This window comes from Flavobacterium flavipallidum (assembly GCF_038289905.1).
GTDB lineage: Bacteria > Bacteroidota > Bacteroidia > Flavobacteriales > Flavobacteriaceae > Flavobacterium > Flavobacterium flavipallidum.
The window spans coordinates 1-57,671 of sequence record NZ_JBBYHU010000027.1 but is presented as its reverse complement, the minus strand read 5'-3'; the positions used below and the strand labels follow the sequence as shown (position 1 = coordinate 57,671).

At 33.6% G+C, this 57,671-nt stretch carries 53 protein-coding genes (1 of these 53 running past the window's edge); 35 read left to right on the top strand and 18 right to left on the bottom strand.

Annotated elements, in window-relative coordinates; genetic code table 11:
- From AAEO59_RS12500 to AAEO59_RS12480, 5 genes are all read right to left on the bottom strand, one after another.
- On the bottom strand, positions 1–909 hold the 5' portion of the coding sequence (locus AAEO59_RS12500; protein WP_341701081.1) for a sensor histidine kinase. It extends 129 nt beyond the left edge of the window; the window shows 909 of its 1,038 coding nt (coding positions 1–909); its start codon is at positions 907–909; the stop codon falls past the left edge of the window.
- Between the two features lie 29 nt (positions 910–938).
- The gene (locus tag AAEO59_RS12495; protein ID WP_341701080.1) at positions 939–3,512 is read right to left on the bottom strand and encodes a TonB-dependent receptor; all 2,574 of its coding nucleotides are present in this window, start codon (positions 3,510–3,512) and stop codon (positions 939–941) included.
- Positions 3,513–3,799: 287 nt separating this feature from the next.
- The gene (locus AAEO59_RS12490) at positions 3,800–4,654 is read right to left on the bottom strand and encodes a fumarylacetoacetate hydrolase family protein (RefSeq protein WP_341701079.1); all 855 of its coding nucleotides are present in this window, start codon (positions 4,652–4,654) and stop codon (positions 3,800–3,802) included.
- An 89-nt stretch (positions 4,655–4,743) separates the two neighbouring features.
- Entirely contained in the window at positions 4,744–5,508 is a 765-nt protein-coding gene (locus AAEO59_RS12485; RefSeq protein WP_341701078.1) for an SDR family NAD(P)-dependent oxidoreductase, read from the bottom strand.
- Between the two features lie 132 nt (positions 5,509–5,640).
- Entirely contained in the window at positions 5,641–7,281 is a 1,641-nt protein-coding gene (locus tag AAEO59_RS12480) for a UxaA family hydrolase (protein WP_341701083.1), read from the bottom strand.
- Between the two features lie 427 nt (positions 7,282–7,708).
- Between AAEO59_RS12480 and AAEO59_RS12475 the strand changes: the two genes are divergently transcribed.
- The gene (locus AAEO59_RS12475; RefSeq protein ID WP_341701077.1) at positions 7,709–8,575 is read left to right on the top strand and encodes an AraC family transcriptional regulator; all 867 of its coding nucleotides are present in this window, start codon (positions 7,709–7,711) and stop codon (positions 8,573–8,575) included.
- A gap of 1 nt (position 8,576) precedes the next feature.
- On the opposite strand, the gene AAEO59_RS12470 is transcribed toward AAEO59_RS12475, so the two are convergent.
- The 4 genes from AAEO59_RS12470 to AAEO59_RS12455 form a co-directional block, all read right to left on the bottom strand.
- Positions 8,577–10,664: a TonB-dependent receptor gene (locus AAEO59_RS12470; protein ID WP_341701076.1), complete on the bottom strand. Its 2,088-nt coding sequence runs from the start codon at positions 10,662–10,664 to the stop codon at positions 8,577–8,579.
- Positions 10,665–10,679: 15 nt separating this feature from the next.
- The gene (locus AAEO59_RS12465; RefSeq protein ID WP_341701075.1) at positions 10,680–12,368 is read right to left on the bottom strand and encodes a GH39 family glycosyl hydrolase; all 1,689 of its coding nucleotides are present in this window, start codon (positions 12,366–12,368) and stop codon (positions 10,680–10,682) included.
- A gap of 150 nt (positions 12,369–12,518) precedes the next feature.
- Positions 12,519–13,559: a PLP-dependent cysteine synthase family protein gene (locus AAEO59_RS12460; RefSeq protein WP_341701074.1), complete on the bottom strand. Its 1,041-nt coding sequence runs from the start codon at positions 13,557–13,559 to the stop codon at positions 12,519–12,521.
- 71 nt (positions 13,560–13,630) lie between these two features.
- Positions 13,631–15,691 carry a S9 family peptidase gene (locus AAEO59_RS12455; protein WP_341701073.1) on the bottom strand — a complete coding sequence of 687 codons (2,061 nt, stop codon included), beginning with the start codon at positions 15,689–15,691 and terminating at the stop codon, positions 13,631–13,633.
- Between the two features lie 113 nt (positions 15,692–15,804).
- Between AAEO59_RS12455 and AAEO59_RS12450 the strand changes: the two genes are divergently transcribed.
- Positions 15,805–16,152, top strand: a complete 348-nt coding sequence (locus tag AAEO59_RS12450) for a YbaB/EbfC family nucleoid-associated protein (RefSeq protein WP_341701072.1) — start codon at positions 15,805–15,807, stop codon at positions 16,150–16,152.
- Between the two features lie 66 nt (positions 16,153–16,218).
- Here the strand turns inward: AAEO59_RS12450 and AAEO59_RS12445 are convergent, their stop codons facing one another.
- Entirely contained in the window at positions 16,219–17,238 is a 1,020-nt protein-coding gene (locus AAEO59_RS12445) for a threonine aldolase family protein (protein ID WP_341701071.1), read from the bottom strand.
- A gap of 81 nt (positions 17,239–17,319) precedes the next feature.
- Here AAEO59_RS12445 and prfB point away from each other — a divergent pair.
- The 9 genes from prfB to AAEO59_RS12400 all read left to right on the top strand — a co-directional run bounded on the left by prfB (position 17,320) and on the right by AAEO59_RS12400 (position 24,865).
- Positions 17,320–18,418, top strand: a protein-coding gene (prfB, locus tag AAEO59_RS12440) for a peptide chain release factor 2 (RefSeq protein WP_341701070.1) whose coding sequence is annotated in 2 segments (ribosomal slippage) — positions 17,320–17,382 and positions 17,384–18,418 — 1,098 coding nt in all. Because the reading frame shifts where the segments join, the coding sequence is not laid out codon by codon here.
- Positions 18,419–18,872: 454 nt separating this feature from the next.
- Complete coding sequence (locus AAEO59_RS12435) at positions 18,873–19,442, top strand: pentapeptide repeat-containing protein (RefSeq protein WP_341701069.1); 570 nt, start codon at positions 18,873–18,875, stop codon at positions 19,440–19,442.
- 95 nt (positions 19,443–19,537) lie between these two features.
- A complete protein-coding gene (locus AAEO59_RS12430) occupies positions 19,538–20,134 on the top strand; it encodes a hypothetical protein (protein ID WP_341701068.1) in 597 nt (198 codons plus the stop codon).
- A 32-nt stretch (positions 20,135–20,166) separates the two neighbouring features.
- Positions 20,167–20,985 (top strand): hypothetical protein, encoded by an 819-nt coding sequence (locus AAEO59_RS12425; RefSeq protein WP_341701067.1) that lies wholly within the window; start codon positions 20,167–20,169, stop codon positions 20,983–20,985.
- A 2-nt stretch (positions 20,986–20,987) separates the two neighbouring features.
- Positions 20,988–21,638: a hypothetical protein gene (locus AAEO59_RS12420; protein ID WP_341701066.1), complete on the top strand. Its 651-nt coding sequence runs from the start codon at positions 20,988–20,990 to the stop codon at positions 21,636–21,638.
- 2 nt (positions 21,639–21,640) lie between these two features.
- The gene (locus AAEO59_RS12415) at positions 21,641–22,108 is read left to right on the top strand and encodes a 2-dehydro-3-deoxyphosphooctonate aldolase (protein ID WP_341701065.1); all 468 of its coding nucleotides are present in this window, start codon (positions 21,641–21,643) and stop codon (positions 22,106–22,108) included.
- 28 nt (positions 22,109–22,136) lie between these two features.
- Positions 22,137–22,499: a DUF1304 domain-containing protein gene (locus AAEO59_RS12410; RefSeq protein WP_341701064.1), complete on the top strand. Its 363-nt coding sequence runs from the start codon at positions 22,137–22,139 to the stop codon at positions 22,497–22,499.
- 89 nt (positions 22,500–22,588) lie between these two features.
- Positions 22,589–23,398, top strand: a complete 810-nt coding sequence (locus AAEO59_RS12405; protein ID WP_341701063.1) for a hypothetical protein — start codon at positions 22,589–22,591, stop codon at positions 23,396–23,398.
- A 69-nt stretch (positions 23,399–23,467) separates the two neighbouring features.
- Positions 23,468–24,865, top strand: coding sequence for an alpha/beta hydrolase family protein (locus tag AAEO59_RS12400; protein WP_341701062.1), 1,398 nt, complete (start codon positions 23,468–23,470; stop codon positions 24,863–24,865).
- Between the two features lie 249 nt (positions 24,866–25,114).
- Here the strand turns inward: AAEO59_RS12400 and AAEO59_RS12395 are convergent, their stop codons facing one another.
- Together AAEO59_RS12395 and AAEO59_RS12390 are read right to left on the bottom strand one after the other, a co-directional pair.
- The gene (locus AAEO59_RS12395) at positions 25,115–25,333 is read right to left on the bottom strand and encodes a DUF6500 family protein (RefSeq protein WP_188495594.1); all 219 of its coding nucleotides are present in this window, start codon (positions 25,331–25,333) and stop codon (positions 25,115–25,117) included.
- A 391-nt stretch (positions 25,334–25,724) separates the two neighbouring features.
- On the bottom strand, positions 25,725–26,843 hold the full coding sequence (locus AAEO59_RS12390) for a DUF6438 domain-containing protein (RefSeq protein WP_341701061.1): 1,119 nt from the start codon (positions 26,841–26,843) through the stop codon (positions 25,725–25,727).
- A 371-nt stretch (positions 26,844–27,214) separates the two neighbouring features.
- On the opposite strand from AAEO59_RS12390, the gene ccsA reads away from it, so the two are divergent.
- The 19 genes from ccsA to AAEO59_RS12295 all read left to right on the top strand — a co-directional run bounded on the left by ccsA (position 27,215) and on the right by AAEO59_RS12295 (position 47,317).
- Positions 27,215–30,415, top strand: a complete 3,201-nt coding sequence (ccsA, locus tag AAEO59_RS12385) for a cytochrome c biogenesis protein CcsA (protein ID WP_341701060.1) — start codon at positions 27,215–27,217, stop codon at positions 30,413–30,415.
- A gap of 184 nt (positions 30,416–30,599) precedes the next feature.
- Positions 30,600–31,373, top strand: coding sequence for a Rossmann-like and DUF2520 domain-containing protein (locus AAEO59_RS12380; RefSeq protein WP_341701059.1), 774 nt, complete (start codon positions 30,600–30,602; stop codon positions 31,371–31,373).
- Positions 31,357–31,884 carry a KdsC family phosphatase gene (locus AAEO59_RS12375; RefSeq protein WP_341701058.1) on the top strand — a complete coding sequence of 176 codons (528 nt, stop codon included), beginning with the start codon at positions 31,357–31,359 and terminating at the stop codon, positions 31,882–31,884. The genes AAEO59_RS12380 and AAEO59_RS12375 overlap by 17 nt, the downstream gene beginning before the upstream one ends.
- Before the next feature lie 132 nt (positions 31,885–32,016).
- The gene (locus AAEO59_RS12370) at positions 32,017–32,946 is read left to right on the top strand and encodes a geranylgeranylglycerol-phosphate geranylgeranyltransferase (protein WP_341701057.1); all 930 of its coding nucleotides are present in this window, start codon (positions 32,017–32,019) and stop codon (positions 32,944–32,946) included.
- Entirely contained in the window at positions 32,936–33,520 is a 585-nt protein-coding gene (locus AAEO59_RS12365) for a Maf-like protein (protein ID WP_341701056.1), read from the top strand. Before AAEO59_RS12370 ends, AAEO59_RS12365 begins: the two co-directional genes overlap by 11 nt.
- 10 nt (positions 33,521–33,530) lie before the next feature.
- The gene (locus AAEO59_RS12360) at positions 33,531–34,061 is read left to right on the top strand and encodes a mechanosensitive ion channel domain-containing protein (RefSeq protein ID WP_341701055.1); all 531 of its coding nucleotides are present in this window, start codon (positions 33,531–33,533) and stop codon (positions 34,059–34,061) included.
- Between the two features lie 100 nt (positions 34,062–34,161).
- The gene (locus tag AAEO59_RS12355; protein ID WP_341701054.1) at positions 34,162–34,470 is read left to right on the top strand and encodes a hypothetical protein; all 309 of its coding nucleotides are present in this window, start codon (positions 34,162–34,164) and stop codon (positions 34,468–34,470) included.
- Positions 34,471–34,619: 149 nt separating this feature from the next.
- The gene (locus tag AAEO59_RS12350; protein WP_341701053.1) at positions 34,620–35,096 is read left to right on the top strand and encodes a hypothetical protein; all 477 of its coding nucleotides are present in this window, start codon (positions 34,620–34,622) and stop codon (positions 35,094–35,096) included.
- A 157-nt stretch (positions 35,097–35,253) separates the two neighbouring features.
- Complete coding sequence (locus AAEO59_RS12345) at positions 35,254–35,727, top strand: hypothetical protein (RefSeq protein WP_341701052.1); 474 nt, start codon at positions 35,254–35,256, stop codon at positions 35,725–35,727.
- 159 nt (positions 35,728–35,886) lie between these two features.
- A complete protein-coding gene (locus AAEO59_RS12340) occupies positions 35,887–36,384 on the top strand; it encodes a hypothetical protein (RefSeq protein WP_341701051.1) in 498 nt (165 codons plus the stop codon).
- 227 nt (positions 36,385–36,611) lie between these two features.
- A complete protein-coding gene (gene lpxD / locus AAEO59_RS12335; RefSeq protein ID WP_341701050.1) occupies positions 36,612–37,610 on the top strand; it encodes a UDP-3-O-(3-hydroxymyristoyl)glucosamine N-acyltransferase in 999 nt (332 codons plus the stop codon).
- A 502-nt stretch (positions 37,611–38,112) separates the two neighbouring features.
- Positions 38,113–39,741 (top strand): acyl-CoA carboxylase subunit beta, encoded by a 1,629-nt coding sequence (locus tag AAEO59_RS12330; RefSeq protein ID WP_341701049.1) that lies wholly within the window; start codon positions 38,113–38,115, stop codon positions 39,739–39,741.
- Positions 39,742–39,745: 4 nt separating this feature from the next.
- Positions 39,746–40,255 carry a GNAT family N-acetyltransferase gene (locus AAEO59_RS12325; protein ID WP_341701048.1) on the top strand — a complete coding sequence of 170 codons (510 nt, stop codon included), beginning with the start codon at positions 39,746–39,748 and terminating at the stop codon, positions 40,253–40,255.
- A gap of 905 nt (positions 40,256–41,160) precedes the next feature.
- Positions 41,161–42,039 (top strand): formate dehydrogenase accessory sulfurtransferase FdhD, encoded by an 879-nt coding sequence (gene fdhD / locus AAEO59_RS12320; protein WP_341701047.1) that lies wholly within the window; start codon positions 41,161–41,163, stop codon positions 42,037–42,039.
- 34 nt (positions 42,040–42,073) lie between these two features.
- Complete coding sequence (locus AAEO59_RS12315) at positions 42,074–44,440, top strand: FdhF/YdeP family oxidoreductase (protein WP_341701046.1); 2,367 nt, start codon at positions 42,074–42,076, stop codon at positions 44,438–44,440.
- A gap of 52 nt (positions 44,441–44,492) precedes the next feature.
- Positions 44,493–45,875: a DUF3696 domain-containing protein gene (locus AAEO59_RS12310; protein ID WP_341701045.1), complete on the top strand. Its 1,383-nt coding sequence runs from the start codon at positions 44,493–44,495 to the stop codon at positions 45,873–45,875.
- Complete coding sequence (locus AAEO59_RS12305) at positions 45,875–46,735, top strand: hypothetical protein (RefSeq protein WP_341701044.1); 861 nt, start codon at positions 45,875–45,877, stop codon at positions 46,733–46,735. The genes AAEO59_RS12310 and AAEO59_RS12305 overlap by 1 nt, the downstream gene beginning before the upstream one ends.
- Positions 46,736–46,807: 72 nt before the next feature.
- Positions 46,808–46,930 (top strand): hypothetical protein, encoded by a 123-nt coding sequence (locus AAEO59_RS12300; RefSeq protein WP_341701043.1) that lies wholly within the window; start codon positions 46,808–46,810, stop codon positions 46,928–46,930.
- Positions 46,931–47,020: 90 nt separating this feature from the next.
- Entirely contained in the window at positions 47,021–47,317 is a 297-nt protein-coding gene (locus AAEO59_RS12295; RefSeq protein ID WP_341701042.1) for a hypothetical protein, read from the top strand.
- A 230-nt stretch (positions 47,318–47,547) separates the two neighbouring features.
- On the opposite strand, the gene AAEO59_RS12290 is transcribed toward AAEO59_RS12295, so the two are convergent.
- Positions 47,548–48,588, bottom strand: a complete 1,041-nt coding sequence (locus AAEO59_RS12290) for a methyltransferase (RefSeq protein WP_341701041.1) — start codon at positions 48,586–48,588, stop codon at positions 47,548–47,550.
- Between the two features lie 404 nt (positions 48,589–48,992).
- Here AAEO59_RS12290 and AAEO59_RS12285 point away from each other — a divergent pair, with 404 nt between their 5' ends.
- Positions 48,993–49,241: a DUF6364 family protein gene (locus AAEO59_RS12285; RefSeq protein ID WP_341701040.1), complete on the top strand. Its 249-nt coding sequence runs from the start codon at positions 48,993–48,995 to the stop codon at positions 49,239–49,241.
- A 3-nt stretch (positions 49,242–49,244) separates the two neighbouring features.
- Entirely contained in the window at positions 49,245–49,670 is a 426-nt protein-coding gene (locus tag AAEO59_RS12280) for a PIN domain-containing protein (protein ID WP_341701039.1), read from the top strand.
- Between the two features lie 86 nt (positions 49,671–49,756).
- Here AAEO59_RS12280 and AAEO59_RS12275 read toward each other — a convergent pair whose 3' ends face one another.
- Positions 49,757–50,881, bottom strand: coding sequence for a cysteine desulfurase family protein (locus AAEO59_RS12275; RefSeq protein ID WP_341701038.1), 1,125 nt, complete (start codon positions 50,879–50,881; stop codon positions 49,757–49,759).
- 83 nt (positions 50,882–50,964) lie between these two features.
- Between AAEO59_RS12275 and AAEO59_RS12270 the strand changes: the two genes are divergently transcribed.
- Complete coding sequence (locus AAEO59_RS12270; protein ID WP_341701037.1) at positions 50,965–51,936, top strand: hypothetical protein; 972 nt, start codon at positions 50,965–50,967, stop codon at positions 51,934–51,936.
- 70 nt (positions 51,937–52,006) lie between these two features.
- On the opposite strand, the gene AAEO59_RS12265 is transcribed toward AAEO59_RS12270, so the two are convergent.
- Positions 52,007–52,558: a Smr/MutS family protein gene (locus AAEO59_RS12265; protein ID WP_341701036.1), complete on the bottom strand. Its 552-nt coding sequence runs from the start codon at positions 52,556–52,558 to the stop codon at positions 52,007–52,009.
- A complete protein-coding gene (locus tag AAEO59_RS12260; RefSeq protein WP_341701035.1) occupies positions 52,548–52,733 on the bottom strand; it encodes a hypothetical protein in 186 nt (61 codons plus the stop codon). Before AAEO59_RS12260 ends, AAEO59_RS12265 begins: the two co-directional genes overlap by 11 nt.
- 238 nt (positions 52,734–52,971) lie before the next feature.
- Between AAEO59_RS12260 and epsC the strand changes: the two genes are divergently transcribed.
- Positions 52,972–53,763 (top strand): serine O-acetyltransferase EpsC, encoded by a 792-nt coding sequence (epsC, locus tag AAEO59_RS12255; protein WP_341701034.1) that lies wholly within the window; start codon positions 52,972–52,974, stop codon positions 53,761–53,763.
- Between the two features lies 1 nt (position 53,764).
- On the top strand, positions 53,765–54,652 hold the full coding sequence (gene cysM, locus AAEO59_RS12250; protein ID WP_341701033.1) for a cysteine synthase CysM: 888 nt from the start codon (positions 53,765–53,767) through the stop codon (positions 54,650–54,652).
- Positions 54,653–54,721: 69 nt separating this feature from the next.
- Here the strand turns inward: cysM and AAEO59_RS12245 are convergent, their stop codons facing one another.
- Both AAEO59_RS12245 and AAEO59_RS12240 read right to left on the bottom strand, forming a co-directional pair.
- A complete protein-coding gene (locus AAEO59_RS12245; protein WP_341701032.1) occupies positions 54,722–55,132 on the bottom strand; it encodes an OsmC family peroxiredoxin in 411 nt (136 codons plus the stop codon).
- A gap of 159 nt (positions 55,133–55,291) precedes the next feature.
- Positions 55,292–57,671 (bottom strand): HYR domain-containing protein (locus tag AAEO59_RS12240; RefSeq protein WP_341701031.1); only part of this gene is annotated, 2,380 nt, incomplete at its 5' end.

The following is a 57,671-nucleotide window of genomic DNA, read 5'->3' as shown; positions in this document are numbered from 1 at the left end:
ATCACTATCCGTTTTAGGGAAATTATGGTTTTTTGTGCTAAAATCAATACTGTTTCCTTCGACCTTCATTTTAAATATAATCTCCGTTTCCTGACTCGCCGAAACGCCATGTTTAAAGGCATTTTCGATTAAAGAAATGAACAACAAAGGAGCTACCTGAAGATCATTATTTAATATTGAAAAATCATATTCAATTTTAGTGTTTTCGGTATAACGCAGCTTCATCAACTCTATATAATTCGTTATAAACTGAATTTCACTTATTAAACTTACCTTTTCATTATTAGTTTGATACAACAAATAACGCATTAGTTTACTTAGACTATGAATAGTTTGTTTAGCTTGTTCAGGTGCAATATCTACTAATGAATAAATATTATTTAAAGAATTAAAAAAGAAATGCGGTTGCAATTGGTATTTTAAATGTTGTAATTCTGATTCCAATTTAATAGTCAATGCTTCTTTGCGCTCGGCTTCTGTTTTTATCCATCGTTCCGTGGTTTTCAAAGCGATTGAAAAAACCACCGGAACGATAAAAAAAAGAATATCAATATAAATAAATAAATTTCGGGATGGCTTAAAGGAGTCATGATTGTCTTTATGAATAAAGATATGATGAAAGAAATAATCTTTTACCTGATTGTTAACCCATATAAAAAAAGCAATCAAAATAGCATTAGAAGCCAGAAATAAAATTGTCTTTTTTGTAAAAAGGAAACGCTCAATAAATACAAAATAGTTGGTATAAAAAATAAGTACATAAAAAGACAATGGAACCCAGGAAAAAACAATAACAGCCTGAATAGCCTGATTTTGCCCTGATGAGAGTAAATAAGGAAAGCTAAATAAAACCGTCCAAACCATCAAATGGTAAAATATTGTCGCTAGCTTACTTTTCAAAAAACTCATATTCTTTATTTAGGCTTTTAAAACTTTATTTATTGTGCCCCCTGCATTGCGCCTTGCATCCCTTCAGATTCTCCTTTCATGTTTTTTCTCTTCAATATTGAGGCGTCCATTTGTCCAAATTTATAACTAAAATTCAATTTAAACATTGGAGCATCATTAAGTCTGTAGCTATTTTGAATAAAAAAATCACTTTCTGAATATTGTCTGTAACTTCTTGATCTGAAAATATCATTAACACTTAGCGTTAAAGTTGCCGCATTATTTTTAAGGAAGCTTTTCTGTAAAGCTAAATCTACCCCATAATTAGATTTTACATATCCTTGTGACGAACTTTGCGAACCGCTATTTTGTGGACCACCCATTCCACCTCCACCTTGATTCACTGGCAAATTAGTCTTTGACTGATAAGTTCCTGATAACTGAATTTTGTAATTAGAAGGTAATTTAAAATTATTATTCATTTTCAAAAACCAACTGGTAATAGCATCTTGTGAAGTTCCGGTAACATTATCTGTATCAATTTTTGAATTATAAATATTCAAATTCGTATTGGCATCCCACCATTTAGTAAAAGTGTTTTGAGCAGTAAATTCAGTTCCAATACTTCTGCTTGAATTAGCATTCACATAAGTACTCAATGGTCTTTTTACTCCGTCAGCTGTAATAGTATCCATGTATCGGGTTATTAAATCTTTCGATCCTTTGTAATAAACAGAAACTAATAAAGAGTTATTTCCTTTGAATTTCTTAGAAAAAGACGCTTCCAATGAATTAATAAATTCTGGTTTTAAACCTGCATTTCCCCGACTCCAGTTTAGCGGATCTGTTGAATCAATAAATGGAATTACCTGCATAAAAAATGGCCTGTTTACTCTTCTGGAATAATTAAGTTGCACATCTTCATTATCATTTAATTTCTGACTTAAAAACACCGATGGAAATAAACTAACTGGATAATTATTGCTAAATGTTTGTTTGGTATCAGTAAGTTCACCTTCATAATTTGAACTTTCAGCTCTTAAACCAACCTTATATCCAAAGTTATTGATTGTATTGGAAAAAGTTGCATAAGCCGCATAAACGTTGTCTTTATTTTTGTAGTTACTACTCGATGACGACACAAGGTCAAAAGAATTAGTTGAATTATTAAAAATATAATTCCCCTGACTATTGGTCATATCCTTCATTTGAACTCTTAATCCAGCCTCAATTTTTCCTTTTTCACCAATAGGATTTACATAATCTGTTTGGATCGTTTGAAACTTATTTGTTCCGTTTCCTATTAAATTTTGAAGAGTTGTCCCTTGTTGAACACCTCCATAAACATCAAAAATATTGGTGCTATACAAGGCATTTGTTTCATTTTTTCCCGAAAAAATATTAAAATCTCCTGTAAGTTCTTCCCCTTCTTTTTTAAATAAATATTTGAATCCTCCTGTTACTCCGGTAGCATTAAAAATCCTGCTATTAGTTGTGGTTCTTTCGCTATAACTAAGCTGAGATCCGCCATCATAAATACTGTCTGTTTTTAGAAAATCATTCGGACTCATGTCTCCATGTACTTTAATAGCACCTAAAGACAAGGTCAATCTGTTACTTAAAAAATAATCAATCCCGAATTTACCAAACAGAAAACCACCGTTCATCTTGTTTTTACTGTTTTGATCTACCAATAAATTAGGCGAACTTACTAAGTTTCTAATCTCTGTAGTTCCTTTATTTACATTTTTAGACTGGTTACCAAATGTGTTTACGGATATATTAAATTTATCTTCTCTTAAATTAAAACCGGCTCCACCATTCAATCCGCCTCTTTTATCAACTCCGGCATTAATATTACCATTGTAACCGTTTTTTTTATTTTTCTTTAAAACCAAATTCAATATCCCTGCATTTCCTCCAGAAGCGTCATATTTAGCCGAAGGATTCGTTATAATCTCTACGCTTTCAATGGCATCTGACGGAATTTGGTCTAAAGTTAAAGTAGTCGGGCGACCATCAATATAAATTTGAGGTGTAGCATTTCTTAAAGTTACATTTCCGTCAATATCAACATTTACTGAAGGCACATTTTTCATTAAATCGGCAGCTGTACCTCCTACACTAACTAGATTTTTTTCCACATTAAAAACTTTTTTATCAATATCCATTGTAAGTCCCTTTTTTCCAGAAATAACAACTACTGACTGTAATTCTTCTGTTTTTACAGTTAATACAATATCACCTAAATCTCTATCTAAATCAGGAAGCTTAAAACTAGGTGCCCCTCCATTTCCAGAAGGCTGTACTGCTTTATTTTGAGCATTTATAACACCTTTTTCTGCATTATTATTTGATGGAAAATCAATAAAAGTAAATTTCTTATCTATATCCTCAAATCCGATGGCGGCAATTTTCAAAGTATATTTATTTGTCAGAGCCAAAGATTCGAATCTAAATTCCCCATTAGCTTTTGTGATATTTACGTCAACTAAAACTTCTTTGACTTTTTTAGTTTGCGGATCCATTTTAGATTGCATCAATGTAACTGTAACGTCGCTCAATGATTTTTTTTCGTTGTCTACGATTTTACCATATACAATCCCATTTGATGGAATTGACATTTTACCAGTTGGTGCTTGGGCTGGGCTTTGTGCAAATATTGAAATCGTAAACCCGAAGAGTAATAATAAGAAACAATAATTTTTCATAATAAGGAAAATGAATGATTTTTTTAATTTGCGTCAAAACTCCGAACTAATTATTCCTTACAATAACGCAATAGACAATCCCCCTGAATAGATAGACAGAAAGTCTTTTTGAATAGATGAGAATTTCTGAAAAAAGAACAAAAAAAAGAGCATTGAATCTTAAATCCAATACTCCTTTTTAAAATTTATTTACTAAAAACTTATTTCGAATAAGCTACAGCAACTTGTTTACTTGTACCTAAACCTTCTATTCCTAATTCGATAACATCTCCTGCTTTTACATAAATAGGATCTGGTTTAATACCTAAACCTACTCCCGGAGGTGTTCCTGTACTGATAACATCACCAGGAAGCAAAGTCATAAACTGGCTTAAATAATGTACTAAAAATGGAATTTTAAACACTAAGTTAGATGTATTACTGTTTTGGAATTTTTTTCCATTAACAGATAACCACATTGGAAGATTGTTTACATCGGCAATTTCATCCTGAGTCGCTAAGTATGGTCCAAGAGGCGCAAAAGTATCACAACCTTTACCTTTAGCCCATTGTCCCCCCATTTCGATTTGGAAAGCTCTTTCGCTGTAATCGTTTAATAAGCAATAACCCGCTACATAATCTAAAGCTTCAGCTTCTTCAACATAACTTGCTTTTTTACCTACTACAAAAGCTAATTCTACTTCCCAGTCTGTTTTTTCACTTCCTTTAGGGATAATCACATTATCATTTGGCCCACATAAAGAAGTAGTCGATTTAAAGAAAATGATTGGTTCTGTTGGAATTGGAGCACCAGTTTCATGACAGTGATCCACATAATTTAAACCAATGCAAATGATTTTTGAAGGTCTGGCAACAGCTGAACCTAAACGAACATCAGCTCCCACTTCAGGAAAAGAAGTCCCGGCATCGATAGCCGCTTTTAATTTTTCTAAACCATTATTCTCAAAAAAAGATTCGTTATAATCAGTTACAATTGAAGAAACATCATATCTTTTTTCACCCACTAAAATTCCTGGTTTTTCGCTTCCTTCTGCTCCAAAACGTATTAATTTCATTTTTTTATATTTAAATTTTTATTCTTTTATATTCAAAATTCCCAACCACTAAGATAATAAGCTTTTTGCAAAAAACCTTAGCACCTTTTTTAGTTATTCAACTTAATAAATCCTCCGTCAATTGGATAATCTGATCCTGTAATAAATCCTGCTTCCTCACTAGCTAAAAACAAAGCAAGAGTAGCAATTTCTTCTGGTTTACCCATTCTTCCTATCGGTTGTGATTTGGATAATTTATCAAAAATTTCAGCTTCATTTCCAGGATAGTTTTTAGCAATAAATCCATCTACAAACGGTGTATGAACACGCGCAGGAGAAATCGAGTTACAACGAATATTTTCGTTGATGTAATCTCTGGCAACTGACAATGTCATAGACATCACCGCACCTTTAGCTGTAGAATAAGCAAAACGATCCGAAATTCCAACCCACGAAGCAATCGAAGCCATATTTACAATAGCTCCACCACCCGACTTACGGAATTGAGGAATTGAAGCATACAAACAGTTGTAAACACCTTTTACGTTTACATCCATAATTCTGTCAAAATCAGCTTCTCCAGTTGTGTCTACTTTTCCAACGTGAGCAATTCCGGCATTGTTAACCAAAATATGGATATTACCAATTTTTTCAAAAGTAGCTACCACCTCATCGTGTTTAGCAACATTACAGGCGTGAGCAAACACTTTTCCACCTTCGGCAGTAATTTCGTCAACTGTATTTTGAGCACTTTCAGCAGTTAATTCTAAAATATGAACCTCAGCGCCTTGTTTAGCAAATAAAACAGAAATAGCTTTTCCAATTCCGCTTCCACCACCGGTTATGATTGCTTTTTTATCTTTTAATGAGAACATAAATTTTATTTTTTTTTAAGATTGAATAAATTCAACGCAAGATAATAATTAATTTTTCTTTCTTTTTCTTTAATTTAAAACAAATCTACCTCAACTTTTGATGAAATAAATAGTCTCTTCAATAATTACTCTTTACAGCGACACACCACGTTTCCATGGAATGAAATCATCTTGATTTAGCAACACCGCTTTTGGAATAATCTCGCCACTTGCTGCTTTAATACAATATTCTAAAATATCCTCCCCCATTTCTTCAATCGTCTTTTCTCCACTAATAACTGGACCACAATCAATATCAATAATATCACTCATTTTTTTTGCTAACACAGAATTAGTCGCCACCTTAATCACTGGACAAACTGGATTTCCTGTTGGTGTTCCCAAACCTGTGGTAAACAAAATTAATGTAGCTCCAGATGCGGCTTGTCCTGTAGTTGCTTCAACATCATTACCAGGGGTACAAACTAAATTTAATCCTGATTTAGTAGCTATTTCGGTATAATCGAGTACATCAATTACTGGTGCTGTTCCTCCTTTTTTGGCTGCACCCGCACTCTTAATTGCATCAGTAATCAATCCGTCTTTAATATTTCCTGGCGATGGATTCATATGAAAACCGGAACCTACTTGGTGTGCCAAAGCATCGTAAGACTGCATCAAATTGATGAATTTTTTTGCTGATGCTTCTGTTGTACAACGATCAATTAAATTTTGCTCTACACCGCACAATTCAGGAAACTCAGCTAACAACACTTTACCCCCCAAACCTATCAATAAATCTGAAGTGTAACCCACTGCTGGATTTGCCGAAACACCACTAAATCCATCACTTCCTCCGCATTTTACACCAATACACAATTCACTTAATGGAGCTGCGGTTCTTTGATTTTTGTTAATTTCAACTAAACCTTCAAAAGTTTTTTTAATAGCATCAGCTACTAATTGTTCCTCACTTTGAGCAGATTGTTGTTCGAAAACATACATAGGTTTATCAAAAGATGGATTTTGTCTTTTAACATCATTCATAAAATTTTGTACTTGCAAATGTTGACATCCCAAACTTAAAACCGTAATTCCAGCCACATTAGGATGATTAGCATAAGAAGCCAACAAAGTACTTAGCGTATCTGAATCCTGACGTGTTCCACCACAACCTCCTTGATGATTAAGAAATTTAATCCCATCAACATTCTGAAACACACGATTTGTGCTAAAACTTGGATTCAATTGTATTCCGACCGAATTTAAATCTTCTCCCTCCTGATAAGCTTTCAACAATTGATGCGTAAACTGATTGTACTTATCACTAACAGAATATCCTAATTGGTTGTGCAATGCTTCCTTTATTACATCAAGGTTTCGATTTTCACAAAATACCGTAGGCACAAAAAGCCAATAATTAGCAGTACCAACTTTACCATCACTTCTTTTATAGCCGTTAAATGTTCTTTCTTTGTATTTAGAAAGATCTGGTGCCTGCCAAGTATAATCTACATGACGGTATCCATAAGGTTCCGCTGCGTGTTTAAGATTAGCTGTTGTCATCAGGCTTCCCTTAACTACATCATTTTGAACTTTACCCACTAAAACACCATACATAATCACATCATCTCCTGTATTTAAATCAGAGGTATAGAATTTATGTTTTGCTTTAATCGTATCCTGAAGAAGATATGTTTGTTCTTCAAAAACCACTTTTTGTCCTTTTGTTAAATCAGTTAATGCCACCAATACACTATCATTGGGATGCATTTTAACCACTAATCTTTTTATTTCCATTATCGTAGAATTTATATTTTTTAATTTATTTAACTGTCAACATCAATACTTCTTACAATTACAGAATAACTGATTCTGAATCTAAAACGTTATAGTTTTCCAAGCTATCTCTTTAAATTCTCCCATTGCCACTATTATTTTATCTTTCAAATTGAAATTCATTTTAAATGCCATTTTAGCATAAAAGAAAATTTCACAAGCTATAACTTCGTTTCAGAAGATAAAATAGTCTTAGTTTATTAAAATATTCACAAAAAAGACAATTTAACAACCCACAATATTTAATCCAATATCTATCTAATTATCAAACAATTAATATCTTTAATTTATCAAAATATAAAAAAATAAAGGTACTACGCCCTATAACTATATAATAATTCGATTTTATCCTTATCTAATTATTAATTATCTTTGAAAACTGATGAAACTAGAAAAAACAAAAATATCGTCTTATCTCAATAGTGCCATTTCTGTGCTCTCAAGAGAAGAAGCTTTCTTCCAGGCTCCTTTTCATTCGCACCCGGAACTAGAATTGGTTTATGTTAAAGAAAGTTTTGGCAAACGAATTATAGGGAATTCCGTTGCTCCATTTGAATCGGGTGACCTGGTATTTCTGGGATCAGACATTCCGCATGTATGGTTAAATGACGAAATTTATTATCACAACATCAATAAATTGAAGGCAAAAGCCATCGTAGTTTATTTTAATAAAGATATTTTTGGTCCTGCATTTTACGAATTAAAAGAAGCCCAGAAAATCAACAGCCTTTTTGAAAAAGCGAAAAAGGGACTTTCAATAAAAGGAAAAACCAACAAACTAATTGCTGAAAAACTAGAACAATTAGTCCTCAAACAGGATCTTGAGGTAATCATTGGACTTTTTGAAATTTTATCCATTCTATCAGTAACTACTGATTTGGAATTTATAAACAGCGAAACCTATACACCTACCAATGTTTCTTTCAAAAAAGACCGTCTTTCAGACGTTTACCAATACATCAAAGACAATTACAAAAAAGAGATTTCACTGGACGAAGTGGCTCAAATTGCCAATCTGACACCGACATCTTTTTGCAGGATGTTCAAATCAAGAACCAAAAAGAATTTCATTGAATACCTAAACGAAATACGCATATCAAATGCCTGTAAACACCTTATAGAAACCGATATGAGTGTTTCGGAAATAGCCTATGAATGTGGATACAAAACTGTTTCTAACTTCAATAAGCTATTCAAAAAGAACACGGGAAACACACCTAAAGAATACAAAAACAAAATAGCCCGCTAACTTAGTTAAAAGTATAAACGGCGTTAAAACCACCATAATAATTCACTGGATTGCCCGAGTAATAATAACGGGCCGGAGCAGTTCCAAAACCAACAGCATTAGGCAATACACTCGCAGCATATTTCTCATTCAATACATTTTGAATTCCTGCATTCATTTCCATTTTTAATTTTTTAAGGATATAAAAAACATAGCTGGCTTTAGCATCAAGAAGTTGGTATCCTTTTGTTTCTTTCGAATTCGCATCATCAAGATATCTTTTTCCTGTATATCGATAAGAAGCATTGAAACTCCAACCCATTGCCGTTACTAACTCAAGTCCTGCATTCATTTGTACATTAGGTACAGCCGGCAACAATTTCCCAGAAAAATCAGTATCTCTGTCTACAAAATTTTTAAATTTAAAACGAGTGATTGTCCCCGAAAAATAAGGATTCAACTGAATATTTACATTAGCATCAAATTTATAGCTCACTACGAATTCCATTCCCTGATGCGAACTTTCTCCGGCATTAATTCCCACATATTGATCTTCGGCAACTCTGCGTGCTACTAATAAATTGCTAATTTGAGTGGAATAAAAAATCAATTCCGTATAAAGCTTGGTGCCTAAAAAATTCCCTTTAAAACCTATTTCATAATTAACCCCTATTTCAGGTTTTAAATCGGTATTAATTTGCCCTTCAGCTGTTAGTGTTTCAGCAACTACCGGAATAGAAAATCCTTTACTCAACGAAGCATAAATATTTTTACCATCAGCTATTTTATAAGACAAACCCAATCGAGGCGACCAAATGCTTTCAAAGCTGTAATTTTGCTTTGTTCCTGTTTGCGAAAAAATATCCGTCTGATCATAATGAGTTGTATTGAATGCAATTCCGGTTTCCAGACTGAGTTTTGTTGCAAGTTTGGTTTCCATTTGAAAAAAAACATTCCAATAACGTCTGTTTTGTTCCATTTCACTAAATCGATCACCTTGTAAACTTCCATTTCCGGAATTAGACTGATACAAATTTCTAAATAGGGAAAAATTATAATTCTCCGTTATCAATTCAGTTCCAACGCTAATAATATTAGGCAAAGTAAACAGAGAAGCCAAATAATTTACTTTGGAACGAAAACCTACCGATTTGGTTTTATCTTCCAATATATCAAAAGGCCGGGTTTCGTAAGCGTTATTCAAATTAGAAAAAAGACTAATATCAGCCGACCAATTTTCAGAAAACTGATGTTCAAATCCCAAACCGGCTAACAATTTATCATAGGATTCATAACCTTTTGCAGCGAGCCAAGTTGGAGCCGCTGATTTTGGATTGTTATTAAAAGCGTTTTCACTTATCGAACTTGGTATAAATGCCTTTAATCGAGTTGCAATCCCAAAAAATGATAAAGAACTTTTGTTGGAAAGCTGCTGTTTGCCAAACAAATTCAGGGATTTTCGGTTATAATTGCTATTTGCTCTGTAACCTTGTTGTTCTAAATTGCTATAATTAGCAAAAACAGTTGATTTTGAATCGTTATAACCCGTTGACAAAACTTGTTTCATCAACCCAAAACTCCCAAAAATACTTCCTGATTTTGCAAAAGTAGTTGACGTATTTAATTGTTTTGCTTTCAAACTGATAACACCTCCCAAACCGGCACCAAAACTGGTAGAATTAGGTCCTTTTATAATTTCGATTCCGCCTAAAGCTTCCAAATCAATATCCTCTAAAACTGTTTCTCCTTCAGCGTCAGAAAGCGGAACTCCTTCAAAATAAGCCTTTATTCTGCTTGTACCGTATTGCGTTCTCGCCCCGATACCGCGAATAGTAATTCTATTAGTATTCAAAGCCCCCTGTTGCATATAAACGCCGGGAATTTTATTTAAAACCGGAGTCAGGATTACGCCGTCTGCCTGATTGATTTCTTTTTCACTTATAATAGATATAGCAGCCGCAGAATTTTGAATTGTATTACGAATAGGAGAACTAGTTAATACTAAATCCGACAAAGTAACGGTGTCTTTCTTTATCTGTCCAAAAACGGAAACACCAAACAATAAAATCAATACAGAAATTGAGCAAGCGGACTTTTTTATATGAAACATTAACTTATCTTTTTATTACCAATCCAATTTAACTAAAGCTACAGCTTGCCTTTTTAATTGCAATACAACATTTGCTTTTCCTGATTTTACTGCTATTTTTTTATTCGAAATTGACTCTAATTTTCCGGATTTTTCTAAAACCAGAATTTGTTCTGAAGTTGGATTTTGTGGCGAACCCATTTTTTTCCAAACTTCGTATGAATTGCTATGATCTTGATCGATAATGTAGATTTTCAAATTGGCTTTTTTGACAGGAATATTGCTAATAGTTAAATCAACAGCTTCGACAGCTCCCTGCTCATCTTTATCATGATAACTCCAAAGCATCACAGCCGTAGATCGAGCATCAGCACTTGCCAATGCCCCAATATCTGATTGATTACCGCGAATGCTTTTTTCAAGAACCGCTTCTAAAGGATACATTCTATTACTCACAGCTTCAACTCTATTACCCTTCATCATTCCAAACATTCTGAATACATTCAAAACCGGTTTATCGACTCCGTTTGTTGCTAAATCCCTGAAACCATAAAACCAGGGCTGGTTTTCAAATTCAAAAGACCAGGAAACCGCTCCTAAAAAGTTAGCTTTGGTTTTATCGGCCAATAAATATTTACGGGCAAAAGAAGCAGCGGTATAACTAGAATACATCGTTCCGTTTCGATAAGCATTCTCCGGATTGGTTGCCATGCCGCAAGCGGCACAACCCTCAGGATCAGATTCTCCAATGATAACAGGCAAATTCTTCGTTTCAGGATAAGACATTGTGATTTTAAAACCAGCCTGAATATCCCTCAACTGTGGCGCCATATCCATCATAACTGTGCCATCCACTAATCTTGGACGACCTTTAGCATGAAAAAGAATCGCTTCTAACGGACTCCCCGTTTTTCCGGTAGCATAATTAGTACCTGATATACAATGTTTGATGAAATTATTCATCCATTCAGTAGCCCCTTTTCCGGAAGTTCCTGCAATATTCAAACCACCTATTTTAGCGGTTGGCAATGCTCTTTTTAAACCATCGGCTGCATAATCATATAATTTAAAAAATTCTTCCTGAGTGCCTTTCCAATAGTGTCCGTTAGCCTCATTCCATACTTCCCAATACCAACTCTCTACTTCTTTTTTACCATAACGCTCAACGGAATGCTTTACCCATTCGTAAACGAGATTACGCCATTTTTCATAATCCTTTGGCGGATAAGCCCAACCCGTAATTATATCGGTATAAGGATCACCTGGTTTCCAGTAATGCCTGTAAGGACTTGGATGTGTTGACAAAGCTTCAGGCATAAAACCTATTTGTGCCAAGGGTTTCATGCCTCTTTTCACATAAGTATCAAAAATACTATCCACAATTTTCCAATTATAAACCGGATTTCCATTGGCATCCTCAGTATAAGCATTAGTAGACCCCCATTTTAAAGCCGCAACTCCATCACCGCTCACCAGCAAACTGTGCGTACGAACATATACAGGAACAGGGCTCAAATCGGCGATTTCAGAAAGTAGTTTTTTACCATCTTTCATATAGGTATAATTAGGCTCATCATAGCCAAACCAAGCCCAAACAGCTTTCATTGGAGCTATTTCTTTTTTTAAATCAACTGTTATTAAAGCTTTTTGTTGCAGCTGTGCCTGAAGAGATACACACGATAGAGAGAACACTGCTACTAAGAAGTAATTGGATAATTTTAGCATGGTTAATTTGGATTTGGTTGAATAGAAAACTAAAATAGTACTTTTTAATTCAAAACTTTAAATATTTCTATAACAATATCTTAAAATCAATTTCTTCCAAAAAAAAACTCCAGATTACTCCGGAGTTCTATATTTTGAAAATAGAAAAATCTATTTTATCATTTCAATTTTTTGAACATCTTCTTCGTTAATACTATCAAAGAATCCTTGTTCATTCATCCAGTCATCACTGAATACTTTACTCATGTAACGAGAACCATGATCTGGGAAAATAGCAATTACATTACTGTTTTCATCAAATTCTCCTTCTTCGGCATATTGCTTTATCGCTTGCAAAACAGCTCCTGAAGTATAACCAACAAACATTCCTTCTTTTCTGGTAATTTCTCTAGCTGAGTGCGCACTTTCTTCATCTGTTACTTTCATAAATTTGTCAATAACATCAAAATCAGTCGCCGATGGGATTAAGTTTTTCCCTAATCCTTCAATACGGTAAGGATAAATTTCTTTAGAATCAAATTCTCTGGTTTCATGATATTTTTTCAATACAGAACCAAAAGCATCAACACCTAAAACTTTAATATTTGGATTTTGCTCTTTTAAGAATTTAGCAGTTCCTGAGATAGTACCTCCTGTTCCGCTACAAGCAACAAGGTGTGTAATTTTTCCGTTAGTTTGTTTCCAAATTTCAGGACCTGTAGTATTATAGTGGGCATCGATATTCAACTCATTAAAATACTGATTGATATAAACCGAGCCTTTTGTTTCTTCGTGTAGTCTTTTAGCAACACTGTAGTAAGAACGCTCATCATCTGCAGAAACATGTGCCGGACAAACATACACTTTTGCCCCCATACTGCGAAGCATGTCAATTTTATCTTTAGATGATTTAGAACTTACAGCTAAAATGCAATTATAACCTTTGATAATACTAACCATTGCTAAACTAAAACCAGTATTACCGGAAGTAGTTTCTATAATGGTGTCACCAGGAGATAAAATACCTTTTTTTTCTGCTTCTTCAATAATGTATAACGCAATCCTATCTTTTGAGGAATGTCCCGGATTGAAAGCTTCTACCTTAGCATAGAAATTACCTTCTAAATTTTCCGTGACTTTGTTTATCTTGATAAGAGGTGTATTTCCTATCAGTTCTAAAACATTATTATAAGCATTTATTTCTTCTTTCATAAAAAAATAGTTAATCAAGATTAAGTTTTATTTAACCTGGATACGCAGCAAATTTAACAAAAAAAAACTAATTAGATTTTAATTTTTTCCAAATCTAGTAAAAAACTAAATTCTTTGGCTAATTCTTTTAACGCTTCAAACCTTCCTGAAGCACCTCCATGGCCTGCATCCATGTTAGTATCTAAATACAAAACATTATCATCTGTTTTATACGCTCTCAATTTTGCAACCCATTTAGCTGGTTCCCAATACTGTACCTGAGAATCATGTAAACCGGTAGAAACATACATATTTGGATATCGTTTTTCTTTAACATTATCATATGGCGAATAAGAGCGCATGTATTGATAGTATTTTTTAACATTTGGATTCCCCCATTCATCATATTCTCCAGTAGTCAAAGGGATACTTTCATCCAACATTGTAGTCATTACATCTACAAAAGGAACCTGCGCAATTACACCATGATACAACTCCGCTGCCTCATTAATAATTACTCCCATCAACAATCCTCCTGCCGAACCTCCTTCGGCATACAAATGTTCCGGTGAAGTATATTTTTGCGCAATTACATGCTTTGAACAGTCAATAAAATCATTGAAAGTATTTTTCTTTTGGAGTAATTTCCCATCCTCATACCAATGCCTTCCTAAATCTTCTCCCCCACGAATGTGCGCAATCGCATATACAAATCCTCTATCTAACAATGATAATCGAGTTGAAGAAAAATAAGTATCCATTGAGTGTCCGTAAGAACCATAAGCGTAAAGCAATAACGGATTTTTTCCGTCTTTTTTTAATTCTTTGCGATAAACCATCGAAATAGGAACTTTAACACCATCTCGCGCTGTTGCCCAAATACGTTCTTCGATATAATTATTTTTATCAAATGTACCTCCTAAGACTTCTTGCTCTTTTTTAACTTCTTTCTCTTTAGTACGCATATTGAAATCAATTACCGATGAGGGTGTCGCCATCGATTGATAACTGTAACGCAGAATTTCTGTTTCAAAATCAACATTGGTTGATGTGTAAGCCGTGTAAGTTTCACTATCAAATGGTAAATAATATTCTTCCTTACCATCCCAAGTCATAATTCGGATTTTATTCAAACCTCCCTGACGCTCTTCGACTACTAAATATTTAGAAAAAATTTCAATATCTTCTATCAAAACATCTTCACGGTGTCCTATAATTTCAACCCAGTTTTCGGCCGTTGTCGCATTTTCAGGAGTTTTCATCAACTTAAAATTCTCGTCATCATCTTTATTGGTCAGAATATAAAAACTATCATTGTAATGATTAATACTATACTCTACTCCTCTTTTTCGTTTTTGAAAAATTTTAAATTTCCCATCAGGATTATCAGCATTCAAGATGCGATACTCGCTTGTTAACGTACTACCAGACTCAATTGCTAAATATTTTCTGGATTTTGACTTATTAATATCAACACTAAAAGTATCGTCTTTTTCAAAATAAACTAACACATCCTCTTCCTGTTTCGCCCCGAGTTTATGTTTGAAAATCTTGTCTGAGCGTAAAGTTTGCTCATCCTGTTTTGAATAAAAAATCGTCTTATTATCGTTAGCCCAAACTGCCGAACCAGTAACCTTTTCGATTTTGTCTTCCAAAATTTCACCGGTTTCCAAATTTTTAACCTGAATAGTATAAATTCTCCTACCAACAATGTCAGTACTAAAAATTGCCAATTTATTATCTGGACTAATACTCATTCCGCCCAATTTGAAATAAGCCTGACCTTCGGCCAACACATTACAGTCAAAAAGAATTTCTTCTTCAGCCGAAAGACTTCCTTTTTTTCGGGAATAAATAGGATAATTTTTTCCGGTTTCAAACCTCGTAATATAGTAATAACCATTGTACAAATAAGGCACCGACTCGTCTTCTTCCTTAATTCTCGCTTTCATTTCCTCATACAAATCCTTTTGAAAATCCTGCGTATGAGCGGTCATTTGCTGGTAATACTCATTTTCTTTATTCAAGTAATCAATTACTTCTGGGTTTTCTCTATCGTTCAACCAGAAATAATTATCCACCCTTAGATCCCCAAACTTTTCCATTTCTTTAGGGATTATTTTAGCAATAGGTGCTTGTATTTTTTCTATCATGTAGTAAATCTTCTTTTTTAATAAAAGCTTGCGCAAAAATAGGAGAAACCATTTCGAATACGAATAGGCTTTTCATCAATTTTAACATTGTATTCTGTGTAAAAATAATACTTTTGTTATCAAATTTTAAAAAAGAAAAAATGGATTTAATGGGAATGATGGGTAAACTGAAAGAAACCCAAAACAAAATTGAAGCAACTAAAAAACGTTTAGATACTGTTCTTGTTGATGAACAGAGCACTGATGGCTTATTGAAAGTTACTATTACAGCTAACAGAAAAATAAAATCATTGACAATTGCCGATGAATTGCTGGAAGACAAAGAACAACTAGAAGATTATATGATTTTAGTGCTTAATAAAGCGATTGAAAAAGCAACTAAAGTAAACGAAGCCGAACTGGATGCTGTGGCAAAAATGGATATGCCTATGATTCCGGGAATGGACAATTTGTTTAAATAAGAAATTAGAGGTTAGAAATTAGAAGTGCATACTTCCCCATTCTAACCTCTAACCTCTAACTTCAATCTACATTTTCGACAAAGTCTCAATCACATAAGTATGCATTACTTCGCGGTAATCTAAATGAGTCACGATACGCAATTTTCGATTTCCAATAGTGCTAATCGAAATATTTTTTTGTTTGAGTTTTTCAATCAAAACCTCTTCACTATATCCTGATACCAAAGAAAAAATTAAGATATTCGTTTCAACCGGTTCTATGGTTTCAACCCAGTCTTTTTTCTTAAGTACATTGGCTAATTCTTTGGCGCGACGATGATCTTCTGTCAATAATTTGATATTATTTTCCAAAGCATAAAGCGCTCCAGCAGCTAAATAACCTGATTGACGCATAGCACCACCCAATACTTTTCTGATTCTCAAAGCACGCTGAATGGTTTCTTTATTTCCTAATAAAACCGAACCAACCGGAGCTCCTAATCCTTTTGAGAAACAAACCGAGATCGTATCAAAAATTTTCCCGAAATCTTTTGGATTCTGTCTTTTGGCCACCAATGCATTCCAAATTCTGGCGCCGTCTAAGTGTAATTTCAAATTTTTGGCATCGCAAACAGCTTTAATTTTTTCCAAATCCTCCATTTCATAACAAGCTCCGCCTCCAATATTAGTGGTATTTTCCAAACACACCAAAGAAGTTAACGGACTATGAAAAAAATTAGGTTTATTGATTGCCGCAGCCACCTGATCCGCAGTGATCATTCCTCTTTTACCATCAATTAAACAACAGGAAACACCACTATTAAATGAAACTCCTCCTGCCTCGTAATGAAAAATATGTGCGTTTTTATCAGCAATTAATTGGTCTCCGGGTTGCGTATGTAGTTTAATGGCTGTTTGATTTGCCATCGTACCTGATGGAAAAAACAAGCCTGCTTCCATCCCAAAAATAGCCGCCACTCTTTCTTCCAATTCATTAACCGTGGGGTCTTCCTTGTAAACATCATCACCCACATCAGCACTGAACATATATTGTAACATTTCGTAGGACGGTTTTGTTACCGTATCACTAACTAAATTTATTTGCATTTTTATATTTTTTATCCAGACCCGAATAACGGTAGTCCTACTTATTTTTTACTATTTTTGCGCAACAAAATTACATAATTTATGACAACTACCGAACAAATTAAAGGTATTGTAGAACGCCTTGGTGCGTTGAGGAGGTATCTTTGACGTTGATGCCAAACTTATCGAAATTGCTAACGAAGAAGAGAAAACCTTTGCTCCCGACTTTTGGAACAACGCCAAGGAAGCAGAACTTATTGTAAAAAATCTTCGAAACAAAAAAAAGTGGATTGAAGACTACGAAAAGGCTGTTGCTTTGAATGACGAACTGCAATTAGCTTACGAATTTTACAAAGAAGGAGAACTCACCGCCGAGGAATTAGACGAACAATACCAACTGACCGAATATCATATTGAGGGTATCGAATTTAAAAACATGCTCTCGGATGAAGGGGACAGTTTAAGTGCTGTTTTGCAAATTACTGCCGGTGCAGGTGGAACCGAAAGTTGCGACTGGGCTTCGATGCTGATGCGTATGTACATGATGTGGGGCGAAAAATACGGTTTCAAAATCAAAGAACTGAACTATCAGGAAGGTGACGTTGCGGGAATTAAAACCGTAACGCTGGAATTTGAAGGCGATTATTCTTTTGGTTACTTAAAAGGCGAAAATGGCGTACATCGTTTGGTGCGTATTTCTCCTTTTGACAGTAATGCTAAAAGACATACTTCGTTTGCTTCAGTTTACGTATATCCGTTGGTGGACGATAGTATCGAAATTGACATTAATCCTGCCGATATCGAAATCACTACATCCCGTTCCAGTGGTGCCGGAGGACAAAACGTAAACAAGGTAGAGACTAAAGTACAGCTGTATCACAAACCTACCGGAATCCAGATTCAGTGTTCGGAAACACGTTCGCAACAGGACAACAGACAACGTGCCATGCAAATGCTTCGTTCGCAGTTGTACGAAATCGAATTGAAAAAGAAACAGGCACAACGCGCTGATATTGAAGCCGGAAAAATGAAAATTGAATGGGGTTCACAAATACGTAATTACGTAATGCAGCCTTATAAACTGGTAAAAGACGTACGTACCGGTTATGAAACCAGCAACGTTGACGGCGTAATGAATGGTGAAATCGACGAATTCCTAAAAGCCTATCTGATGATGATGGGACAAAAGGAAGAAGAGTAGTACTCAGTTTGCAGTGGTCAGTATTTAGTGACCAGAGAGCAGAAAGCAGTATTCAGTATTCAGTGTTCAGTGTTCAGAAAACAGAAGGTAGATTTTAGAAATAAGAACGCAATCTAGCTTTCATTTTTTTTCTCAGACTTAACCGTCCTTAGCTTTCGCAGTCGAGTGTCAAATGTTTGAAGAATGCGTAAAAAGAAAAGCTGTTTGAGCGTTAGCGAGTTCTTTTCTTTTAGCATTCAAAAACTTATTTGACCGACGAGGAAGCGCAAGACTTGAAATCGAAGATTCATGAATACCAAAAAACAATAATAAAGCATGAATATTTTTTTGTTTCTTTTTTGATCAAGCAAAAAAGAAAATAATAAATTCATTTATAAAAAATCTTGATTTAATTCAAAATACAATATCCAAACCCGACAACTTTAAAACACTGTCGGGTTTAAACAACAAAAAAATGACCGAGTATTTCTTTGACCAACACTACAACGACACCCACTACGGTCAGGAAACTCTCAACCTCAAAGAATTTGAATCTTGTACCTTTAACAATTGCGTTTTTTCCGATTGCAATTTGATAGGTGTTACTTTTATCGATTGTCAATTTAACCACTGCGTTTTTAATACCGCTAAAATTAACCACACAGCATTTCGAACGACATATTTTAATCATTGCCAAATCAAAGAAGTCAATTTTGCTATGAGTGACAAACTCATTTTTGAAATACATTTTGACCATTGCACCTTAGATTTTTCCAAGTTTTACGCCTTAAAACTCAAAGGCATTACTTTTAATAATTCCAGTTTGATTGCAGTCGATTTTATGGCAACAGATTTAACCGCTGCACAATTCTACAACTGCGATTTATACCGTGCCGAATTTGAAAAAGCCAACGCTTCCAAAGTTGATTTCTCAACCAGCCGTAACTACACCATCGACCCTGAAAAAACCAAACTCAAAAAAGCGATTTTCGCTTTGGAAGGCTTAAAAGGGTTGCTTTATAAGCATGAAATAATAGTTAAGTAATCTTAACAAAAGCCTCTATATTTTGTAAGAAAAATTATTTCACAAAACAATAAAGTAAGAATATTTTCAATATATTTGGGATAAAATCAATAATAATGAAGATTATATCTCTTTACATCCTACTAACTCTCTCCCTCATTGCTAATGCTCAGGAAACCTACCAAAATAAAAAACTCGGCTTTAGCATGGAAAAACCAACCGATTGGATTGAAGCAAATCAAACAGAAACAATTGAAAATATCAAAGAACAAATCAAATTAAGCCCTGCTTTAATTGAAAAACTAATCACAGAAAACAAAGGAACTTTAGACATTGTTGCTTATTACAAATACCCTATTAACAGTGTTGACGGAGTTATTCCTACAATCAAAATTGTTCTAAGAAAAAATGGCACAAAATCACTAATAGCGTTTAAAAATGCCATTGAAACAAGTTACAGCAGTTTAAAAAGCTATTTTCCCGACTTCAGTTTTACAACAATACCAACGATAAAAGAAATCGACAGTAAAAAATCTATTTATACAGTTTGTAACTATACCATTAAGACAAAATCAAAGGCTGAAAAAGTAAATGCTACAGTGTATGCTGTTCCAATAGGCGACAAATTTTACCAAATCACCTTTATGGATTCTGAAAAAGAAGATTGCAAAGATTTCTTTGAGAAAATAGCAAAATCAATTCGTATAGATTAATCAACAAAAAGAACTAAAACCAATCCGCAACCATGAAACCAAAACACCTCTTTATTTTACTTTTTTCAACTCTTAATTGTATTGGACAATCAAAAAACAAAGAACAAATTCAAAAAAATTTAGATGAAGGCAAAAAATTATACCAATCAGAAATGGCTTCTTGGTATGGAACAGATATTTTTTTAGCCAAATATCCTGAGAGAGAGAAAATAGGCGGATATTTTTCCTATTCTGACAACGAAAAATCAAAATGTATTTTCTTTTCCAAAGAAGAAAATCCTAAAGTTATTGGAACGATTACTTTTGATGATTCATTTAACATAAACAAAGCAACAACTGATTTAGCCAACAGAAATTTTACAAAAAATGAACTTGATTATTATACCTTAAGACAAAATGCAAAAAAAGCATTAGAAAACGATACTTTAATTAAAAGTTACAACAACAGCAAACTAAATCTGATTCCTCTAATTTCAAAAGGAGAAAGAAAAGTTTACATTTTGACAGGTCCAAATGTAAATGGTGTCGTATTATTAGGTAACGATTACTTATTGAATTTTGATCAAAACAATAAATTCCTAAATCGTAAAGCATTACATAAAAACTTAATACCTATTCAATACAAAAAAGAACAAACTGAAGTTGAAACCATGCATAATCATCAAGCTGAAACGGGTGATTTTATTACTGCAACCGACATTTGTACTTTAATGCTTTATGAAAAATTCACCAACTGGAAAAATCATATTGTACTATCTAAAAACTACGCTTCCATATGGAATTGTAAAACCAATGAATTGAATGTCATTCCTGCTGAAGAATTTACCAAACAATTTGACAAAAAGGACTAACCATGAAAAAAAACATATTCTTACTGCTCATCATATTCTTTTCCATAAAAGCTGAAGCAAAAAAAGATATTTATCCTTTAACTTTAATTGCAGCAAAAGCAGATTTAATAGTTATTGGAGAAATTGACGTAGTAAAAGGAAACACTTATATATTCAAAATTAGCGAAAATTTAAAAGGTCAAAAATTTAAAACAATAACTGTAAAAATGTTTCAAGAATGGGACTGTGATCCACGCTGGGAAAAACCAAAAAAAGGACAAAAACTATGTTTATTTTTAACCAAAGATCAAAACGTTTGGGAAATAATAAACGGAAGTTCAGGAGAGATGTTTATCTCGGGAAATTTAATTTATTTAGGCGGAGAAGATTCAATGAAAATAGTAAATAATGAAATTACCCGAAATGACATGTCTTTAACTGAATTTAAAAATACCATTAAAGATTTTTGCAGTTGTTATTCATTTGTTGGAAAATTAGGATATCGCAATTACGATAAACCTCATTACATTTTACAAACTTGCAGTGACAGACAAATAGCGGAATTCGAAAAACGAAGTAAATTTTCAACTAAACTATTTGAAGAAATGAAAAGTTATAATGTCATAAAATTATTAAACCATCTTAATTTCTTACTAACCCCATCAAATTTCTAACCATGAAAAAGCTACTTATTCCACTTGTATTTATTGTAATTGCTTGCTCTGCTAAGAAAAAAACAATCGCCAACGAAGATAAAGGTGTTGGGGACACACGAACAAAAGCAGTAGAACTTCTGGATAACAACACTTACTTACTAACCGAACAAAGCGATGATAAAACCTATGGCTTCGACAAATCCAATCCTATAAAAGTAGGTGGTGTAAAAACCAATGAAGGACCTACTAATGAAAGAAGATTTCTAAATGCTTTATTTGGACCGGGAAATAAAAAAATGACCTATTTAAGAGCCGGCAGTTGTTGTGCTTTTAAAACCCCTAATGGTTATATCAACAACGTGGGATTACTTGACAGATACCGAGTAACTGAAATTGGCAGTAAAGACACATTAGACATTTATATCAATATGTATGATACCGGCGATTTGAAAATCCCTGTTGGTTTGAAAGCAAAAGTGAAAAAGTAATTAATTGAATCACATTAAAATAATATCTATGGAAATCTTTTCAAAAATTCTTATTGCAATTGTAGCTATAGAACATCTTTATATCATGTATTTTGAGATGTTTGCTTGGGAAACCATTGGCAAAAAAACATTCAAAAGTTTACCATCAGAATTATTCGCTCCAACCAAAGGATTAGCAGCTTATCAAGGATTATACAATGGTTTCTTGGCAGCGGGATTAATTTGGAGTTTTTGCATAACAGATCCTATTTGGCAAAAAAACATTGCCACATTCTTTTTAAGTTGTGTAATTATTGCCGGTGTTTATGGAGCTATAACAGCCAGCAAAAAAATATTTTTCATCCAAGCAATACCCGCAATCATAGCAATAATAGCATTAGTTATGAATTAATCTAATTAGTTTAATTTAAATCCTTTTTAATCAATTATATTCTAAAAAAAAAAAAACAGCTAGCGGTGAGACAAATAAACGAATAAATAATGACAGGAATATTAGCTCAAACTATTGCATTAACTTCTTACGGAAACGAATATTTGAAAACTGGAAAATCGACTGATTTTTTTCCTCAAAATTCTACTTTTCATCATTGTAATTCTGTAGATTTTAGAGAAATACAGAAGAAAAACCTTTTTACATCAAAGAAAGAAGTTGTTGTTGCCGAAAATCCCATTGAATGGTTTTTATTGTTGAAAAAAGAAAATTGTAGAAAACTTCGTTTATACTATCAAACAGAAAAATCAGACGACCATAAATTAGCTGGATTCGTAGGAGGCGGTGGAAATTGGTTTATTGAATGTATATATGATAACTACTCTGATTTTTGGATTAGTAATTGGACACACGATAAAAATCTAATTGAAAAACCTTGGATTGTTACTTATGGAAAAGCTGTTTCTAAACAATCAACAATTAATCTTCAATTTGATATAAATAGTACTAAGGAGAAACTAAAAAATATTCTTGAAAAAATAACTGAATTCGCTTTTAAAGAAACATCTGAAAATTGGGGTCAAATATTCGAAAAAGCAAAAAATACACTTCAAAATAATAATCCAGAAATTGATTTTTATCACGATAATTTAATTGTTTTAAGTAATTATTCTCTTGAAAACAGACAATTACTTATGTCAGCAAGCAAAGCTTTTGTTTTTGGTGGAATGGGTTCTTGGAACGATATGTGGTTTGAAAATGAAGAAACAGAAAAAGAATATAACTATTTATCGACAGAATTATATGGAATGATGATGACATCTATTGTTACTTCAATTAATAAAGATAATAATGAATAAGCCAGCCCCCTGCTCGCACAAACGGGACGCTTGCACCAGCGGTGAAATAATAATCTAAAAAAAACTAAAATGAAACCATTTTTAACCTTATCCTTGACGCTTTTATCATGCTTTTTTATAAATGCACAGGAAATTACCGGACAATGGAATGGCTTTCTCAAAGTTCAGGGAATGCAATTAAGACTCGTTTTTCATGTTACAAAAACAACTGACGGCTTTACGGCCACTATGGACAGTCCGGATCAAAAAGCTAATGGAATTCCGGTAACCAAAACCACTTTTGAAAACCCGAAGATAAAATTTGAAATTGCAGCTATTAATATGCAATACAATGGCGAATTAAAAGAACAGGAAATCATTGGTGTTTTTACACAAAACGGTCAGCAATTCCCTTTAAACTTATCCCGAAATACAATAGAAAAAACAACTGTAAAAAGACCTCAGGAACCCACAAAGCCCTTTCCTTATTACGAAGAAGAAGTTACTTTTTTAAATCCGAAAGCCAACATTTCTCTGGCTGGAACTTTAACATTACCTAAAAAAGAAGGTATTTATCCTGCTGTTATTTTGATTTCAGGAAGTGGTCCTCAAAACCGAAACGAAGAAATCATGGGACACCAACCTTTTTTAGTAATTTCTGATTATTTAACGCGCAACGGAATTGCCGTTTTAAGATATGACGACAGAGGTTTTGGAAACTCAAAAGGTGATTTTAAATCAGCTACCACAGCTGATTTTGCTACTGATGTCGAAAGTGCTTTAGCCTATTTAAAAACCAGAAAAGAAATCAATCCAAAACAAATTGGCTTAATCGGTCACAGTGAAGGCGGCATCATTGCTCCGATTGTAACTTCAAAATCCAAGGATGTCAATTTTATTATTCTGCTCGCCGGGACCGGAATTCCGGGAAATGAATTATTGCTGTTACAACAGGAAAAAATGGCAAAAGTTTCCGGTATGCCAGATGATGAAATACAAAAAGCATCAGCCTACAACAAAAAGCTTTTTAATTTGATGTTGCATTCGACCGACATCGAAAAATTAAAATCGGATTTGAGAGCTGAATTGAACCAAATAATAAACAATGATACTGCTGCCAAAATCCCAAACGGTATGCCCAAAGAAAAATATATCGATGGGCAACTAAACCAACTTACTTCTCCCTGGATGCTCTATTTTACAAAATTCAATCCGTCTACCGCATTGGAAAAAATTAAATGTCCTGTATTAGCTCTTAACGGTGAAAAAGATGTGCAGGTTCCTCCCAAAGAAAACGTAACCGCTATAAAAAACGCCTTAACCAAAGCCGGAAATAAAAAAGTTACAACGATAGCATTTCCCAAGCTAAATCATTTATTTCAGGAATGCAAAACAGGCGCTCCTGAAGAATACGCAACCATCGAACAAACATTTGCTCCTGTTGTTTTAGACGAAATGCTACAATGGATTAAGTTGCAAACTAAATAACTAACCCGTTGGGTGAAATTATTAAAAACGTCAGTTCGAGTGTTTTTTGTGTAGTGAAACGAAACAAAAAATGTATCGAGAACCGTTTTTAATGAAATTTTTCTTGTTCTCGATACGATTTTCTACGGAAAACCACTCGAACTGACGAAAAATCACCATCAAAAACTAATTTCACCAAACGGGTTAAATAACTACTAAAAAACGGAATTAAACCCTTAGTATTTCATTAGCTGTAGGTGCTAAAAATCATTACAATCCATTCTCTACCATTTCTCTTATTTTTACCGCTTTTTCAAAATGATCGAGCTGGTGTTTCATAATCCACCATTCAGCAACTTCCATTAGGAGTTTCGGATTATCATTTTTATTAGCGAAAAAAGCATAAAATGAAAGCCCGACGTTTTCTCCTTTCTTTTCAATTTTTTCGTTACAAATGGCGATTATTTTTTGACTTATTGTGGGGTTCATTTAGGTTGTTGCTTTTTTTCGGATTAGTTGGAAAACAATAATTAGAATCATAAAAAGTGAGATAATAATGCTGATTAGGATAATTCCAACGGCACCTGTTGCGCATTTATTTCCGCTGTTTGTTATGGCAAATATTGCAGTAACAAAACTTATAAAAGTAAAAATAAGCTGCATAAAAAAACTTAAAATACAAATTACAATATAATTAGTACTGATTGATTTGTTTAATGCTTTATTTCCCATTTTGTATTGGAAAACTGTTGGTATAAATAGAAATAAAAAGGATATTAGGTATAGCATATAATATTTTGTTTTTTAATTTAAGTAGGTACTCTATGCAATCGACAACCAGAAGATATTTTCTTGTAGCAAGTATTGATAGTACTTTTACTTAGTCATATTTTGTTTTCAATTGAAGTTTTTTACTTAGTTCATTTTTCTCAATGAAATTAAAACCTAAATCGAGAGTATAAGAATTTTTATTATGTGGAATCATTTTGAAATATCTGCCATCTGTTTCAATTCGATGGATACCAAAATCCGTTTCATAATCTCTAAAATATTTCGCAGTAAAAGTGTTATTCGTTGTTTTTGAGTTACTTAGTAAATTATATAAAAAAAATGCTTCTGAACTTGAAAGTGTAATAATCTTATTTGCTTTTTCAAAACTGAAATACCTTAATTCCTGAAAATCTTTAATCTTTTTATTTTCCTGTAATTTCAGTGTTTGATATAGATAGGTTAGTGGTTCAATTGTAATTCTAAATAATTTTGGTGATTGTCTTCCGTAATCTTTTATAGTTTTAATTATTTTATTGTCTTTAACAAAGGTTATAGAAACTTCTTGGTCATCGGTCCAATTTGCGGAATAATTATCTTTTAAATTTAGAAAATTAGTTTTCTTTAAATCAACTTCTATTTCTTTGAAATTCTTTGGTTCTATTTTGGATTTAAAAAAACCATTTTTAGTGTTATAGCCTGATCCGTGATAATAAATTCCACCGTTTTTATTTATTTCGATATCATTTATTGAACAACTACCAAAACAAGGTGATTTTGAAATGATTATTTTGTCAAAACTTTCATTTTTGTTTTCCTTGTAATTTACTTTAGAAAAATTTAGTATTATGTTTTTTTCAAATTTTAGTTTTAAGTTTTTTGAAGTAATTTCAACTATTTGAGAAGCATCCCATTTTTTAGAAACAAGATTAAAAATATACAAGCTGTCATCTAAGATTCTATATTTTGTTTTTGTCCCATAAAATATAGTTTTTCTTTCTTCTTTTTCATTTTTTTCTTTTGTATCGAAATAACCTGGTTTACTTACACAATTTTCATTTTGAGCGAAAGAATAACCAAAATCAGAATAAAAATAATTTTTCCTCTTAGGAATTTCATTTTCAAAAATCCAATCTCCCAAAATCCTGTTTTCATAGTTGTATATTGGTTTCTTTTCACAAGAAATCAATATTAATAACAGAAGAAATATGTATTTATAGCGTTTAATCATATTATCCCTTTAACCTAAATATTAGCTGATATTTTTTTCATTACTTTTTCAAATATATTAAAATATTCCTACAAATAATTTTGTTTATAAAACAAAATCTTCCTTTTTGCAGAATTTGCGTGAGGGGGAGAAGCGGCATCTTTTTATGGAACGCAGTGGAATAAAAAAATACAGCGTATCACCCGACCTTGTTGCTGAAAAAAAGAACTTTTTTACCGGAATAGTTCCGCAACAAGGGCACGCCCAAAAAAAGAAAAATAAAAGCGATTTCCTTCCCTTAATTTTGGATTAAATTAACAACTGTACGACTTAAGAACTCAACATTTTTGAGTACTTTTGCCACACTTTTATATCAATGTAATCCCATAGAAATGGATAAAAAAATCTACGCTTTTTTGTTTTCTACACGCTTAATGGCTTTTCTTTTTCTGGCTTTTGCAGTAGCGATGGCAACAGGAACTTTCATCGAAAGTAAATACAATACAGATACCGCCCGAATTTGGGTCTACAATACTTGGTGGTTTGAAGGAATTATGGTCATTTTCATGATTAACTTTTTAGGAAACATCAAACGTTACCAATTATGGAAAAAAGAAAAATGGGCTAGTTTACTACTACATTTGGCGTTTATTTTAATTCTTTTAGGAGCATTTATCACTCGTTATATCAGTTTTGAAGGCGTGATGCCTATTGATGAAGGCGCAACCGAAAGTCAGTTTTTCTCTGATAAAACATTTATTACAGTTTTCGCTGATGGCGAATACAAAGGCGAAATGAAACGTCGTGTTTACGAAAAATCGGTGCTGCTTTCGCCTGTAACCAACAATGATTTTTCGGTAGAAGGACAGTTTGCCGAAACTCCATTTGAAGTAACATACAAAAACTTCATCATGGGTGCAAAAGAATATATTAAACCGGATGCTAACGGAACTTTGTACATGAAACTGGTTGAAGCCGGTTCAGGCGGACGTGAGGAACATTTCTTAAAAGAAGGTGAAGTGCAAAATATTCACAATGTGCTTTTTTCTTTAAATAAACCTACTGATGGTGCCATCAACATTACTTTTGATGGCAAAGATTACACCATAGAAACGCCTTTTGAAGGAAACTTTATGCGAATGGCGGATAAATTGCAAGGTACTGTTAGCAAAGATAAAGTTCAGCCTTTGATGATGCGTTCTTTGTACAGCATTGGCGATATTCGAGTGGTTTTTCCTGATCCCGCAACCAAAGGGGTTATTGATTACGAATCCAGTAACGACTTTAAAGCCAAAGGACAGGAAGATGCTCTTGTTGTAACTGTTAATGCCGAAGGACAACAAAAAGAAGTCACTCTTTTAGGCTCAAAAGGAAAAACAGGCGAACCTAAAACTGTGAAAATCGGTAATATTGAATACTCATTATTCTACGGAAGTAAAGCCTATATTTTGCCTTTCAAAATAAAATTAAACGATTTTATTGCTCAAAAATACCCTGGAACAGAGAAAAGTTATTCCTCTTTTGAAAGTCAGGTAACGGTTCTGGATTCTGCCGAACAACCATTTGATGCCCGCATTTATATGAATCACGTTTTGGATTACAAAGGCTATCGTTTTTTCCAATCTTCATTCAAACCGGATGAAAAAGGAACGGTATTATCTGTAAACCATGATTTCTGGGGAACTTACATTACTTATGCCGGCTATTTTATTTTATTCTTTTCGCTTATGGCAATTATGTTTACGAAACATTCCCGTTTTGCTGATTTGAAACGAAAACTGGAAGTAGTTAAAACGAAAAAAGAAAAATTAATTACAATTCTGATTCTGTTCTTAAGTTTTAATGGTTTTGCGCAAATGCACAATCATAATCACGACCATGAACATGATCATGCAAACGAATCAAAATCTAAAACTCATCAAAGAGTTGCTCCTACCGAAAAGGAATTAGATTCTTTAATTAATAAATTCAAAGTTTCCGAAAAACATGCGGCGCAATTTGGACGACTGATTATTCAGGATGCCGGAGGAAGAATGAAACCTATCAATACTTTTTCTTCTGAATTGCTGCGTAAAGTAAGTCATGCTAACGAATACAAAGGCTTAAATTCAGACCAGGTATTCTTATCCATGTCTCAATATGGACAGCTTTGGATTGAAGTTCCTTTGATTTACATCAAAAGCGGAAATGACAGTATCCGTAAAATTATTGGTATTGATGCTAAAGCAAAATACGCACCTTTTATTGCTTTTTTTGACGGAGAAGGAAATTACAAATTAGGGCCGTACTTAGACGCTGCTTATCAGGCTGCTAACCCAAATCAGTTTGAAAAAGATTTCGTGGAAACGGACAAAAAAGTGAACTTGATGGAATCGGCGTTAAGCGGAAACATTTTGAAAATTTTCCCTATTCCGAATGATCCTAACAACAAATGGATTTCGTTAAACGAAGTTCAAAAATCAGGTTTAAAAGGCATGGATTCTACGTATACAGCTAGCGTTTTACCCTTGTATTTTGGTTCTTTAAATAATGCGGCTATCAATGGAGAGTATAAAAATGCCGATGAATTACTGGAAAGTATTCACGGTTTCCAAAATAAATTTGGAGCCAAAGTAATGCCTTCAGAAAGAAAAGTAGATTTAGAGATTTTATATAACAAGTACGACGTATTCCAAAAATTACCCTATTGGTATTTAACAGCAGCAATCTTGATGCTTTTATTTACTATCCTGAAAATATTCAAAGAGAATAAAACCTTGAATTATCTGGTAAATGGAATGCATATTATCATCGGATTATTGTTTGCTTTACATACAGCAGGATTAATTGCGCGTTGGTACATTTCAGGTCATGCGCCTTGGAGTAACGCTTATGAGTCTATTGTTTATGTTTCCTGGGCAACGATGTTCTTTGGATTAGCTTTTGACATAAAATCCAAATTAACTGTTGCTTCTTCTGCCTTTGTAACAGCAATGATCTTAATGGCGGCCTATATGAACTGGATTGATCCGGAAATTGCCAATCTGCAACCGGTGTTAAATTCATATTGGTTAATGATTCACGTAGCGGTTATTGTGGCTAGTTATGGTCCTTTTGCTCTGGGAATGATTTTAGGTTTTGTTTCGTTGTTGTTAATCTTTTTTACCAATGAAAAGAACAAAGCCAAGATGAGTTTAAACATCAAAGAAATCACCTATATCAACGAAATGTCTTTAACAATCGGATTGATTATGTTGACTATTGGAAACTTCCTGGGCGGACAATGGGCTAATGAAAGTTGGGGTCGTTATTGGGGTTGGGATCCTAAAGAAACTTGGGCTTTAATCAGTATTATGGTATATGCTTTTGTAATCCATGCTCGTTTTGTTCCTGCGTTGAGAGGAAAATGGTTCTTCAACTTAATGAGTATGTTTGCTTTTATTTCCATCTTATTCACCTATTACGGAGTAAACTTCCACTTAGTGGGACTACATTCTTATGCTAGTGGTGAAGCACATTCATTAAACTGGATTTATTACACTTTGGGAACAATTGCCCTAATAGGAGCATTAACTTATCCAAAATACAAAAAGTACTACCAGAAAAATAAATAGTATTTTTTCAAATACCTTACATTGCCACAGATTCTATTGAATTCAAAAAGTAAATTACTTTTATCAATCGAATCTGTGGTTCTTTTTTACAATAAAATATTATCTAAAAATTCGAGTTATTTAAATAGGTTTTCTTACCTATATTAGAATTTTGCACTTAAGTTTTTTTGTTAATTTTACCCTTATGATTAAAGTAAGCATTATTGGCTCCGGAAATGTAGCTCAGCATCTTATTAATACTTTTAAAAGTCTTTCGAATTCCGGTAACGAAATTGAATTGGTTCAGGCGTATTCCAGAAGAAAAGAAAGTCTTAGTAATTTACTTCCTCTGGAAAATATTACAGATGATTTCAATACTTTAAAAGAAGCCGATTTGTATATCATTTCAGTTTCTGATGATGCCATTGCGGCAGTTTCTGATGCCCTTCCTTTTAAAAATCGATTAGTAGTTCATACATCCGGCAGCATGCCTTTTTCTATTTTGAATGACAATAACCGTAAAGGGGTTTTCTATCCTTTGCAAACATTTACCAAAGGAAAAGCAGTTGATTTCACATCAATTCCGCTTTGTCTGGAAAGTGAAAATGGTACTGACTACAAACTTTTGGAAAAAGTAGCTAAAGCAATTTCCAACAAAGTTTTTGCTATCAATTCTGATCAAAGAAAAGCCTTGCATGTAGCAGCCGTTTTTGTGAATAATTTTACCAATCACCTCTACTCTATTGGAAACGAAATTTGTCAGGAAAACCAAATTCCTTTTGAAATTTTAAAACCTTTAATGGAAGAAACGCTCAATAAACTAAACAATTTATCGCCAATAGAAGCACAAACTGGCCCCGCAATACGCAATGATCAAAAAACAATTGCAGCTCACGAAGCCTTTTTAAAAAAAGAAAATCAATTAAATATTTATAAAACCCTAACACAATCGATACAAGAAAATGGCAAAAAGTTATAAAGAAATAATGAACGACATCACTACATTTATTTTTGATGTTGATGGCGTTCTAACTGATGGATCTGTATTTGTAAGCAATGATGGCGAAATGCTAAGAACCATGAATATTCGCGATGGATATGCATTGAAAGCAGCTGTTGAAAGCGGCTATAATGTTTGTATTATTTCAGGCGGAAGTAATGAAGGGGTTCGTATACGTTTACGAAATCTTGGTATAACTAATATCCATTTAGGAACACCTGATAAGGTAGAAACCTTTGACGAATACATTGAAATCAACCAAATCAAACAGGAAAACATTTTATACATGGGCGATGATATTCCGGATTACAATGTAATGAAATTGGTTGGCTTACCAAGTTGCCCTCAGGATGCCTGTCCAGAAATTAAAAGTATCTCTAAATACATTTCGCATAAAAATGGTGGAAAAGGAGCTGTTCGTGATGTTATAGAACAAGTGATGAAAGTTCAGGGGAAATGGATGGCAAATTTTGACGGGAAACACGATTAGTATTCAGTGGTCAGTATTCAGATTGCAGATTTTAGATTTTAGATTTTAGATTGTGAATAAAAATAGATTTTCAACTATCAAAACTATCAACAGACAACCCATAACCCACAACTTATAACTCATAACTCAAGAATGCACTTCCTCAATCTCATTCGATATAAAAACCTATTGATGCTTGCTTTTATGCAGCTTATTTTAAGGTATGGCTTTTTGAAATTGCAAAAAATCGATTTGGCGCTGGCTGATTGGCAATACGGCTTATTAGTTTTAAGTACCGTATTAATAGCTGCTGCAGGATATGTCATAAATGATATTTTTGATCAGGTAACTGATGCTATCAATAAACCGAGTAAAGTAATTGTAGGCAAATCCATTTCGGAGGCGACAGCTTATAATATTTATACGTTATTAAATGTTAGTGGAGTGGCCATTGGTTTTTATTTAGCCAATGTGATTATGCGACCTAATTTTGCAGGAATATTCATTTTTATAGCAGCCACCTTATACATTTATTCTACAAGTTTAAAACAAATGCCAGCAATAGGCAATGTGGTTGTGGCTTTATTACTATCGGCAAGCGTACTAATCATTGGGATTTTCGATATTTTTCCGGCGACCGATATCCACAATCAAAAAACAATGGGAGGTTTATTTTCTATTCTTTTGGATTACGCCATTTTTGCTTTTATGATAAATTTACTTCGCGAAATTGTAAAAGACTTAGAAGATTTTGAGGGAGATTACAAAGAAGGCATGAAAACCTTAGCCGTTGTATTAGGAAAACAAAAAACAACCAAACTGCTTTTTGCGTTGAGTTTTGCTCCTATCCTAGCCCTTTTATTTTATGCTAATCATTATCTTGTTCCAAACCAATTAATTGTTGCTGAAATTTATAGTTTGCTTTTTATTTTAGGTCCTCTAATTTATTTTAGCATCAAAATTTGGAATGCCACTTCCAAAGAGGACTTTTCAATTTTAAGTAAAGTGCTCAAATGGATTTTATTTTTCGGAATTCTATCCATTTTAATTATCTCATTAAATATTAAATACCATGCTTCGTAATAAACTTAAAAACTACCAAATCATCTTAGCTTCGGGTTCGCCTCGAAGACAGCAATTTTTCAAAGATTTAGATTTGGATTTTGAAATTCGCTTAAAAGAAATTGAAGAAATCTTTCCGCCGGAGTTAAAACGCGAACAAATTACTAATTACCTGGCCGAACTCAAAGCAGCGGCTTTTGATGGTGAATTAAACGATAACGAAATTTTAGTTACCAGCGATACTTTGGTTTGGCATAAAGAAAAAGCATTGGGAAAGCCAAAGGATGCCAAAGATGCTTTTGAAATTTTGAAATCCTTATCCAATGCAACCCACGAAGTGATAACTTCAGTTTGTTTTAAAACTAAAAATAAAACAGAAACCATATTCGAAATCACCAAAGTTACTTTCAACGAATTAACCGATGACGCCATTCGTTATTATATTGATAATTACAAGCCTTTTGACAAAGCGGGTGCTTATGGCATCCAGGAATGGATAGGTTTTATTGGAGTCGCTAAAATTGAAGGTTCATACGCTAATGTAATTGGGCTTCCGGTAGATAAAGTTTACCAGTATTTAACTAATTTAACTTAAAAATTTAAACATGCATTTTTTTGAAGATCACTCCAATGAATTAATCATTAGCGGAATATTACTTGTAGTCATATTCATTATCCGTATTATTTCTACAAAATTAGTACGACGATTTGCTAAAACTTCAGATCGCATTGAACACCGCACCAATTTAGTTATAAAATACATCCACCTACTAATCAACATCCTAGCCTGTATTGGACTTATTATTATTTGGGGTGTAAGAGCTAAAGACATTGTACTAGCAGTATCTTCAGTAGCTACTGTTGTGGGTGTAGCCATGGTAGCCCAATGGTCTATTTTGAGTAATATTACATCCGGAATTATCTTATTTTTCAATTTCCCTTTCAAAATTGGCGATACCATAAAAATTCACGATAAAGATTTTCCGGTTGTAGGAGAAATCGAAGACATCTCTGCTTTTTATATTATTTTAAAAGATAATGAAGGAGAACAGGTAATTTATCCCAATAACCTTCTCTTTCAAAAAGGAATTTCTATACTTCAGGATAAACACGAAGAAAGAGAATTTACCGATTAAGATTATTTTTTTACCAATTAAATGCGCAATAACTGATTAATACATCATTAATAAGTATATTTATGAAAAAGAACTGGATTTTAATTTAATTTTTTTAAGTATGAAAAAACGAATCTTTTATTTACTGGCCTTAATACTATCTTTAAGCGTATTACCTACAAACACCTATGCAATTGAAAAAAATGCAACAGCAACTCCAAAAGAAGTTCCTGCAGAGGTAAAAACAATGCTTAACCGACTCAATGAAATCAAAGAAATGGATAAATCCAATTTGTCTTCTTCTGAAAAAAAAGAATTGAGAACTGAGGTTAAAACCATTAAAAAGAATTTAAAAAATTCAGGTCATGGGATTTATTTATCAGTAGGAACCATAATTATCATCCTGCTTTTATTAATTTTATTACTTTAATTTTAAAACTATAACCCATTAATTAACAGCCTGTTTCACAAAAACAGGCTGTTTCTTTTTAAGGCAATTTAATTTTAAAATCTATTTTTGGCACAGTAATTGGCTTAATCCTACCAAAGTTAAATGTCTAACATAAAAAAATAGAACTTATGAAAACTTTAAAATTTATTATCGCAGCCTTTATCATTTTTACAACTTCTACCTCCGCAAATGCACAAGTATCCGTAAATGTAAATATTGGAACTCCTCCTGCATGGGGACCTGCAGGATATGCAAATATTGATTATTATTATTTACCCGACATTGAATGTTATTATGATATACGTCATTCACAATTTATTTATTTTGGAAACGGAAGATGGATTCATGCAAGACAGCTACCTGTAAGATACCGTAACTATGATTTGTACCACGGTTATAAAGTAGTCTTACACGATTACCACGGAAGAACTCCTTATGCATACTTTAAAAATCACAAAGTAAAATATTACAAAGGATACAAAGGAAAACCGCAAAAAGCAATAGGTTATAGAAAATACGATAAACACGATAACGGAAGAGGTAACCAACATGATAATAAACATTGGGACAATCATAATTCCAATCGTGGTCACGGAAAACACTAATTTTTTTAACTACTAAATAATAAAAGAAACGCTAATAGCGTTTCTTTTTTTTACGCCTTGTTCAAATGTTAAAATAAAGTTAACAAAACAAACATTGGCACGCAAATTGAAAATATAATTTCAAATTAATTACTCTAAATTTTAAAACTATAATTTTATGAAAACCATACAATTAATCGTTGCTGGAATGCTATTATTTTTAAGCAGCAACACACAGGCACAAGTATCTGTAAATGTCAATATTGGAAATCCACCAGCCTGGGGACCAGCTGGATATTCAAATGTAGAATTTTATTACTTACCCGATATTGAGTGTTACTATGATATAAGACTGGCTCAGTTTATATATTTTAACAACGGAAGGTGGACTCGTATAAAAAACCTTCCAAGCCGCTATAAAAACTGCGATTTGTATCATGTCTACAAAGTAGTTTTAACAGATTATCATGGAAAAACGCCTTACAAACATTTTAAAAACCATAAGGTTAAATATTATAAAGGTTATAAAGGATCACCTCAAAAAATGATTGGAAACAGTAAAAACAAAAGTAATAATAATACAAATTTCAAATCAGATAAAAATCAAAACCACGGGAATAACGGCCATGGTAATGGAAATAAAAAACACTAATTATTTAGTAATAATAAATAAAGAAATGCTAATAAACGCTTCTTTTTTCAAAACTAATAAAAGTTAAAATAAAGTTAATAAAATATTTTTGGCACGCTAGTTGTTTTTACCATTAATACAAATAAATAAAACCCCAAAATAACTTAAAACATAGAAATCATGAAAGCATTAAAATTAATCGCAACCGGAATTGTTTTTTTTGCAGCTGCTGCTACCTCACAAGCACAAGTTTCAATAAATGTAAACATAGGAGCACCAGCAGTAGTAGTAAGACCGGCATGGGTACCACAAAACCATGTTAACGTAGATTTTTACTATATCCCAGAAATCGAATCGTATTATGATGTTAGCGCTGGATTATACGTTTATTTAAACAACGGAAACTGGTGTCGTACGAGATACGTTCCTGCAAGATATAGAAACTACGATTTGAATCACGCCCGTCGTATTGAATTAAGAGGTTACCACGGAAGTCGTCCTTACACTTATTACAATTGTCATAACGAAAGATATTCAAATAACCGTTATAACAACAGATACGTAGAAAGTCGCCGTTATGACAACCGTCGTTATGATAATCGTCGTGACAACCGTTATGCCGACAATTACAGAGAAAATCACGATAGAGGAAATCATTACGGACACAGAAACCGTTAATATACTGAAATTAAAACTCTTAAAGCCATCACCAAAGCATTTTGGAGATGGCTTTCTTTATTTTATAATACAGAGCTAAAAAGATTATTCTTTATTTTCTTCCCAAAAAAATTAAAAAACACGCCTTTTTACTCTTAAATTACCAGACAACTAATAAAACATTAGGAATATCTTCTCAGAATCTCTTTATTTGAGTCTTCTATATCAACCTAAATACCAAAACAAACATGAAATCCTACTCCATTGAAGAAATAAATAATGTTTTAAAAGGCGTTATTTCCGGTACAAGCTTGCAAAACATTACTGCTGCTGAACAACTTGAAGTTGCTTCAAATTCAGAAATTTCATTTATTGGAAGTAAAAAATACGAAAAACTCTGGGCTACATCAAAGGCTTGTGTTGCAGTAGTAAACGAAGATATTTCTATTGAACCAGGCAAAAACAGGGCTTTTATAAAAGTTAAAAATGCCGATTTGGCGATGTCACAAATTTTAGAACTTTTTGCCTTACCAGCTCCTCAATTCCATGTAGATATTCATCCATCTGCTGTGGTGGATTCAACAGCTATTATTGGCGCTGGAACTAAAATTGGGGCAGGATGTTATATTGGACCTAAAGTAAATATTGGCGAAAACAGTATTCTATATCCTAACACTACCATTCTTGACGAAAGTACCATTGGAAACAATACCGTTATTTGGTCAGGTACAGTAGTAAGAGAACGCTGCCATATAGGAAATCATTGCATCATTCATCCAAATGCTACTATTGGAGCTGATGGTTTCGGATTCCGTCCTTGTCCTGAAAAAGGTCTTGTAAAAATACCTCAAATTGGGAATGTCATTATTGGTAATAATGTCGAAATTGGCGCCAATAGCTGTATTGACAGAGGGAAATTTAGCTCAACGGTTTTAGGAAACGGCTGCAAAATTGACAACTTAGTCCAAATAGGACACAATAGTAAACTGGGACAATTTTGCATTATGGCTGGAAACAGTGGTTTGGCTGGATCCGTAACCTTAGGAAACGGCGTAATCATTGGCGGAAGTGCTTCCATAAAAGACCACACTACTATTGGCGATGGTGCTGTAGTGGGCGCAGGATCGGGAGTTACCTGCGATATTCCTGCCGGCAAAACCATGTTAGGTTATCCTGCAGTTGAAGCTCGTGATGCCTTAAAACAATGGGCCATTTTAAAAAGACTGGTACACGATTCCAAAAAATAATTTTTTTTTATTTTTTTTACCGCAGCTTCGCAAATTTAAACCTTTGTGAAGCTGCGGTTCTTTTTTGTAACAAAAAAAACTTAAACTTTTTAAACATATAAGTCATATAAGTTTTGACTTTCTTTGACTAAAATTAGCATGTATTAAAGTTTATATATGCTTAGTGAGCTTCTCAAAATCCCCTGACCTTTGTGTCTAAATTCCACCACTAATTACACAAATATTTATAAATTAATAAACCTTAATATTGACTTAACTTTTTACTTTAGTTTAAATCAAAAAAACTTATATGACTTATATGGTAAAAAAATTACACGAATTATTACTTGTGATCTTTACGAAAAACTTTGTGTCCTTTGTTTTAATAAAAACCATAGATTACACAAAATTTAAAAAAATTATTCCTTCCAAACTTTGCGAAAAACTTTGTTTCCTTTGCGGTTAAAAAACCACAGATTTTGTATTTTAGCAACCCTTATATTCGGCAATAAACAATACAACCATGGATTTGAACTTCAACAAAAACGAAGACCACAATAAACTTTTACTTTCTGATTTAAAACAAAAATTTGCCAAAATAAAATTAGGCGGAGGTGAAAAACGCATTCAAAAATTACACGCCGAGGGCAAAATGACGGCTCGTGAACGTATTGACTATTTGCTGGATGCCAATGCCAAAAGTATTGAAATTGGTGCGTTTGTTGGAGACGGCATGTACGCAGCACATGGAGGTTGTCCTTCGGGAGGAGTTGTGGTAAAAATAGGTTATATCAAAGGTAAGCAATGTATTGTGGTAGCTAATGACGCTACGGTAAAAGCTGGAGCCTGGTTTCCTATAACTGCTAAGAAAAACCTACGCGCACAGGAAATCGCCATGGAAAACAAAATTCCGATTATATATCTAGTCGATAGCGCTGGAGTATATTTACCCTTGCAGGACGAAATTTTCCCGGACAAAGAACATTTTGGTCGCATTTTTAGAAACAACGCTATAATGAGCAGTATGGGAATTACCCAAATCTCAGCTATTATGGGAAGTTGTGTGGCGGGAGGTGCTTATTTACCTATCATGAGCGATGAAGCCATTATTGTGGACAAAACTGCCAGTATCTTTCTAGCCGGAAGTTATTTGGTTAAAGCTGCCATCGGAGAAACCATCGATAATGAAACCTTAGGTGGAGCAACAACGCACTGCGAAATTTCAGGAGTAACTGACTATAAAGCCAAGGACGACAAAGATGCCTTAGACAAAATAAAAAATATTGTAGATAAAATTGGCGATTATGATAAAGCAGGTTTCAACCGTATCAAAGCGGAAAAACCAGCTCTTGACGATAATGAAATCTACGGTATTTTACCAAAAGCCCGAAGTGAACAATACGATATGATGGAAATCATCCTTCGTTTGGTGGATAATTCGGAATTTGAAGCTTATAAAGAAGGCTACGGTCAAACCATCATTACCGGATATGCCCGAATTGACGGTTGGGCAGTAGGAATTGTGGCCAATCAAAGAAAGGTTATCAAAACCAAAAAAGGCGAAATGCAGTTTGGAGGCGTGATCTATTCCGATAGTGCCGACAAAGCCACACGTTTTATTGCCAATTGCAACCAGAAAAAAATTCCGTTAGTTTTCCTTCAGGATGTAACCGGATTCATGGTGGGTTCCAAATCGGAACAAGGAGGAATTATCAAAGACGGAGCCAAAATGGTAAATGCGGTGAGTAATTCGGTTGTTCCAAAATTTACAATAGTCGTTGGAAATTCCTATGGAGCCGGAAATTATGCCATGTGTGGCAAAGCCTATGATCCAAGATTAATGTTAGCCTGGCCAAGTGCCGAATTAGCCGTTATGGGCGGAACGCAAGCTGCTAAAGTATTGGCACAAATAGAGGCTTCTGCTTTAAAAGCTAAAGGTGAAACCGTTGACGAAGCCAAAGAATCCGAATTATTTAACAAAATAAAAGCCCGTTATGACGAGCAGGTATCTCCTTATTATGCCGCTTCCCGACTATGGACCGATGCGATTATCGATCCATTAGAAACACGTAATTGGATTTCGATGGGAATCGAAGCAGCAAACCACGCTCCTATTGAAAAAGCATTTAATTTAGGAGTGATTCAAGTATAAAACTATGAGCTATCAATTTAGAAAAGCGAATCTTTCTGAAATCCCTTCAATTTGGGATATTCTACAAAAAGCGATTCAGCGTCGCAAAGAAGATGGCAGTAACCAATGGCAGGATGGTTACCCAAATCCGGAAGTCATTCAAAAAGATATTGAAAAAGAGACAGGATTTGTTTTGACCATTGAGAACCAAATCATTGGCTACACAGCAGTACTCATCAATGACGAACCAGAATATGCCAAAATTATCGGGAAATGGCTAACCAATGAAGATTTTGTCGTATTTCATCGGGTAGCTATTGCCGAAGAGCATTTGGGAAAAGGTTTATCTAAAGTGATCCTGAATTACATTGAAGATTTTGCCTTGAGCAAGCAAATTTACAGCATCAAAGCTGATACCAACTTTGACAATTTTGCCATGCTTTCCATTTTTGAAAAATTAGGGTATCAGCACTGCGGAGAAGTTTATTTTAGAGGTGGAGAACGATTAGCTTTTGAAAAAGTCCTAAATAAATAGAATTTACAAATAAACAACTGAAATATTCCACACAGCAACCGCCCTCAAATAAAAAGCCTACAAAAACAACGAAAAAGCAAAGTGGCAGCACTCCACAAGTTGAGCCTGAAAGGCGAACGGCTTGGGGTGCGGAACGGAGCTTTTAGGTAGTTTTTACGTTTTTTATTTGCCAGGCTTGATTTTTTTGTTTCTTTTTTGATCAAGCAAAAAAGAAAAACAGAAAAATATCCTGACTCTCTCTTATAATTCGTTTTTCTTAAAACATAAAATTTATATAGCTACTAATTTCCACAGCAACCGCCCTCAAATAAAAAGCGTACAAAAACAACGAAAAAGCATAGAGGCAGCACTCCACAAGTTGAGCCTGAAAGGCGAACGGCTTGGGGTGCGGAACGGAGCTTTGAGGTAGTTTTTAAGCTTTTTATTTGCCTGGCTTGATTTTTTTGTTTCTTTTTTGATCAAGCAAAAAAGAAAAACAGAAAAATATCCTGACTCTCTCTTATAATTCGTTTTTCTTAAAACATAAAATTTATATAGCTACTAATTTCCACAGCAACCGCCCTCAAATAAAAAGCGTACAAAAACAACGAAAAAGCACAGTGGCAGCACTCCACAAGTTGAGCCTGAAAGGCGAACGGCTTGGGGTGCGGAACGGAGCTTTGAGGTAGTTTTTAAGCTTTTTATTTGCCTGGCTTGATTTTTTTGTTTCTTTTTTGATCAAGCAAAAAAAAAAAAACATTCTCTCAGCTTAATTTCAGAACTTTAGCATTCTATACGATTCCTTTCATTTGCAATAAAAAAAGATAGCCTTTCCTTTTATTGACTATCTGCAATAATTATAGTAATTTTAAATGCTTCCTTCTGTAAAGCACTTATTCAATCTTTTTCAAATTAAAAAAATTAGTATGGAAATAAAGGATTTGGAAAGTATTTCCATCAAAAACAAGCTGATACAAAAAGTCAATGGAACTCAAATTTCAGTCCAAGAAGATGTACTCTCCATAGAAGAACCGCTCGAAATCCGATTAAAATACTATCAAAATCAAGAAGTTGTTACTCAAAATATTTCGGTTACCATGCGTACTCCGGGAAATGATTTTAATTTAACCCTCGGTTTTTTATTTACTGAAGGAATCATCACTGAATATGAAGCAATCCAAGGCGTTTTTCATGTTGAAAAAAATTGTGCTTTGCAAAAAAACAACAGCGTACAGGTTGAATTAAAAGAAGGTTTTACACCTCAATTAATGCAGGCAGACAGGAATTTTTATACCACTTCCAGTTGTGGGGTTTGTGGAAAAAGTTCCATTGAAGCTATAAAAACAGTAAGTCCTTTTAAAGAGCTAGCCCCTACTCCAATTACTATTTCATCCGAAATTTTATACCAACTCCCTCAAAAATTAAGAGAGGCACAAAGCGATTTTTCCAATACAGGGGGCATTCATGCTTCGGCATTGTTTCGCATTGATGGAGAATTATTGTTTATACAGGAAGATGTAGGAAGACACAATGCTTTAGATAAATTAATCGGTAAGGCTTTCACCAAAGTTTTACTGCCATTAAACCAACATATTTTACTACTTAGCGGAAGAATCAGCTTCGAATTAGTGCAAAAAGCAGCCATGGCAGGAATTGCAGTTGTTGCGGCCATTGGAGCACCTTCGAGTTTAGCTGTTGAACTGGCAACAGAATGCAACATCACACTCATTGGTTTCTTGAACGAAAACCGATTTAATATTTATTGTCAAAGTAGTACTTTCAATTTAGAAACCACAGAAAATTAAACCTAGACTTTCCACCTCCAATAAAACATTGATCATGAAAGAAGACGATAAAAATCCAAAACAACCCAATCCCGAAAACCCCTATAAAACTTTAGATTTAAAACTAACTAAAGTCAAAGATTGGGCAGCAGGAATGCAAGGTGTACAGGCATCAATTAGCGATTTGATTGAAGAAAAAACACTTACACGTGGCGGAAAAGCTTTGTTCAAAATGAATCAGATGGGTGGTTTTGATTGTCCAAGTTGTGCCTGGCCGGATCCCGATGATGAACGCTCACCAATAGGCGAATACTGTGAAAATGGTGTAAAAGCACTGGCAGAAGAAGCCACCACTAAAAAAATCACTCCTGAATTTTTCAAGGAAAATTCGGTTTACAAACTTTCACAATTAAGCGATTATGAAATAGGTAAAAAAGGCCGATTGACAGATCCGCTGTATTTACCTAAAAACGGTACACATTACGAAGCGATTTCCTGGGAGGCTGCTTTTGAAAAAATTGCTCAATCCCTGAACGAATTGGATTCACCCAACGAAGCTATTTTTTACACTTCCGGACGAACCAGCAACGAAGCGGCATTTTTATACCAACTATTCGCCAAAGAATTTGGAACCAACAATATGCCGGATTGTTCCAATATGTGTCACGAAACCTCGGGAACGGCACTGCGACCTACCATCGGAATTGGAAAAGGAACGGTAAAACTGGAAGATTTTTATGATACCGACTTGATTGTTATCATTGGGCAAAACCCAGGTACCAACGCACCAAGAATGCTTTCTGCACTTGAAAAAGGCAAGAAAAACGGTGCTAAGATTATTGCTATCAATCCCTTGCCGGAAGCAGGATTGATGGGTTTTAAAAATCCGCAGGAAGTAAAAGGGATTCTTGGCAATCCCGTAAAACTGGCTGATTTGTACCTTCCTGTAAAAATTAGCGGCGATATGGCTTTACTAAAAGCCTTAGAAATGCTGCTGCTGGATTTTGAAAAGAAAAATCCGGGTAAAATTTTAGATCAAGAATTCATTCACGAAAAAACAACCGGATTTGAAGCTTACCTGAAACAATTTGAGGATTATAATTTTGACCAATTTGTGGAAGAATCAGGAGTACCAAAAGAAGCCATTCAACAGGCAGCCGAAATGCTGGCGTTTAAAAAACGAATCATTTTTTGCTGGGGAATGGGAATTACCCAACAACAATACGGAGTAGATATCATTAAAGAAATCCTTAATATTTTATTGCTAAAAGGCAGTATTGGCAAGCCCGGAGCTGGGGTTTGTCCGGTGCGTGGACATAGCAATGTTCAAGGCAATCGCACCATGCTGATTGACGAAAAACCAACACAGGAACAATTGGATCGATTGCAAAATTATTTTGGATTTAATCCGCCTCGCGAAAAAGGCTATGACGTGGTAAACGCCATAAAAGCGATGCATAATGAAAAAGCGAAGGTGCTATTTTGTTTGGGAGGCAATTTTTTATCAGCGACTCCAGACACCACCTACACTACAGAAGCATTACGAAAGCTCAATCTTACCGTCAGTGTTTCGACCAAATTGAATCGGACGCATTTGATTCACGGTAAAGAATCGTTGATTTTGCCAACCTTGTCACGCAGTGATATGGATATTGTGAATGGCGAACTACAAATTGTGACTACCGAAAATTCTATGGGCGTAGTTCAGGATTCTAAAGGAATTTTGAAACCCGTTTCGGACCAACTCATCAACGAAACCCAGATTGTTTGCCGCATGGCCATGGCCACCTTAGGTGACAAATCAGTAGTGGATTGGGCAAAATACCACAATGATTATGATGCGGTGCGAGATGCCATTGAACAATGCATTCCGGGTTTTGAAAATTACAATGTGAGAGTCCGCCAAAAAGGAGGCTTTTATTTGCCTAATGCCGCAAGGGACGGAAAGTTTAATACGAAACAATTTGGCGATCGTGTTCCTTTTACACTAACAAGTGCCCCAGTTAATACCTTAGCTCAAGACGAATACCTGATGGCCACCACCCGAACCCATGACCAATTTAACACCACCATTTACGGACTGGACGACCGCTACCGTGGTATCAAAAACGAGCGACGGGTAATTTTTATGAATGAAAAAGACATTGAAAAAGCAGGCTTTAAAAATGGAGATAAAGTGGATTTATTTAATTATGATGATGGTATCGAACGCATTGCGCCCTTATTTATTATTGTTCCCTACCCTATTCCTGAAAAAAACACGGTAACCTATTTCCCGGAAACCAATGTGCTGGTATCGGTTAATAATGTGGTCAAAGAAAGCAATATGCCGGCTTCCAAGTACGTCAAAATCAAAATTAAAAAACACGATGAAGCTATTTATAACAGAGTAAATCCTTACTTTAAAAAATTAATTTTGTAAGATATTTTTAATACATTTGAAAAAAATCAACTAAATTCATTAAAAGCAAAATATGTTTAATTTATATATAAATAATTTTAGAAGTTTTAAAGCCCAAAATTTTAATTTTTCTAAAATAAATATATTGATTGGAGAAAATAGTGGAGGTAAAAGTTCATTACTCAAATTTTTATTAGCATTAAAACAAACTATAGATAATCCTCTTGAATCAAATTTAAAACTCAAAGGAGATTATACAGATTTAGGTAATTATGATGAAGTAATTTATAATAAAAAATACAATCAAAATCTAAGTTTTCACTTTTCAAATAATACAAAATACCCAGATTACTTTTTAAATTTATTAAATGAAATGGATGATTTAACTGAAGAAAAATCCAATTTAATAAAGGAAATAATAGAGAATTATGTTGAAAAAGAAACCAAAATAGAGTTTATTTTAAATAATAAACTAGATGATCATACTTCTATAAATACTATTATTAAGAATGAAAAAATTGGACAAATTGAAATCATACCACATGAAAAAGAAAACGATGAACTTTTTAGAAATCTTACATGTTCGATAAAAATTGAATTCGATTTTTTCAAAGGTACAATAGAAAATATTACAGGTTATAAAGAAGGCTTTTTTACATATATAGGAAATTTAAAAGAACATATAGAAAAGGATTTTGATAAAGAAATAAAAGATAAATTGTTTTTTACTTTAGCTTATTTACTAGTTTTCCAAAATTATATGAATGAAGAAATTGATCAAATTCGTTTTGTAAATCCAATAGGTAATAACCCCAAAAGATTTTATTTTCAAGAAGATAAAAAATCGTCATATAAATTAATTGATATTGAAAAGTTCATTAATATACTTGGTGATAAACATTTAAGCGCAAATGAACAAAACGAAAGAATTAATTTAATAAATAAGACAATTAAAGAATTTGGTATAGCTGAAGAAATTAAATTAATAAAAAACAAAGATATTCCTGTTTTAACGTTAAACGTTAAAACTAAAGGTTATTGGTCTAATATTACTGATGTCGGTTATGGTGTTTCTCTACAAATACCAATATTATTCCAAGCATTACTATCGGAAAATTACACCAAAAACGGACAAACTATAATAATTGAACAACCAGAAGTTCATTTACATCCTTCCTTACAAGCAAAATTTATTGAAACTTTATTAAGTATAGGTTCTAAAAATTCTTATTTTATTGAAACCCATTCTGAACATATAATTCGAAAACTACAAGTATTAATTAAAAACAATTTTAATGGAATAAAACCAGAGGATATTTCCATCTATTATTTCAAAAGAAGTAAAGAAAAATTTGACATAAGTGAACATAAAATTAACAAAGACGGAAAATTATCTAAACCTTTTCCAGAAGGATTCTTTGATACTTCTTACAATTTAGTAAAAGAATTAATGTAATGCAATTAATACCAGAAATCGACTTTTATATAAACTCATTTTCTAACAATCCTTTTGTTAATAGAAATTTATTAAACATATTATTTAATAAAAAGAATGAATTTATTACAAACAAACAAATTATAAATTACATTGAAAGTAAAATAGATCCAAATAATCAAGAATATTTTCAAGCTTTTATAAAAGAAATTTTTGACGAATCAAGATATATTACTGTAAGTTCTTTATCAATTGAAAATTATAAAAATGACGTTTATAACTTATATACTAATAGTAAGATAAATTACATAGTACCAATAAAATTTTCAGAAAATTCAGAATTTAGAATGGATGAATTCACTAATTTATTGGATCTAACAAATATTAAAAAAAATAATTATAATTACATATTAAATGATTTATTATCAAAAGGTATCACATGTTATGATTTCAGTCAATTCAACGACAATAGTGACGTCGAAGAATTTTTTAAGAACTTATTAAAAATTCCAAAAAACATAGACATTATACATTGTTTTAATAGAGATTATTCATCAAGATTTTTAATAAATCTTAAAAACAAAAAAATAAATTATTTTTCATTAGTAAGTAGAGATTTTCCACGTAACATATATGAATACAAAGAAATAAAAAAAGAATTAAGAACAATATTAGGAAACAAACTTGAAATATTTACAACAAAAAAAAGAACTTTGATTCATGAAAGAAAAATTTTCATTGGTGGATTATCTATCAGTTTTGACAATGCTTTTGAGAATATTTTAGTTGAAGAACCAACTTGGCAAATTACTGTAGAATATTGTGAAAATAAATTCAATAAATGGATAGAAAAAAAGTCACAATTTCATATATTAAATTAATTACTATCGTTGCTAATCCCATGCTAGCGCGAGCATCTTGCTCGTGCCCGTACAGATATTTAAAAAATTACAATGAGTAAAAAACACAAGTTTGGAGAAAAAACAGGAGCTTATTTTAAAAGTTTTCCAAATGCCATTAGTAAAGGAAATAATCTGAATATCAATCATTTCATTTTGGAAATAGATTTAAATTAGTTGTGGGCACGAGCAAGATGTTCGCGCTAGCAGAAGATACTTGCTCTAGCTAAACTTAAAAATAAAATAATCAAAAATAAATATTTAAAAATGGAAATACCTAAGATAAAACTAATAACAACACCTGAAACAGAAGAAGCTAAATCTGTTGTTGGTTATAAATGGAATGATATTGCAGGAACAAGACATTTTTTAGGTGGACGCCCAGACGATTTAAAAGTAGATGAATATCCTAAATGTAAGGATTGTGAACAAACTATGACATTTTATGCTCAATTAGATTCAATTGGAGACAAATATGATTTAGCTGACTGCATGGTTATTCACACATTCGTTTGTTTCGATTGTTTTACTGTCGAATCACAACTTAATCAATCTTTAGCCTAAAATAACTTAAAACCAAAAAGCTAACTCTATCTAGTTATCCTGATAGCGGGGTTCCGAATCTTCGGGATACAATCCGTGCCCACACTATTGAAAAACGAAATGAGATTCCTCCTGCGTCGGAATTACAATATTGAGGTCATTATTTTGAAGCAGAAGAAAACCAAAATAATAGATTTGAAATCCACACCTACAAAAACAAAAAAGCCAACTCCTCCGAGTTAGCTTTTGCATTATTTGTAAGCAATCACCGCCGAACTGGGTCCGGTTAAGGGCAGGATTTCGGTTTTTTGAAAACCAACGGCTTTCGTCCATTTATTGAAATCGGCAAAGGTATAATCAAAGCCTGTTCCGGTTTCAATCAACATATTCAAACTCATCATCAGTCCAAAAGCATTTTTGTTACGTTCCGGATCAATAACTCCTTCAATCGCAATAAAAACACCTCCTTCCGGCAGGGCATCATAAGCTTTTTGAATCAGCATCATCTTCGTTTCTTCATCCCAATCGTGCAAAATATTCCCCATCGTAATGATATCCGCCTTTGGAAAATCATCTTTGAAAAAATCACCTTCAGCGGTTTTTACCCGATCCTGCAATTGGAATTGATTAATGGTCTCATTGGCAATGGGAGCCACCGCCGGCAAATCCCAACTAGTACAACTCATGTGCGGATGTTGTTTAGCAACCATCAGTGATAACAACGCTCCGGAACCTCCTATATCTACCAGACTTTTGGCATTGGAAAAATCAAACTGCTGTGCCAAAGCCATAAAATTCCCCATTTGAACACCGCTCATCGCATGGATAAACTCTTTTAATCGGTTGGGATCTTCATATAGTTTCTCAAACAAATTTTCACCTTGTTTGGCTTCATTTTGAGGCGCTCCGGTCAATAATCCCTGTTCCAGATTACCCCAAAATCCATACAAGCGATTGTTAAGCATTTCCAGCATGCCGCCAACATAAGTGGCTTTCTTTTTATCCAAAAATAGGTGCGTATCCAGACTATTGGAATATTTAGCCGTTTCGAGAAAACCTTCTCTTTTTAAAAAGCCAAAAGCGGTTAAGGCATCCAGAAAGTCAAAAACATGCCTGTCAGTACATTTAAAATTTAATTTTGATTTAATCGCCGCTGCTGACATGGACTCTGCTGCAGCAAGCAAAGTAAACAATTCAAACTTAACAGCGCTTAAAAGAACTTTGGAGGCCCAAAATCCTGTACCAATTTGCATAATACTTCCCGGAGAAGGTTGACCTGAATGATTTTCCATTAATTTAAAAAAATTGAATTTGACATTTAGTTAGGGGTATTAATTACTTAGTTTATCCAAAATAAACTACTAATGATTTCTGTTAAACAATGTTCATTGTACTCTTTCAAGAAACAGCAGATTATTTTCCGAACACACTAATTTACAAAGAACTAATTACAATACAGGATTAATTTTTGGATAAAAGAGGTACTTAAAAATAATTTTATGGTATTTCAATTTAGTCGAAAACATCTATGGGTGTTAATTAAAAAACATAATTTAATAGATGAAAAAGAAAAAGCATGAATCAGATATTAAATTGTTTGCTCAACACAAAAAACACGTGCATTAATAAATAAACTTGCACGTACAAAAAAAGCTTCTTAACTTTGTATATATTATTAAAATAAATATAGTATATCATGAATACTAAGCTAACATTAACAATAGAACAAGCTGTAATTGAAAAAGCTAAAAAATATGCTAAGGAAAAGGAACGTAGTTTATCTGATTTAATTGAAAATTATTTAAAAGCTTTAACAAACGAAAATGCTCAAAACCAAATAGAATTAACTCCTATAGTAAAATCATTAAAAGGTTCATTCAAAGCACCTAAAAATAATGATTATAAAAAAGATTTGGCTAATCGATTATCTGAAAAATATTTATAATCTATGACCAAAATACTAATTGATACAGATGTAATTCTTGATTTCTTTTTTGACAGAGAGCCGTTTTCTGAAAATGCAGCAAAAATATTATCTCTATGTGAGTCTAAAGAAATCATAGGATTCATTACTCCTGTAATTATAAGTAATATCTATTACTTATTAAGACAAAACGCAAAACATGACATAGTAATAGAGAAATTGAAAATGTTAATGTCTATTACAGAAATTCTGGTAATAAATAAAGATTCAATAATACAAGCCTTAAATTCAGATTTCAAAGATTTTGAAGATGCCTTACAAAACTATTCGGCCGAACTACATAAAGAGATTGATATTATAATTACAAGAAATATTAAAGATTATAAAAACAGTTCTTTAGCAGTTATGACTCCGGATAACTACCTAAAAATGAAACTTTATAACGGTTAAAAACAGTAACAATTATTTACAACGTTTGACCTCATTAACTTTAGGTAAATCCATAAAAAACGTCCTGAAATAGGACGCTTTCAATTTTATACTGTTTTCAACGCTTCGATTAAGCCGTCAATATCTTCTTGGGTATTATAATGACTCAGCGAAATACGCAGGCTGGGCTTTCGAACCAAATCATCCGAAAGAATTTCAGCCAAAACATGCGAAGGTTTGATACTTCCGCTTTGGCAGGCACTTCCGCGGGAAACCGCAATACCGCGCATATCCAGATGAAATAAAATCATCGCTGTTTTCTCTTCTGAAAAAGGCAATAATACATTCAAAATATTATAAAAAGAATCCTTTGTTCCGTTGAAAAGAACGCCTGGAAAAGTAGTTCCTAATTGTTCAATCAGGTAATTTTTCACCTCTGAAATCTGATTTTTCTCTTCTTCCAAATGAGCATAAGAAAGTTCCAAAGCCTTTGCCATTCCGGCAATTTGATGAATGGCTTCGGTTCCGGCACGAAGGCCTTTTTCCTGTTCGCCTCCAAAAAACAAGGGTTGTAATCCGGTATTTTTTCTAACAAAAGCAAAACCAACTCCTTTTGGTCCGTGAAATTTATGGGCGCTTGCCAACACAAAATCTACCGGAATCGTTTGTAAATCCAATGGTATTTTTCCCATAGACTGCACCGTATCCGAATGAAATAAAGCGTTGTATTGCTTACAAATAACACCTACACGCTCTAAATCTAACACCGTTCCTATTTCGTTATTCACGTGCATTAAACTCACCAATGTCTTCACCTCCTGATTCAATAAATCAGCCAAATGAGTCAAATCGACCTCACCATTGGCTAACAAATTCACATAATCCACTTGAATACCAAATTCCCTTTGCAAAGCGGTAATAGCCAACAAAACCGCATGATGCTCAATTTTGCTACTAATGATTCGTTTGACTTTTAAATCTTTGACTGCCGAACGCAAAATCCAGTTATTGGCTTCGGTTCCTCCCGAAGTAAATACAATTTCCTGTGCGTTAACATTGAGTTGTTTTGCGATTGATTTTCGAGAAAGTTCCAGAATATTTTTAGCATTACGACCAAAACTATGTGTTGAGGATGGATTTCCGTAATCTTCAGCCAGTACTTTAGTCATTTCCTGAATCACTTCAGGACGGATGGCGGTTGTAGAAGCGTTATCGAGGTATATTTTTTTCATTGTCGCAAAGTTATAAAATAATCAATTATCAAAAGCCGATTCGCATTTGTCATTTTTTGCCTATTTTTGTCAAAATTTTTACAATGAAAAAAGCCCTAAGCCTTTTGGTTTTATTAGCATTTCTTAATGCTTGTGACGATGGAAACTTAACCCAGGAAGATATTAGCTTCGAAGATGTAACTACTACTCAAAGTTGTAGCGATAAGAATATTATTTATAAACTGAAAGATCAGGAAGCACTGATTATGGAAATTGATAAAACTATTTTCCCTAAAGAACTGACTGAAGCAAATGACACAATCAATTTAAACATTACTACATCAACAAACAAAGTGGTCTATCGTTTTTATAATGGAACTGTAGCATCTGATAATATTTGTGAATCCCTCGCTCCGCCAACTCCTGTGATTACAGAACAGTGGACTGCTATAAGTGGTACTATTCAAATTGTAACTTCTACTAACAAAGAAACCAACACCACGACGAATGCTACCAAAATAACCGGTTACAATCACAACATTGTATTGATTGATGTAAATTTTAAAAAACCTGATGGTTCTGAACAACAGTATGAAACTTTTAGATTTGGTAATTACACTTCTTCGACAACTACACTGCCATTTAACTTTAATCAATCACTAACAAAATGTACTTCATCTAATGATGTTTACGAATACAATACCAGTGAAGCCTTAATCCTTACGATTGATCCTAGCTTAATTCCAAATGAAGTTACCCCACTAAATACGCCAAGAACAGGATTAATAGGAACTAGCACTAACATTTTAACGTATCGCTTATTCTCAAACCTATTAACCTCTGATTATTTTTGTCAAAGCACAACTCCTACTACTCCTGCAGTAAGCGAATTATGGAGTGGTGTTGCCGGAGTAAGTGGTACAAGCGGAATTATTGAAGTAACTACGACCACTAACGGTCCTAATGTTTATAAACACACTGTTGTTTTGAAAAATGTTTCTTTACAAAAAGGTCTTGCTACTTTTAATTTAGGTAGTAGTTATACTTTAGGAGAGCTGAATACCACATCCAATTAATCTTGGATTATTATAAAAAAAAAGCTCGTTTGTTAGTTCAAACGAGCTTTCTTTTTATCTGAAATTCAATTTATTTTTTACTTTGACGAATATAAACTTCGGTGGCACCTTGCCCATATTTTTGATAATTGGCTTCCTGAAAATCAATATTATCGTATCGCCCTAATAGGAAATCCAATTCGGCTTTTAAAATCCCCTCGCCTACACCATGAATTAGTACAATTTTAGGTATACGATTTTTGATAGCAAATTCAATATGGCGCTGGGCAGTTTCAGCCTGCAACGTCAAAATATCATAATTAGACATGCCATGTTTATTTTTAACCAGTTTTTCGATATGTAAATCAAATTCAGGAACGGGAACATTGCCTTTCTCCCTTTTCTCTTTTACAAAACTTCTAGGTTTGGGAATTGCTTTTTCTTTATTTATTGCTTCTGTATTTATCTTTTTTACAGTATCCATTAAATTATCGGCATCTCCGGTTTTAACCAGTTCACTTTCCGAAAACTGCATTATAAATCCTTCATCTGTTTCTATTGTAACCTCTTGTCCTTTAACCGTTACCACTACTCCGTTGATAGCCTCATCAAGCACCGCTACTTTATCTCCTTTAGTCAACATTTTCATCTTCTTTTTGAGGATTTTTACTAGGTGTCTTTGCACTTAAGCGCATTATTCCAAACATAAAAACAGCCATCGCAATTACAGTTACATAAACATTTTTATCTGCTGCAGTTTGTTCATAAAAGGCAACAACAATAGCAATAAACATGATAGGAAAAACTAATTTTTTCATTTTTAATAGTATCAATTTTCAAAAGTAATAAAATTAAAATTGTGGTGTATGCAAAGCCTAATTCAATTCCTGAAAATTCTATTTAAAACAGTTCAAATACATTTTTAAAAAACAATATAATCCTGTGAATGCTTGCTTCATCTTGTCCTTTTATTCAAAATAGTTCAATATATTTGTTTTAAATTGCATCAAAAATCAAAAGTAGATTTTGCACTACTAACTATACCATCCAAAAGTCATGACAAAGGATTTAATTATAAAAAACATAAATGAGCTAAAAAGCCATACCTCAATAAATTACGGAATCAAAACTAAGGTCGAAGCTTTTACAGAGAAAATATTTTATACTTTATTTGATGCTAATGCACCATTGAATGAAAGTATTGACGAACTGGAACAACAATTCAAAGAAATTGCTGCTCTTGCCTGTAAAAAACCAAATGCTTTGTGCGAAAGTGGTTGGGATCATTTTGTGGCTAAACTGCCTTCAATTTTAAAAAAATTAAATCAGGATGCCGAATACATTTTAGAAAACGACCCTGCTTCTAATAGTATCGAAGAAGTCTATTTGGCCTATCCGGGATTTTATGCGATCGCAATTTATCGAATTAGTCATGAATTATACTCACAGGATTTATTGCTTTTTTCTCGTTTAATGAGCGAATATGCACATCGTATTACCGGAACGGATATTCATGCCGGAGCACAAATTGACTCTCCATTTTTTATTGATCACGCCACAGGTATTGTGATAGGTGAAACAGCTGTAATTGAAAAACACGTTAAAATTTACCAAGGAGTTACACTGGGTGCTTTGAGTGTAAGCAAAGAAATGAAAAACGCCAAAAGGCATCCTACTGTTGAAAAAAATGTATGTATTTATGCCAATGCGACCATTCTTGGAGGAAATACTGTTATAGGCAAAGACAGCATTGTGGGAGGAAATGCCTGGGTTACTAAGTCGGTTCCTGCAAAATCAATTGTCATGAACACCACAACGACTGAAATAAAAGTAAAAGAAATTAAATAATATGAAATCTCAAAAATTAGTTGACTTAATAGGGAATACTCCGCTTGTAGAAACAGTCAATTTAGTAAAAAATAAAAACGTAAAACTACTTTTAAAATTAGAAGGCAACAATCCCGGTGGTAGTGTTAAAGACCGTGCTGCATATTATATGATCAAAGGCGCATTAGACCGCGGTGAGATTAAAAAAGGAGATAAATTAATTGAAGCTACCAGTGGTAACACCGGAATTGCATTAGCCATGATTGCGCAATTATTAGGTATCGAAATCGAATTAATCCTTCCGGAAGATTCCACTAAAGAACGTACCCAAACCATGCGTGCTTATGGTGCAACAGTAATCCTTACTCCTGCCAGTGAAGGAATCATAGGTTCAAGAGATTATGCTGATAAAAAGGTTGCCGAAGGTGGTTATATTATGTTGAATCAGTTTGCCAACAATGACAACTGGAAAGCGCATTACAACACCACAGGTCCTGAAATTTGGAAAGATACCGAAGGTAGTGTTACTCATTTTGTTTCAGCTATGGGAACTACAGGAACTATTATAGGAACTTCGACTTATTTGAAAGAACAAAATTCAAATATTCAAATTGTAGGTGCGCAACCTTCAGAAGGTTCTCAAATTCCGGGAATTAGAAAATGGCCTGAAGAATACCTGCCTAAAATTTTCAATCCTTCCAGAGTAGATCGTACTGTTGATGTAAGCGAAAAAGAAGCTCGTGCCATGACCAAACGTTTAGCGCTTGAAGAAGGGGTTTTTGCCGGAATGAGCAGCGGTGGTGCTGTAGCAGTAGCTGTAAAAATTGCCGAAGAACTCGAATCTGGTGTGATTGTAGCTATTATTTGCGACCGTGGGGATCGTTATTTATCATCTGATTTGTTTGATTAATTTTCAAACTTATATTCATAAAAAAGGCTTGTTTTCTAATAAAAACGAGCCTTTTTCTATTATTTTTTTTTAAATCAAACTAGCTGAAGTTGTAATTGTAGTATTAAACAGCTTAGAAATTGGGCAATTTTGTTCTGCCTTTGTTACCAATTCCTGAAAAGCCGCATCTGAAATCCCTTCAATTTTAGCATTTACAGTTAAGTTAGATTCTTTAATTGTCCCTTCCAATAAATTAATCACGCATTTAGTTTCAATACTTTCAATTTCAAATCCGGCTTCGGTAATATAAGCTGATAATTGCATTGTAAAACAGCCCGAATGTGCCGCTGCAACTAATTCTTCTGGATTTGTGCCTACTCCTTCCTCAAATCGGGAATGAAAGGAATATTGAGTATTTTCTAATGTCTTACTTTGAGTTGTCAAAACTCCTTTCCCTTCTTTGAGAGAACCTTTCCAGACTGCAGTTGCGTTTCTTTTCATAGCTTACTATTTAAATTATACTTTTCTAAAAATCTCTTTAACTAGCTCTAAAATAATGTTTTTTTGACTTAAACCTTTTTAGTAAAAACATATTTAACTAAAAATTAAAAGCCAACCCAAATGAATGAGTTGGCTTTTAATAGTATAATTTTAATATTATTATTTCTTAATTAAGTTGACCGTTTTACTTTCAACTCCTTGAGTTATTTTAGCAATATACGTTCCTCTTGGTAAATCTTCTCCAAAACTGATTGAATCACCTGCTTTCTTATCAATAACTTTTAATAATTTTCCGGCACTGTCATAAACCAATACCTGAACATTTTCAGTACTATTACCCGCTACTTCAATTGTAAATACACTCGAAGAAGGATTTGGATAAGCGATTACGCTGAATATCGTTGGTTCAGTTGAATTTTCTTCTTGGAATGTTGCAACTGATTTTACATCCGAAACTTTAGCAGTAGTTGAACCCGATGAAGGCGCTCCCGATACATTTAAGTCTCCTCCACAAATAGAAGCCATAACTGTTTTTGTAGAAACCCAATTATTAGAATACCATATACCTCCTCCATTTCGTTGAATTGTTATACCTACTAAATCACTTCCCGTTGTATTTCCTGCATCTTTTAAATCCAAAACCATTTGACAATTTCCTTCAATTGGAGTCAATTCACCGGTAAGAGAATTCATTTCAGCAATATTGGCTTTTCCTGAAAAAGTTGCTGTAGGTGACGTAATATTCAAACTGGCAATAGCATTACTTTTTATCAAATACCAATGAGGCACATTATCAATAGTTCCGTCTGGTTTATTATAGCTTGATACACATAAACTTACTTTTCCTTTTGGATTCGAAACGCTCTTACCTTTCATGGCATATTCTACATAAAAATTTAAATTCGCTTTTCCTGTTCCTTTTACATAACCTGTAGCATTGTCATTACATAAAGCAACTGCTCCACCTATAACCCCACCAGGTTTTGGTTTTATAACTGTAACTACACCAGGCACAAAATTCCCTGTAGCATAATTTCCTGAAATAATTACACCGATATCAAATAAATCACTTGTAGCGTTGTTAGCTATATTCAGCTGTACAATTGCAGAGGCTGTACCACCCAGTGCAGGATGATTTGGATCAATAAATCCAACTGGAAGATTTTGAGCACTTGAAATAGGCTGACCATTTACTGTAAAAGTTACTCGTGCTGTTCTTATATCGCCACAAGGCTTACTATTTTTAATCGTTGCAGCCAAAGTTACTGTTGCAGTATTACTTGTAGAACTTGTAGTCCAAGCCATAATAGGACCTGTATAATAAATATCTCCTACCGCTGACGCTGTTTGAGGGGTAATAGCTACTTTTGCAACATCACTTGCAACTGAACAAGAATTAGTGGTGACAACTGCATAGTAATAATAATCTCCAACATTATAATTATGAGGTGTTTGATAACTAGTTGATGTCTCCCCTACAATTAAAGTTCCTCCACTGTTACTGTTTGTTGTATTTTTATACCACTGGTAACTCAAAGTTCCCGTACCAACCACATGAGCTGCTACATTTAAGATTGGTGCATCACAACCATACACTAATTCTGTACTTTGGGGGTGAGTATCAATAACAGCATAACCTTCTACTGTAACAGTTGCAGTTGCAGTTGAACTATTTCCATTTACATCCGTTACAGTTAAGGTAACTGTGTTATCTCCAAAATTTGAACAATTAAAATCAGTTTTGCTTAAACTTAGACTCGCAATCCCACAATTATCACTTGAACCATTGTTAACTGCAGCAGCTGTGGTTGAAACATTTCCAGTAGCGTCTAATTGAAGAATGATGTTTTGAGTAAATACTTTTGGTTTTTCGTTATCTATTACAACTACATCAAATGAACAAGAAGTTTTGTTTCCGCTGGCATCAGTTACTTCAAAAGTATTTGTCGTTTTTCCTTTAGGAAAAGCACTTCCCGATGGTAAACCGGCTGTTTGAACGGTTGATTGTCCCGAACAATTGTCAGTTCCTACAGGTGCAACATAAGTTACTACGGCACTACACAATCCTGTATCGGTTGATTGAACAATATTGCCCGGACATGTTATTACCGGAGCTTCTGTATCGTTGATCGTTACATCAAATGAACAAGAAGTTTTGTTTCCGCTGGCATCAGTTACTTCAAAAGTATTTGTCGTTTTTCCTTTAGGAAAAGCACTTCCCGATGGTAAACCAGCTGTTTGAACGGTTGATTGTCCCGAACAATTGTCAGTTCCTACAGGTGCAACATAAGTTACTACGGCACTACACAAACCTGTATCGGTTGATTGAACAATATTGCCCGGACATGTTATTGCAGGAGCTTCTGTATCGTTGATCGTTACATCAAATGTACAAGAAGTTTTATTTCCGCTGGCGTCAGTTACTTCAAAAGTATTTGTCGTTTTTCCTTTAGGAAAAGCACTTCCCGATGGTAAACCGGCTGTTTGTACGGTTGATTGTCCCGAACAATTGTCAGTTCCTACAGGTGCAACATAAGTT

Coding starts and splice junctions, on each gene's coding strand:
- AAEO59_RS12310 (WP_341701045.1), top strand. CDS start 44,493: ATGTTTAATTTATATATAAATAATTTTAGAAGTTTTAAAGCCCAAAAT.
- AAEO59_RS12330 (WP_341701049.1), top strand. CDS start 38,113: ATGGATTTGAACTTCAACAAAAACGAAGACCACAATAAACTTTTACTT.
- lpxD (WP_341701050.1), top strand. CDS start 36,612: ATGAAATCCTACTCCATTGAAGAAATAAATAATGTTTTAAAAGGCGTT.
- AAEO59_RS12465 (WP_341701075.1), bottom strand. CDS start 12,368: ATGCTAAAATTATCCAATTACTTCTTAGTAGCAGTGTTCTCTCTATCG.
- AAEO59_RS12315 (WP_341701046.1), top strand. CDS start 42,074: ATGAAAGAAGACGATAAAAATCCAAAACAACCCAATCCCGAAAACCCC.
- fdhD (WP_341701047.1), top strand. CDS start 41,161: ATGGAAATAAAGGATTTGGAAAGTATTTCCATCAAAAACAAGCTGATA.
- AAEO59_RS12295 (WP_341701042.1), top strand. CDS start 47,021: ATGGAAATACCTAAGATAAAACTAATAACAACACCTGAAACAGAAGAA.
- AAEO59_RS12280 (WP_341701039.1), top strand. CDS start 49,245: ATGACCAAAATACTAATTGATACAGATGTAATTCTTGATTTCTTTTTT.
- AAEO59_RS12340 (WP_341701051.1), top strand. CDS start 35,887: ATGAAAGCATTAAAATTAATCGCAACCGGAATTGTTTTTTTTGCAGCT.
- AAEO59_RS12245 (WP_341701032.1), bottom strand. CDS start 55,132: ATGAAAAGAAACGCAACTGCAGTCTGGAAAGGTTCTCTCAAAGAAGGG.
- AAEO59_RS12470 (WP_341701076.1), bottom strand. CDS start 10,664: ATGTTTCATATAAAAAAGTCCGCTTGCTCAATTTCTGTATTGATTTTA.
- AAEO59_RS12380 (WP_341701059.1), top strand. CDS start 30,600: ATGATTAAAGTAAGCATTATTGGCTCCGGAAATGTAGCTCAGCATCTT.
- AAEO59_RS12370 (WP_341701057.1), top strand. CDS start 32,017: ATGCACTTCCTCAATCTCATTCGATATAAAAACCTATTGATGCTTGCT.
- AAEO59_RS12410 (WP_341701064.1), top strand. CDS start 22,137: ATGGAAATCTTTTCAAAAATTCTTATTGCAATTGTAGCTATAGAACAT.
- AAEO59_RS12495 (WP_341701080.1), bottom strand. CDS start 3,512: ATGTCAATTCCATCAAATGGGATTGTATATGGTAAAATCGTAGACAAC.
- AAEO59_RS12420 (WP_341701066.1), top strand. CDS start 20,988: ATGAAAAAAAACATATTCTTACTGCTCATCATATTCTTTTCCATAAAA.
- AAEO59_RS12375 (WP_341701058.1), top strand. CDS start 31,357: ATGGCAAAAAGTTATAAAGAAATAATGAACGACATCACTACATTTATT.
- AAEO59_RS12305 (WP_341701044.1), top strand. CDS start 45,875: ATGCAATTAATACCAGAAATCGACTTTTATATAAACTCATTTTCTAAC.
- AAEO59_RS12390 (WP_341701061.1), bottom strand. CDS start 26,843: ATGATTAAACGCTATAAATACATATTTCTTCTGTTATTAATATTGATT.
- AAEO59_RS12430 (WP_341701068.1), top strand. CDS start 19,538: ATGAAGATTATATCTCTTTACATCCTACTAACTCTCTCCCTCATTGCT.
- AAEO59_RS12425 (WP_341701067.1), top strand. CDS start 20,167: ATGAAACCAAAACACCTCTTTATTTTACTTTTTTCAACTCTTAATTGT.
- AAEO59_RS12435 (WP_341701069.1), top strand. CDS start 18,873: ATGACCGAGTATTTCTTTGACCAACACTACAACGACACCCACTACGGT.
- cysM (WP_341701033.1), top strand. CDS start 53,765: ATGAAATCTCAAAAATTAGTTGACTTAATAGGGAATACTCCGCTTGTA.
- AAEO59_RS12355 (WP_341701054.1), top strand. CDS start 34,162: ATGAAAAAACGAATCTTTTATTTACTGGCCTTAATACTATCTTTAAGC.
- AAEO59_RS12325 (WP_341701048.1), top strand. CDS start 39,746: ATGAGCTATCAATTTAGAAAAGCGAATCTTTCTGAAATCCCTTCAATT.
- epsC (WP_341701034.1), top strand. CDS start 52,972: ATGACAAAGGATTTAATTATAAAAAACATAAATGAGCTAAAAAGCCAT.
- AAEO59_RS12400 (WP_341701062.1), top strand. CDS start 23,468: ATGAAACCATTTTTAACCTTATCCTTGACGCTTTTATCATGCTTTTTT.
- AAEO59_RS12345 (WP_341701052.1), top strand. CDS start 35,254: ATGAAAACCATACAATTAATCGTTGCTGGAATGCTATTATTTTTAAGC.
- AAEO59_RS12300 (WP_341701043.1), top strand. CDS start 46,808: ATGAGTAAAAAACACAAGTTTGGAGAAAAAACAGGAGCTTATTTTAAA.
- AAEO59_RS12365 (WP_341701056.1), top strand. CDS start 32,936: ATGCTTCGTAATAAACTTAAAAACTACCAAATCATCTTAGCTTCGGGT.
- AAEO59_RS12405 (WP_341701063.1), top strand. CDS start 22,589: ATGACAGGAATATTAGCTCAAACTATTGCATTAACTTCTTACGGAAAC.
- AAEO59_RS12350 (WP_341701053.1), top strand. CDS start 34,620: ATGAAAACTTTAAAATTTATTATCGCAGCCTTTATCATTTTTACAACT.
- AAEO59_RS12270 (WP_341701037.1), top strand. CDS start 50,965: ATGAAAAAAGCCCTAAGCCTTTTGGTTTTATTAGCATTTCTTAATGCT.
- AAEO59_RS12475 (WP_341701077.1), top strand. CDS start 7,709: ATGAAACTAGAAAAAACAAAAATATCGTCTTATCTCAATAGTGCCATT.
- AAEO59_RS12460 (WP_341701074.1), bottom strand. CDS start 13,559: ATGAAAGAAGAAATAAATGCTTATAATAATGTTTTAGAACTGATAGGA.
- AAEO59_RS12445 (WP_341701071.1), bottom strand. CDS start 17,238: ATGCAAATAAATTTAGTTAGTGATACGGTAACAAAACCGTCCTACGAA.
- AAEO59_RS12490 (WP_341701079.1), bottom strand. CDS start 4,654: ATGAAATTAATACGTTTTGGAGCAGAAGGAAGCGAAAAACCAGGAATT.
- AAEO59_RS12260 (WP_341701035.1), bottom strand. CDS start 52,733: ATGAAAAAATTAGTTTTTCCTATCATGTTTATTGCTATTGTTGTTGCC.
- AAEO59_RS12395 (WP_188495594.1), bottom strand. CDS start 25,333: ATGAACCCCACAATAAGTCAAAAAATAATCGCCATTTGTAACGAAAAA.
- AAEO59_RS12485 (WP_341701078.1), bottom strand. CDS start 5,508: ATGTTCTCATTAAAAGATAAAAAAGCAATCATAACCGGTGGTGGAAGC.
- ccsA (WP_341701060.1), top strand. CDS start 27,215: ATGGATAAAAAAATCTACGCTTTTTTGTTTTCTACACGCTTAATGGCT.
- AAEO59_RS12455 (WP_341701073.1), bottom strand. CDS start 15,691: ATGATAGAAAAAATACAAGCACCTATTGCTAAAATAATCCCTAAAGAA.
- AAEO59_RS12265 (WP_341701036.1), bottom strand. CDS start 52,558: ATGTTGACTAAAGGAGATAAAGTAGCGGTGCTTGATGAGGCTATCAAC.
- AAEO59_RS12360 (WP_341701055.1), top strand. CDS start 33,531: ATGCATTTTTTTGAAGATCACTCCAATGAATTAATCATTAGCGGAATA.
- AAEO59_RS12275 (WP_341701038.1), bottom strand. CDS start 50,881: ATGAAAAAAATATACCTCGATAACGCTTCTACAACCGCCATCCGTCCT.
- AAEO59_RS12285 (WP_341701040.1), top strand. CDS start 48,993: ATGAATACTAAGCTAACATTAACAATAGAACAAGCTGTAATTGAAAAA.
- AAEO59_RS12415 (WP_341701065.1), top strand. CDS start 21,641: ATGAAAAAGCTACTTATTCCACTTGTATTTATTGTAATTGCTTGCTCT.
- AAEO59_RS12290 (WP_341701041.1), bottom strand. CDS start 48,588: ATGGAAAATCATTCAGGTCAACCTTCTCCGGGAAGTATTATGCAAATT.